General features: G+C 63.1%; 40 protein-coding genes and 1 pseudogene. 21 read left to right on the top strand and 20 right to left on the bottom strand.

The window, feature by feature from the left end; translation table 11 throughout:
• The coding region (locus QP891_RS10115) for an IS3 family transposase (RefSeq protein WP_239317516.1) at window positions 1–85 on the top strand (85 nt) is incomplete at its 5' end.
• A 222-nt stretch (window positions 86–307) separates the two neighbouring features.
• Here QP891_RS10115 and QP891_RS10110 read toward each other — a convergent pair.
• Window positions 308–3,370, bottom strand: a complete 3,063-nt coding sequence (locus tag QP891_RS10110; RefSeq protein ID WP_284771071.1) for an acyltransferase family protein — start codon at window positions 3,368–3,370, stop codon at window positions 308–310.
• A gap of 144 nt (window positions 3,371–3,514) precedes the next feature.
• Entirely contained in the window at window positions 3,515–4,306 is a 792-nt protein-coding gene (locus tag QP891_RS10105; protein WP_284771072.1) for an HAD family hydrolase, read from the bottom strand.
• A 68-nt stretch (window positions 4,307–4,374) separates the two neighbouring features.
• Between QP891_RS10105 and QP891_RS10100 the strand changes: the two genes are divergently transcribed.
• Window positions 4,375–5,409 (top strand): 3-hydroxyisobutyryl-CoA hydrolase, encoded by a 1,035-nt coding sequence (locus QP891_RS10100; RefSeq protein ID WP_284785423.1) that lies wholly within the window; start codon window positions 4,375–4,377, stop codon window positions 5,407–5,409.
• Here QP891_RS10100 and QP891_RS10095 read toward each other — a convergent pair.
• The 3 genes from QP891_RS10095 to QP891_RS10085 are packed head-to-tail and all read right to left on the bottom strand — an operon-like array spanning window position 5,399 to window position 9,588.
• The gene (locus tag QP891_RS10095; RefSeq protein WP_284771074.1) at window positions 5,399–6,592 is read right to left on the bottom strand and encodes a DUF6882 domain-containing protein; all 1,194 of its coding nucleotides are present in this window, start codon (window positions 6,590–6,592) and stop codon (window positions 5,399–5,401) included. The two genes, QP891_RS10100 and QP891_RS10095, sit on opposite strands and share 11 nt — an antisense overlap.
• Before the next feature lie 25 nt (window positions 6,593–6,617).
• Window positions 6,618–7,217: a TetR/AcrR family transcriptional regulator gene (locus tag QP891_RS10090; RefSeq protein ID WP_284771075.1), complete on the bottom strand. Its 600-nt coding sequence runs from the start codon at window positions 7,215–7,217 to the stop codon at window positions 6,618–6,620.
• On the bottom strand, window positions 7,210–9,588 hold the full coding sequence (locus QP891_RS10085; protein WP_284817052.1) for an MMPL family transporter: 2,379 nt from the start codon (window positions 9,586–9,588) through the stop codon (window positions 7,210–7,212). The genes QP891_RS10090 and QP891_RS10085 overlap by 8 nt, the downstream gene beginning before the upstream one ends.
• Window positions 9,589–9,771: 183 nt before the next feature.
• On the opposite strand from QP891_RS10085, the gene QP891_RS10080 reads away from it, so the two are divergent.
• Window positions 9,772–10,425, top strand: coding sequence for a hypothetical protein (locus tag QP891_RS10080; protein ID WP_284771076.1), 654 nt, complete (start codon window positions 9,772–9,774; stop codon window positions 10,423–10,425).
• A 7-nt stretch (window positions 10,426–10,432) separates the two neighbouring features.
• Here QP891_RS10080 and QP891_RS10075 read toward each other — a convergent pair whose 3' ends face one another.
• Together QP891_RS10075 and QP891_RS10070 are read right to left on the bottom strand one after the other, a co-directional pair.
• Entirely contained in the window at window positions 10,433–10,972 is a 540-nt protein-coding gene (locus tag QP891_RS10075; protein WP_284771077.1) for a gamma carbonic anhydrase family protein, read from the bottom strand.
• Window positions 10,972–11,370, bottom strand: coding sequence for a hypothetical protein (locus QP891_RS10070; RefSeq protein WP_284771078.1), 399 nt, complete (start codon window positions 11,368–11,370; stop codon window positions 10,972–10,974). Before QP891_RS10070 ends, QP891_RS10075 begins: the two co-directional genes overlap by 1 nt.
• Before the next feature lie 75 nt (window positions 11,371–11,445).
• Here QP891_RS10070 and QP891_RS10065 point away from each other — a divergent pair, with 75 nt between their 5' ends.
• Window positions 11,446–12,315, top strand: coding sequence for a patatin-like phospholipase family protein (locus QP891_RS10065; RefSeq protein ID WP_284771079.1), 870 nt, complete (start codon window positions 11,446–11,448; stop codon window positions 12,313–12,315).
• Window positions 12,316–12,468: 153 nt separating this feature from the next.
• Window positions 12,469–14,031: an aspartate-alanine antiporter-like transporter gene (locus QP891_RS10060; protein ID WP_284771080.1), complete on the top strand. Its 1,563-nt coding sequence runs from the start codon at window positions 12,469–12,471 to the stop codon at window positions 14,029–14,031.
• Between the two features lie 16 nt (window positions 14,032–14,047).
• On the opposite strand, the gene QP891_RS10055 is transcribed toward QP891_RS10060, so the two are convergent.
• Together QP891_RS10055 and QP891_RS10050 are read right to left on the bottom strand one after the other, a co-directional pair.
• Window positions 14,048–15,682, bottom strand: coding sequence for a peptide chain release factor 3 (locus tag QP891_RS10055; protein WP_284771081.1), 1,635 nt, complete (start codon window positions 15,680–15,682; stop codon window positions 14,048–14,050).
• Window positions 15,683–15,706: 24 nt separating this feature from the next.
• Window positions 15,707–16,543 (bottom strand): SDR family NAD(P)-dependent oxidoreductase, encoded by an 837-nt coding sequence (locus tag QP891_RS10050; protein WP_284771082.1) that lies wholly within the window; start codon window positions 16,541–16,543, stop codon window positions 15,707–15,709.
• Between the two features lie 117 nt (window positions 16,544–16,660).
• Here QP891_RS10050 and QP891_RS10045 point away from each other — a divergent pair, with 117 nt between their 5' ends.
• The gene (locus tag QP891_RS10045; RefSeq protein WP_284771083.1) at window positions 16,661–18,013 is read left to right on the top strand and encodes a TrkH family potassium uptake protein; all 1,353 of its coding nucleotides are present in this window, start codon (window positions 16,661–16,663) and stop codon (window positions 18,011–18,013) included.
• Window positions 18,006–18,698, top strand: a complete 693-nt coding sequence (locus QP891_RS10040; protein ID WP_284771084.1) for a potassium channel family protein — start codon at window positions 18,006–18,008, stop codon at window positions 18,696–18,698. The genes QP891_RS10045 and QP891_RS10040 overlap by 8 nt, the downstream gene beginning before the upstream one ends.
• Here QP891_RS10040 and pth (QP891_RS10035) read toward each other — a convergent pair.
• Entirely contained in the window at window positions 18,695–19,342 is a 648-nt protein-coding gene (gene pth, locus QP891_RS10035) for an aminoacyl-tRNA hydrolase (protein WP_284771085.1), read from the bottom strand. The genes QP891_RS10040 and pth (QP891_RS10035) overlap by 4 nt on opposite strands.
• A gap of 35 nt (window positions 19,343–19,377) precedes the next feature.
• On the opposite strand from pth (QP891_RS10035), the gene QP891_RS10030 reads away from it, so the two are divergent.
• Complete coding sequence (locus tag QP891_RS10030) at window positions 19,378–20,373, top strand: nitronate monooxygenase (RefSeq protein ID WP_284771086.1); 996 nt, start codon at window positions 19,378–19,380, stop codon at window positions 20,371–20,373.
• A gap of 63 nt (window positions 20,374–20,436) precedes the next feature.
• Window positions 20,437–21,891, top strand: coding sequence for a glyceraldehyde-3-phosphate dehydrogenase (locus tag QP891_RS10025; RefSeq protein ID WP_284771087.1), 1,455 nt, complete (start codon window positions 20,437–20,439; stop codon window positions 21,889–21,891).
• Window positions 21,892–22,219: 328 nt separating this feature from the next.
• On the opposite strand, the pseudogene QP891_RS10020 reads toward QP891_RS10025, so the two are convergent.
• Window positions 22,220–23,436, bottom strand: a pseudogene (locus tag QP891_RS10020) (IS110 family RNA-guided transposase).
• Window positions 23,437–23,776: 340 nt separating this feature from the next.
• On the opposite strand from QP891_RS10020, the gene QP891_RS10015 reads away from it, so the two are divergent.
• The 11 genes from QP891_RS10015 (at window position 23,777) to QP891_RS09965 (ending at window position 43,061) form a co-directional block, all read left to right on the top strand.
• Window positions 23,777–24,418, top strand: a complete 642-nt coding sequence (locus QP891_RS10015; RefSeq protein WP_070732999.1) for an ECF transporter S component — start codon at window positions 23,777–23,779, stop codon at window positions 24,416–24,418.
• 107 nt (window positions 24,419–24,525) lie between these two features.
• A complete protein-coding gene (locus QP891_RS11990; protein WP_284817051.1) occupies window positions 24,526–26,772 on the top strand; it encodes an ATP-binding cassette domain-containing protein in 2,247 nt (748 codons plus the stop codon).
• Window positions 26,773–26,946: 174 nt separating this feature from the next.
• Complete coding sequence (locus QP891_RS10005) at window positions 26,947–28,719, top strand: AMP-binding protein (protein ID WP_284783401.1); 1,773 nt, start codon at window positions 26,947–26,949, stop codon at window positions 28,717–28,719.
• Window positions 28,720–28,729: 10 nt separating this feature from the next.
• Window positions 28,730–35,062, top strand: a complete 6,333-nt coding sequence (locus QP891_RS10000; RefSeq protein WP_284805952.1) for a non-ribosomal peptide synthetase — start codon at window positions 28,730–28,732, stop codon at window positions 35,060–35,062.
• On the top strand, window positions 35,055–36,233 hold the full coding sequence (locus QP891_RS09995; RefSeq protein WP_284771091.1) for a saccharopine dehydrogenase family protein: 1,179 nt from the start codon (window positions 35,055–35,057) through the stop codon (window positions 36,231–36,233). Before QP891_RS10000 ends, QP891_RS09995 begins: the two co-directional genes overlap by 8 nt.
• Window positions 36,230–37,282: an ABC transporter ATP-binding protein gene (locus tag QP891_RS09990; RefSeq protein WP_284771092.1), complete on the top strand. Its 1,053-nt coding sequence runs from the start codon at window positions 36,230–36,232 to the stop codon at window positions 37,280–37,282. The genes QP891_RS09995 and QP891_RS09990 overlap by 4 nt, the downstream gene beginning before the upstream one ends.
• The gene (locus tag QP891_RS09985; RefSeq protein ID WP_005510617.1) at window positions 37,279–38,031 is read left to right on the top strand and encodes an ABC transporter permease; all 753 of its coding nucleotides are present in this window, start codon (window positions 37,279–37,281) and stop codon (window positions 38,029–38,031) included. Before QP891_RS09990 ends, QP891_RS09985 begins: the two co-directional genes overlap by 4 nt.
• Window positions 38,028–38,765 carry an ABC transporter permease gene (locus tag QP891_RS09980; RefSeq protein ID WP_284817050.1) on the top strand — a complete coding sequence of 246 codons (738 nt, stop codon included), beginning with the start codon at window positions 38,028–38,030 and terminating at the stop codon, window positions 38,763–38,765. The genes QP891_RS09985 and QP891_RS09980 overlap by 4 nt, the downstream gene beginning before the upstream one ends.
• The gene (locus QP891_RS09975) at window positions 38,762–39,556 is read left to right on the top strand and encodes a class I SAM-dependent methyltransferase (protein ID WP_284785440.1); all 795 of its coding nucleotides are present in this window, start codon (window positions 38,762–38,764) and stop codon (window positions 39,554–39,556) included. Before QP891_RS09980 ends, QP891_RS09975 begins: the two co-directional genes overlap by 4 nt.
• Window positions 39,553–41,331: an ABC transporter ATP-binding protein gene (locus QP891_RS09970; RefSeq protein WP_284771095.1), complete on the top strand. Its 1,779-nt coding sequence runs from the start codon at window positions 39,553–39,555 to the stop codon at window positions 41,329–41,331. Before QP891_RS09975 ends, QP891_RS09970 begins: the two co-directional genes overlap by 4 nt.
• Window positions 41,328–43,061 (top strand): ABC transporter ATP-binding protein, encoded by a 1,734-nt coding sequence (locus QP891_RS09965; protein ID WP_284771096.1) that lies wholly within the window; start codon window positions 41,328–41,330, stop codon window positions 43,059–43,061. The genes QP891_RS09970 and QP891_RS09965 overlap by 4 nt, the downstream gene beginning before the upstream one ends.
• A 225-nt stretch (window positions 43,062–43,286) precedes the next feature.
• On the opposite strand, the gene pth (QP891_RS09960) is transcribed toward QP891_RS09965, so the two are convergent.
• From pth (QP891_RS09960) to QP891_RS09940, 5 genes are all read right to left on the bottom strand, one after another.
• Entirely contained in the window at window positions 43,287–43,895 is a 609-nt protein-coding gene (gene pth / locus QP891_RS09960) for an aminoacyl-tRNA hydrolase (protein WP_284771097.1), read from the bottom strand.
• Window positions 43,892–44,434, bottom strand: a complete 543-nt coding sequence (locus QP891_RS09955; RefSeq protein ID WP_284771098.1) for an FtsK/SpoIIIE domain-containing protein — start codon at window positions 44,432–44,434, stop codon at window positions 43,892–43,894. The genes pth (QP891_RS09960) and QP891_RS09955 overlap by 4 nt, the downstream gene beginning before the upstream one ends.
• Before the next feature lie 82 nt (window positions 44,435–44,516).
• Window positions 44,517–45,224: a hypothetical protein gene (locus QP891_RS09950; RefSeq protein ID WP_284771099.1), complete on the bottom strand. Its 708-nt coding sequence runs from the start codon at window positions 45,222–45,224 to the stop codon at window positions 44,517–44,519.
• A gap of 10 nt (window positions 45,225–45,234) precedes the next feature.
• Window positions 45,235–45,972, bottom strand: a complete 738-nt coding sequence (locus QP891_RS09945; protein ID WP_284771100.1) for a hypothetical protein — start codon at window positions 45,970–45,972, stop codon at window positions 45,235–45,237.
• Entirely contained in the window at window positions 45,965–46,597 is a 633-nt protein-coding gene (locus tag QP891_RS09940) for a hypothetical protein (RefSeq protein WP_284771101.1), read from the bottom strand. The genes QP891_RS09945 and QP891_RS09940 overlap by 8 nt, the downstream gene beginning before the upstream one ends.
• 27 nt (window positions 46,598–46,624) lie before the next feature.
• Between QP891_RS09940 and QP891_RS09935 the strand changes: the two genes are divergently transcribed.
• Window positions 46,625–47,818, top strand: a complete 1,194-nt coding sequence (locus QP891_RS09935; RefSeq protein WP_284771102.1) for a glyceraldehyde-3-phosphate dehydrogenase — start codon at window positions 46,625–46,627, stop codon at window positions 47,816–47,818.
• A 46-nt stretch (window positions 47,819–47,864) separates the two neighbouring features.
• Here the strand turns inward: QP891_RS09935 and QP891_RS09930 are convergent, their stop codons facing one another.
• From QP891_RS09930 to QP891_RS09915, 4 genes are all read right to left on the bottom strand, one after another.
• The gene (locus QP891_RS09930) at window positions 47,865–49,361 is read right to left on the bottom strand and encodes an ABC-2 family transporter permease (protein WP_284771103.1); all 1,497 of its coding nucleotides are present in this window, start codon (window positions 49,359–49,361) and stop codon (window positions 47,865–47,867) included.
• The gene (locus tag QP891_RS09925; protein WP_284771104.1) at window positions 49,354–50,067 is read right to left on the bottom strand and encodes an ATP-binding cassette domain-containing protein; all 714 of its coding nucleotides are present in this window, start codon (window positions 50,065–50,067) and stop codon (window positions 49,354–49,356) included. Before QP891_RS09925 ends, QP891_RS09930 begins: the two co-directional genes overlap by 8 nt.
• 85 nt (window positions 50,068–50,152) lie before the next feature.
• Window positions 50,153–50,812: a response regulator transcription factor gene (locus tag QP891_RS09920; protein WP_284771105.1), complete on the bottom strand. Its 660-nt coding sequence runs from the start codon at window positions 50,810–50,812 to the stop codon at window positions 50,153–50,155.
• Window positions 50,805–51,983: a sensor histidine kinase gene (locus tag QP891_RS09915; RefSeq protein WP_284771106.1), complete on the bottom strand. Its 1,179-nt coding sequence runs from the start codon at window positions 51,981–51,983 to the stop codon at window positions 50,805–50,807. The genes QP891_RS09920 and QP891_RS09915 overlap by 8 nt, the downstream gene beginning before the upstream one ends.
• Between the last annotated feature and the right edge of the window lie 237 nt (window positions 51,984–52,220).

Genomic DNA, 52,220 nt, shown 5'->3' with positions numbered 1-52,220 from the left:
CAACACCGAACGCATCCAACAACGACTCAAGGGCCTGACCCCGATGCAATATCGGAATCAGACCCTTGAACCCCTCACCGCCTAGAATTAAACCAGTCCAACTTTCGGGGGCCAGTTCAGACATGAGTGCGGGCTTTAGTTATGCGTTCATCTACGAGCCAGAACATAAAACCCCGCCCTTCGCGCTCACGGGGCGGGGAACCCGCCCGTGAGAATGAACCGCCCGCGAGCGCGAAGGGCGGGCGAGGGTGAGGCTGAGGTAGGAGGCCGACCCAGATGTGCTAGCTACCTCCGGCCGCGCTCTCCGTTAAGCCTGGCATTGTGAGGATACGCTCTTGTCGTATTTGGAATATTGCTTCAAAGCGTCATAGAAGGCGTCGGAATAGCCGGTGGCGCCTTCGGGAAGCGGGTGCACGCCATCGGAGTAGAGCATGTCCGGATTATTTTCGGCATAGCCACACCAGTCGGCAATATAAGCATTGTCGTATTCCTTGGCGGCGTCGATGACGTCCTGCTGGGACTGCGCCATCCACTCGCGATCACCGTAGGGAACAACCATTACCACGGTATGGTCCTTGCCGATGATGTCCATGGCCTGGCTGATTTGATTTGGCTGGGCGGCGCCGTTGGTGCCGAAGCCCAAGAATACGGTATCGCGCAACGTGCCGGCGTCCTTCATTTGTTGAAGGATTTGGATACCCACTGTGTAGTGGCGGGATTCCTGGGCATCGATATAAATGCCAGGGAAACGTTGGCTGAGGGCATCGCTAGCCGCCAGCATCACCGAATCACCGATCGCGGTAATATCTGTCCCCTTCGGGATGGGGCGGGTCTTGGCGTCATCCTTTGCTTCGTCTTTATCGTCTTCAGTCGATGTTGTTGACGGAGCGGATGCCTCCGGTGGAGGTGGGTTATTGCTTTCGTTTTGCTGCTGGAGCTGGTCGAGCTGCTGCTCCAATTCGGTCTTGTCGCTGGAATTAACTACGCCGTACACAACGCCCACCAGAGAGGCGACAACCAAGAACGGGACGACAGGCCACATGGCCTTGCCAAAACCATCCTTGAGTTCGCTGAAGCTCGGGCGCGAGGCCCAGTAGTTCTTCCACGTCTTCTTGTATCCGCCGCGGCGGAAAGGATTCTCGATGAACTGATAAGAGATCTCCGAGAGGATCAGGGAGATGGGGACGGCGACAAGACCCAGAATCCAAGTATTCTCAGAATTCTGATTGCCGTGGAATAGCGCCTCCAAAATCATGATGACTGGCCAGTGCCACAGGTACAGCGAGAAGGAACGCTGACCCAACCACCGACTGACCTTCGTCCTAAACAGCGGCGTCATCGGGCCGTACTCGTGGATGACACCCCACACCATGAGGGCACCAAGGATGCTGGTGATAAAGAGCCCGCCGCGGTAGGTAAATTCGGCATCGTCAGGCATGAGGAATAGCTGCGCGACATAGCCGATGAGCGCCAAGAAGCCAATGATGCCGGCGGCGCGGGTTTCTACCTTGCCGGAGGTGGCCCAAGAATCCGCGTTGGGATCGGACTTCGTAGAGGTCACCAACAAGGAGAGGACAGCGCCGGTCAACAGGCCGAATGCGTGGGTATCCGTGCCGTAGTACACGCGGGTGGGGTCTTCACCTGGCGTAAAGATAAACCACATGGCTGCGAAGGAGGCAAGCCCCAGCACGCTGGCGACGACGACCGGAAGGCGGCGCGGCTGGCGTGACGAGATGCGGAAAATACCCAGCATGAGCAGTGGCCAGATGAGGTAGAACTGCTCTTCTACGGCGAGTGACCAGTAGTGGGCGAATACCTGGATCTCGTTATCGGCGAAATAGGATTGCGAGGTCGCAATCTGCGTCCAGTTATTGACAAAGAACAGGGTGCCGAAGAATTGCTGACGCAGGCCGACGGCCAAATCGCCGCCAACCCACGCAACGATTGCCGTACAGAAAACGAGCACGGCGACGGCGGCCGGCAGGATGCGCCTAAAGCGTCGGACCCAAAAGTCTTTCAGGCTAATCGTCCCGGACGTGCGGTATTCGCGCACGAGGAGTGACGTAATAAGAAATCCGGAGAGGACGAAGAACATGTCCACGCCCAAGTAACCGCCGGGTAGGGCGTCGTCGAAAAAGTGGTAAAAGACAACGGCGAGAACGGCTAGGCCGCGCAGGCCATCGAGGCCCTTGACTTGGCGTAGCCGCGCGTGCCGCTTCTTGCGCACGTTTTTATCCTCTGGCGGTATTGCAAGTACTTCAGAGTCGTTTTGTTGATTCTGCAAGGGGTATTTCGATTTATTGGCGCCCTGCTTGCCTTGCGCAGACGACTGCTCCGCAGAGTGATTGGCTGCAGGTTGTTGTTCCCGCGCGTTCTCTTCGGCAGGGCGCTTAGCCTGAAAGGCCTTCGTGGGCGCGGTCTTCTCTCCGCTTGGGTTCCCAGGCTTTAGTTCTTGCGCAGAGGCGGACCCCTGGATAGAGGCAGGCTCCTGGACGGAGGCGGGGCCCTGTGCCGCGGCGGATTCTTGTGCGGTTTGGCGCTGCTCTGGTCGCTTGTGACTAGATGCGCGCTGTTCAGGCTTGTGCTGTTTGGACTTAGCTTGCTCAGGCGTGTGTTGTTTGGGCTTTTGGGCGGGCCAAGACTGCTGGGTGGGAAATTCAGAGGTTCCTTGTGCGACGTTCGCCGAATCATCGGCGGGCTTTGCAGGGCCAGAAGGCTTGGCCGTACCCGAAGGACGAGCGGCGTCGGAGGACCGAGTAGTACCGGAAGACTGGGATGCGCTAGCGGAGTTTTTAGGGCGGGAAGTACTAGGACTGCTGGACGTACCGCCGGGGCTCGCTGGGAATTCCTTCGTCTCGGCCGCGGGTTGCTGCGGTTTCTTAGATCCTTTGGGCGTGGCTGGCTTTATCGGTTGGCGTTTTTTCGCTTCGGCCTTTTTCTGCGCGGAACCGTTTTGCTTGTTTTGGGTAGTGCCCTTAGTTGGAGCGGATTTGGCGGCCTTCGCATTTTGGGTGCGAGTTGCCTGCTTTTGTTGCGGCGTGGGCGTACCTATCTGGCGCGACTGGCGCGCGAGACCACGGTTGATGTCCGTAGGCTTTGTTTGTGCAGCTTTCTTACTGTCCTGCTTGCCTTTGTCCTGTGGTGTTGACTTGCTGTTTTGCCCACTCGAGCGGGGAGCCTGTTGTTGCTTCCGCGCGCCTTTATCAGTGTGGCTTTCCGCATTCGGTTCGGTGGGTGCGGCGGATTTAGGCGTAGAAGCCTCAGTGGAGGAATCACCTGTAGGCCCATCCTTTTGCCGCGTCGAAGGCGGCGTGGCCTCATTACGCTCGGAATCTTTCTTCCCCAGCAGCGAGCGCAGAAAACGATTCACATGAACTCCCATTGCACTACGAAAATGTACTAATCGGCCAATTTTAGACCGCGAGCAGCGCCATTACCCAAAGTAGAGAGCACGGCGTGGCGCGGGAAATTGGCAATATTTTACGGATAGATGGTGAAAGAAAAGAGTCTAATCCTATTGGCTGGCAAAAAGCTGATTCAGCACTGTCAGCACCCCATACTCGGTATTGGGCGGGGCGATTGTATCGGCAATGGCTTTGAGCTTAGGATGCGCATTGTCCATGGCAATGGCGGTGCCAGCGGCTTGGAGGAGTTCGAAATCATTGAGGAAATCCCCAAACGCCGCGGTGCGAGATTGGGGGATACCCAGCAGCGATGCCATGGTTTCTAGCGCCACCCCCTTATTGACCCCGGCCGCCATCACATCGAGCCACACTGCCCCAGATACCGCAATATTGTGCTCGGGCACGGCCTCGCGCAGCGGATCGTGGAGGTGTTTCTCGCTGCCATCGGCGCAGAAGGCCGCGATTTTGATAATGTCCTCATCGAGCAGATCGTGCAGGTCATCCACCCAGATGATGGATTTATAGTACTTGGAAATTTCGGCGGAGGCTTGCTCGTCGATGCCCGTTTCCACAAACGCCGTAGCTGGCGTGCACAGCACCACGGTGTGGGGTTGGGCTACCGCGTCGAGCGCTCTCACCGCAGCGTGGACGGCCGATGACGGCAGGGGCGTAGTGCTCAGCAGCTCGTTATTGTGCACAACCACGGAGCCATTTTCCGCAATAAAGGTATCTTCATGAGGAAACATCTCTTGCAGGGTGGCGAGCTGGCGCCCCGATGCTGGAACGAGGGTGACGCCAAGCTCGGTTGCGCGCTGGCTGGTCGCCGCGAATCCTGGCGGCAAGTCGCCGTTTCCATCGAGCAGGGTGCCGTCCATGTCTAGGGCGATAAGCTGTGGAAGCAAAATTAAGACCTATCTGTGAAGTCGCAAACGGTAGCTAGGTATATGAGTTGTGTGTCACAATAGGGGATATGACTAATGATGCACCTATCGTGTCCTCAATCCGCAACCATACCGGAGTCATTGAGCTCAACCGCCCAAAGGCTCTCAACTCCCTGAGCCCAGAAATGATCGATCTCATTGCCGCCGCTTTGGATAAGTGGCGCGATGATGACGAGGTAGAGCAGGTCCTTTTGACCTCTACCAACCCCAAAGCTTATTGCGCCGGCGGCGATGTCCGCTTGGCCCGCGACGGCATCGTGGACGGCAAATACGGCGAAGTGGATGACTTCTTTGCCTCGGAATACACCCTCAACGGGGATATCGCGGAATACCCCAAGCCGGTCATCGCGCTGGTGGATGGCATCGCTATGGGCGGCGGTCTTGGTGTCTCCGCGCACGGCTCGCACTGCGTGGTCACGGATAAGACTTTCGCCTCCATGCCGGAGATGAATATTGGTTACGTCACGGATGTGGGCATGGCGTATGCCTCCCAAAACGCCGTAGGCACGCGCGGTAAGGCCTCGCCAGAGCTCGCGAAGTTCTGGGGTATTACCGGCTACCGCATGTACGCCGCCGACCTCGTGTGGAGCGGGCTGGCCACTGACTACGTAAAAGACGGCGATGCCTTTGCCAGCGACGTCATTGACAAAGGCATTGACGCCGCGCTGGAACAGCACTCCGTGCAGCCAGAAGATGAGGCCCCGCTTGCGGAGCTCATCGAGGGGATCGAGGCTAGCTTCCGCCACGGTTCCTGGCAGGACATCATCGCTGCCGCAGAGGAGTACCCAGAACTGAAGGAGCTGGTAGAAAAGCTTACCGCGCAGGCCTGCCCGACCTCCATCGTGGCCGCGCTGGAGCTCTACCGAGCAGAGGCGAAATGCTCGAGCATTCGCGATGCCCTTGAGCTGGAAAAGAAGCTGGGTGCTTATATGTATCGCCGCGATGACTTTTCCGATGGCGTGCGCGCGGTATTGGTGGATAAATCCAATGACGCGGCATTCAAACCGGCAAGCGTCGCGGATGTGGATGTAGACGTCATCCGCGATGTATTAGCTAAAGATTAATCCCGCGGAAGGAGGCGTAGGCTGCTCGGGCCCGCGCCTCATTGATCTCTCGGGGTGGGGTAGCCGCCAGCGTTGCCTCCGTGGCCGCGGATGTGGGCTGCGGCAAATGCAGCGCTTCGGAATCGAGGAGGACGAGGCCGACGCGGCCATCGGCAAGCGTGGTGCCCACCAAAGTCCACATGCCCAGGATGGGCAGGGCTAGCTGGGGTATCTGCCGGGCGCGCGCGTAGTCCAGCGGTAGCGCGGGCCGGATTAGCGCCGGTACCTGGTGATCGATGCCGAAGCGGTACAGGTTCGCGGCAGCCTGCGCGGCTGCGGTGTCCTTGACCTCAGGATCGGCCCACGCCCACAGGAATCGCTCCTCCGAAATGGTGGCGATGAGTACCGCCGTGGCCTCGGCCTTCCCGCCAGAATAGCGGATCTCCGCCGTTGCCTCGTTCGCATTGAGGTGCACCGTGGCCTCGGGGAAATTGCCCTGGAAGTACATCTGGTGCTCCATGCCGTAATAAAAGGCATCCTCGATGATGCGGGTATCCTTCATGCCCGGCTCGATGGCGGTAATCTGCGGCGCACTCTCTGCGCTAGAAAAATACAGCGTCGTTCCATCGGAAAAATGCTCGACGGACTCCGCAGTGGAGTCCGCGGCAGATTCCGCGCCGACCTCTGCGGCCGTGATGCCTAAGTGGTGGGCGAGTTCGTGCACCGCGCGTTGCTCATCAATGTCCGGCGCGCTGCGGCGAATGCCTGCTGCAACGCTGGTGGGAAAGTCGAGGCGAGGGTGAAAATCCACAGCAATAATCGCCTCATGATCGCCTTGTTGTGCCCGCAGTACCGGGGCATTGCCGGCCAAGAGGCGAGCGAGGGGGATGAACTTTGCCGGGTCATCCCCGCCCTGCGGCAGGTCGGCCTCCGCCTGCATCGCCCACTGCCAGGTAGGCGAATCGGCGCGATCGATGACGGCGATGCGTGTGCCCCGGAAGTCTTTGACACCGGAGGGAGAGCTGCAGCGGATTTCCACGGGCTGATTGTGGTTAAGGCGCCCCTCGGAATCCATTGAGGGGGTGAGGAAATTAAATTCCACGTCGGTGGTATCGCCCAAGCGGGCCCGGAAGGCGGCATCAAGGCCCGACTGAATAAAGCAGGCATCGCGGGTGGCCTGGGCAAGCGAATTCGAAGTATCCATAATTACCTACGAGGATACTGAAACCTCATACGAGGCCGCGCAGGGTGGCAAAGGCGTGGTGGACCAGCTCATCGCGTTCCCTTTTGCCGGGGGACCTGCCCAATTCGCAGCGCCTTTTCAGCTCTTGCTGGCAGGCATTGCCGGTGCTGCCGCACGCGGTCAAGATGATGGTGAGCTCGAAGGCCGAATATTCGGGGTAGCGCTCTTGAAAGGCAACGACGACACGGTGCGTGACGCTATCGAATTTCTTCTTTTCCTCGGCGGTGTGGCTGAGGTTTTCCATCGCCTCGCCGATCTTGAACAGGCTGTGCAGCGAGCGCAGCTCCATGTCTTCATTGTCTAGGGCATCAATGAGCGTTAATTCCAAGACCGAAGAGATGGGCTCGCCGGGAAAGGCGGTGGGAATATCCGCCGCGAATGCCTCGAGGACATCCGCGGTGTAGTGCAAGAGGGAATCTGCCACCGAGGAAAAATAATTGTGGAACGTGCGCGGGGAGACCCCGACGGCGTTGGTGATACCTGAGACCGTGACTGCCTCAGCGCCGCCGTCCAAGGCGAGGCGGGCCGCGGCATCAGACATGGCCTGCCGCGTTGCTCGCTTCTTGGATTCGCGCAAACTAGTCACGATGAACCTTTCCTACCTTGTCGTGCTGAAAGCGCATGAGTGCCTCGCGCTCCTTGTGAAGGGCTTCGCCCTCGATATCCATATTAGGCACGATCTTATTCAACCACTTGGGGAACCACCACGCCTTGTCTCCTAGGAGGAACATGGTGGCGGGGATGACCATCATGCGGATAACGAAGGCATCGATAAGCACGCCCATTGCCAGGGCGAAGCCCATGGTCTTAATGAATGGCTCGTCCATCAGGATGAATGCCGCGAAGACCGAAATCATGATGAGCGCTGCGGCCGTGACCACGCGCGCGCCGTGCTTAAAGCCATTCGAGGTTGCGTTGGCGGCGGTCTTGCCGCTGACGTAGCCCTCGCGCATGCGGGTGACCAAGAAGACCTGGTAGTCCATGGCCAGGCCAAAGGTTAGGCCGATGAGCATGATGGGCAGGAAGGATAGCAGCGGCTGCGGGTCGTTGACGAGGCCGAACATACCCTCTTGCCAGATGCCAACGGTGATGCCGAAGGTGGCGGCCACGGAAAGCCCGTAGCCCGCGGCGGCAATGAGTGGAACCCAAATGGAGCGGAAGACCAGCATCAAGACGATGAAGGCAAGGCCCAAGACGATGGCCACGTACGGTACGAGCACGCTACTCAGGCGCTCAGAAATATCGTCGAAGATCGGGGTGATGCCGGTAATGCCGTAGGAACCGCCGTCCTTAGAAAATTCGCCCTGATACTCGCGCAGGCGCTCCAAGGTCTCGGTGGTTTTCTCATCGGTTGCGCCGGTGGTCGGCGTGATCATGATCTGGGCGGCATCGCCATTGTCCGTGGTTTGGATGATTTGGGCGTTATCCACGCCCTCGGTGTCGTTGAACTTGTGGAGCAGATCCTGGAAGGCCGGCATGCGGTCTTGTTCGGAGACGTCTTCCACATTGACGAAGGCGATCATCGGGGCATTGCGGCCTGGACCAAAGGCCTCCTCGGACATCTCGTAGGCCTCACGCTGCGGGGTGCCGGGTTTAGCGGAGCCATCGGTAGGCATAGCCAGGCGCATATTCGCAAACGGGCTGGCCAGGATGGCAAGCACGATAACGCCTACGCCTAGGTGCAGCCACGGGTGGGCGCGCACGCGGCGGACCCAGCGCAGGCCCATGGTTGGCTTCTCGTCCTCGGGGTCTGAAACCTTGGGGCCGGGCACGCGTCCGGCGAAGATCTTGGTGCCCAGCAGGCCCAGCACGGCGGGGATAAAAGTATTGGCCACTAGAACGGCGATGACCACGGTGCCCGCGGCGGCAATAGCCATGGTGGACAGGAATGGAATGCCGATAATGGTTAGGGCCGCCAGGGCGATGACCACGGTGGTACCGGCGAAGACGACGGAGCCGCCGGCGGTGCCCAGCGCCATGCCCATGGCGTGAGCGCGGGTGCCCTTATCCATCTTCTTCAGTTCCTTGGCCAGTTCCTTTGGTGTCAGGTTATTCAGGCCCGAGGAGGTGATGAGCTCATTGCGGAAGCGGTTGACAATGAACAGGGCGTAGTCGATGCCCACGGCAAGGCCGATCATGGAGGCTAGCGTCGGGGTCATATCGGAGACGGTATCGGTAAAGATGGTGGCCAGCTGTACGCCGAGGATGCCGATGCCCACGCCGATGACGGCGGAAATCAGCGGCATGCCGGCAGCTACGAAGGAGCCGAAGGTCACCAGCAATACGATGGCGGCAACCACCATGCCGATAAGTTCGGCGCTGCCATTCATGCCAGCCTCGGCCATCGCAAAGGCATTGCCCTGGTACTTAACGGAGAGGCCTTCGCCGTCATGCTCGTGCAGGACATCCGTTACCGCAGCCATATCGTCATCGTTGATGTCCATGACATCAGCGGCATCGAAGGCGATGGTGACGGTGCCGGTGGTCCTATCCTCGCTCAGCGGGGAAAGCTGCTGCAGGTTCTTCGCAACCTGCTCTTCGGGTATGCCTTGGGCCCGCATCTGCTCGCCCATTTGCTTTTCCATGCCAGCGGCGGCGAGGACCGGGCTGACCAACTCATCCTCGTTCTTCAGCGCACCGGTGTCCTTGAGATCTTGGAGCAGCTTGTCGATGTCCCCGGCAACGGCATCATCGCTCAGCTCCTTGCCCGCAGGGGCCTGGATGACCACGGTGCCCTCTGGGGAGCTCATGGCATCGGTATCTTGATCGAAGTGCTCCATCATCTCTTCTTGAGTAGTGGTGGAGTCCATCTCTGGCATGGCGAAGTTGGGGTTCGGGGTTTTGGCAAAGCCGGCGGTGAGGCCGACCATCGCCACCAAGACGATGAGCCAGAAGGCGAGGAAGGGCCATACCGTGCGGTAGGACCAGCTTCCCAGCCGGTAGAGGAATCTGGACATGGTGAGCTCCTTTATGCGTGAGAGGTGTGGGCACTGCTTCTAAAACCTTGCATAGTCTATGCAATCTTGCGGAAATGGTGCAAAATAAGGTGCAGGTAGGCATAGTAGCTCTTTAATGTGACCTATAACCCAGCCCAGCCCAGAGTGCACAGGGTGGCGCGAAGGATAGGTAGACTATCGCGCATGATTCACGCGGTAAGTTTCGCCCTCTTGGATTCGGTCAATGCCTTGCTCATTGGCATCCTCGTGGCCATCGGCATCATGCTCCCGCGCGGGAAGTACCGCTGGATTGCCGGCCTAGTCATCCTGGGCGATTGGTTGGGAGTTCTTACCGCCGCGGCCGTGGTCATGTTCGTCCTATTGGGCGTGCGCGAACAGATAGCGGCCATTTTGGAGTCACCGATTGCCGGCGGCATCCTCATCATCGTCGGCATCGCCCTGGCCTTTGCCGCCTGGCATTCCCAGGGAAAACCCAATGCCTTGATCGGGCGCATGCTGCAACCACTGCGCAGGCCTTCTATCACCACCGTGCTTATCGGGTTCGTGATGGGCGTGGTGCAATCGCTGACCTCCGTGCCGTTTTATTTTGGCCTCATGTTCTTAGCCACCGAGGATCTGTCGCTCGCCGCCCAATACGGCGGCCTTCTGTGGTACGCCACCCTGGCGCTTTCCCTGCCGGTGGTGTGCGGACTTTTCATCGCCGTGGTGCGCGCCCACCCAAACTCAGCTGCGGGCCGAGTCTTTGCGGCGGCGCGCGAAAACAGCACGCGGGTTGCGCTCATCAGCGGCTATGTAGTTGCCGCCTTCCTTATCATCATGGGTGTCGTGAACCTATAGGGATGCGCTAGTCAAAGTAGACATCATCAAGCGCGAGCTCAGAGGCAGATTGCTGTTGTGCAAGGTCCACGTAGCGCGCGGCGTGTGGGATAAACGCCGCGGACTGCTCGGCGGAAAGCTCGCGACGCACGGTGGCCGGGACGCCGGCGGCCAAGGAACGGGCCGGGATTTCCGCGCCCTCGCGCACCAGCGCGCCGGCGGCGATGAGTGAACCGGGCCCGATGGTGGAGCGAGATAGCAGGGTAGCGGACATGCCCACCAGGCTGCCAGCGCCCACATGGGTGCCGTGGAGCATGGCCATGTGGCCTACCGTGACATCGTCTTCAAGGATGCACGGTGCCTCCCGTTCCACGTGGATAACGCTATTGTCTTGAATATTGCACCGGCTGCCAATGCGGATGGGGCCGACATCGCCGCGCAGCACGCAGCCATAAAATACGGAAGAATCTGGGCCGATTTCCACATCACCAATGATGGTGGCATTCGGCGCGATCCACGCGCTGCGGTGGATGCGCGGGCGCGCGCCTTGGAAGGGATAAATAGGCATTATTCCACCACCACCGCGAGGCTGGGGGACAGCTCGAACTCGCTGGGGGCATCGGCAAGCGATGCCCCTGCAAGCTCGGCCTGAGAAAGCGCGCTCGCCAGCGTCGGCGTGATGGGGATGATCCAGCCGTGCTTGGGATCTTTGACCGGCAGCACATCCTTCGTTACGGCGGGAAAATGCGCCGTGGTGGTGGGGGAGATAAGGGTCGCGGACTCGCGCGAACCGGCGAGCTCAGCAAGGGCCCGCGCGCCCTGCTGGCCGGTGATAATGATGATCAGCTGGCCGGCGGTCCTAATATCTAGCCGGTCTACCTGCACGGTCGTCGCGACGGAATCAGGCCGCGCCAAGTGCGGCGCCCCATTCCCGGTAAGTTTGGCAAGAGCGTCCAATAATCCCATAGCGTTCAAGTCTAGCCGCGCAGCCAGGAAGCGGGGTTGACCGCCGTAACATCGCCGCGCGTATTATGGGAGACCATGATTGATGCCAGCAACACCGCCCTTGTTATCGAAGGCGGCGGAATGCGCAATTCCTATACCGCCGCCTGCATAGTCAAACTCATCCAAGAAAACGTCACCTTTGGATGGGTAGGCGGAGTATCTGCCGGCGCCTCTCACACGGTCAATTACCTCTCGCACGATGCCAAGCGCGCGGAGGAATCCTTCACGGATTTTGTCAATAACCCCAGCTTTGGCGGCGTGGGCTCGTTGGTGCGCGGCAATGGCTATTTCAATGCGGAATATATCTATGAGCGCTCCGCGGATAAGGATATGCCCTTTGACTGGGATGCGTACCGCGAACATCCAGCGGATATGGTGCTTGCCGCCGCGCGGGCCGATACCGGCGAATCCGTGTATTGGACCCGCGATGATGTGAAGGAACCAGAAGATCTGTATGTGCGGGTGCGCGCCTCCTCTACGCTGCCGCTGCTTATGCCCATTCGCATCATCGATGGCTCGCCCTATGTGGACGGCGCCTTGGGCTCGTCCGGCGGCATTACCATCGAGCAGGCGGAAGAGGCTGGCTACGAGAAATTCCTCTTCATCGGCTCCAAGCCGCGCGGATATGTCCGCCCCGAGGTAGCGCGCCCGGCGATTACCCGCCGCATCTTCCGCAAGTACCCCGCTATTGCCGATGCCCTCATTGGCCGCCCGCCCATCTATAACGCGGCCAAGGACCGGCTCCTCGAGCTAGAGCGCCAGGGCAAGGCGCAGCTGTTTTTCCCGGAAGATATGCAGGTGGCCTCTACCGAGCGCAATGTGGATAAGTTGCGCGCGAATTACCAGGCCGGCAAGGCGCAAACCCATGCCGAGTGGCCAAAGTGGAAAGAATTCCTGCTGGACTAGCTCACCTCTGGGCCGTGGTGTGAGATCGCCCTCCTGATTCTTTGTGGCATCAGGAGGGATAATCGCGTGCGCTTTACTAATGGCGGTATTCGGTGCAAGGTGCCAAGCTTTTTCAGCTAGCTAAATCGCGCCAAGCTCCTAAGATTGCACAGCGTGTTAGCGATTTTTGATGGCAATATTTGGCTGAGCATTTTCTTCATGATCGTGCTCGGCACGCTTTTTGGCATGATTCCCTTTGGCCCGCTGCGCTTCGGCGCGGCGGGTACCCTTTTTGTCGGCTTAGCCTTCGGGTCCTTTATTGATCTGGATGACAATATCCTTAGTTCCTTGCAGAAGCTGGGTTTGGGCCTCTTTATCTATATGCAGGGGCTCTCTGCCGGCGAGGCCTTCTTCAAGGGCTTTTCTACCCAGCTAAAGCACATGTTGCTCGCCACTGTGGCGGTAATAGCCGCGGCGGCCGCGGCGCTGGGCATAGGCAGCCTCATGGGGCTATCGCCGCTGGCGGTGACCGGCGTATTCTCCGGCGCGACGACGTCCACGGCATCGCTGGCCGTGGCCCAGCAGCAATCCGGCGAGGAGCTGCCCGCCGTGGGCTATTCCTTGGCCTATCCAGTCGGCGTGGCCGTGGCCATCCTCCTCGTGGCATTCATCCTGCGGCATAGTTGGCCCGCGCAGAAGGACCAGGACCACTCGGCGGAAAAGATTTTCCGCTCGCGGACGATTAAGGTCACCCGCGATATTTCCTATGCCGAGCTGCGCGAGAAATTCGCGGATCATTTCATCATCGCCACCATCCGCCGCGGCCGCGATATCGACGTGCCGGGCGATAACCCAGAATTGCACCGCGGCGATGTCCTGCGCGTGCTGGTGACCAAGGCAAAAGCTAAGGAGCTTACGGATGCCCTGGGAAAGCGCCAGCCCCAAACCCCGTTTGTGGATAAGCGCCTGGTCAATGAGACCGTGGCCATTTCCAATGAGGATATTGAGGGCCGCAAGGTCAAGGAGTTAAACCTCTTTTCGCGCTACGGCGCGCGGATTGTGCGGGTGCGCCGCGGCGATGAGGAATTCCTTGCCACCAATGAAACCCACCTTGAATCCGGCGATGACCTAGAGATCGTGGTCAAGCATGACCGCCTGGGTGATGTTCGCGATTATTTTGGCGATTCCGTGACCGCATACTCGCAGCTTAATTGGGTAGCACTCGGCGGTGGGCTGACCATCGGCTACCTGATTTCCCTCATCGTGATTCCTCTGCCCGGTGGTGCGTCCTTCGAGCTCGGGTTCGCGCTGGGCCCACTGATCACCGGCCTAGTCCTCGGCGCCCTGCACCGCACCAGCCGCATTCCGTGGCAGATCCCGTCTCCGATTAATACTGCATTTCAGCAGTGGGGGCTTGCCATCTTCTTGGCCTCAGTAGGCCTGTCCTCCGGCGAGGCCTTTGTGTCCACCGCCTTTTCTTGGATGGGGCTGAAATCCATGGTGCTGGCCGCGATCATCGCCGTTATCATCATTGGGATTTTCGCGGTGGCCAGCCGTTTTATGGGGCAATCCGAAACCCGCACCTCCGGCGGAATTTCCGGCCTCTTTGGCCAGCCCGCGGTGGTCAATTACGCCACGGGCGCCAGCTCGGATTCGCGAATACTTACCGGCTATACCTCCACCATCGTGGTGGCGCAGTTCATGAAGATCGTGGTCATCCCGGTCATGCTGCTCTGACGGGGCAGCCGCTCTATTAATCCGCAACCAAGGTCTCCATGGTCAGCTCTGGGTGTTCCTTCTCAATGAAGGCGAGCTTCCACTTATCGCCAAATAGGGCGATGAGCTCGCCGTCCTGGCGGGTGAAGATCTCCACGCCGCGCTGGCGGCCGAGTTCCGGTGCGGATTCGGCATCGGTGCGCCGCGCCACGGAGTAGGGGATGGGCTCGGTGACGGTTTCGACGTTGTACTCGAATTCCATGCGGGCCTGCATGACCTCGAACTGCATGGGGCCGACCGCCGCCATGACCGGGGAAGCATCACCGCGCGCATCGTTGCGCAGGACTTGCACTACGCCTTCGGCCGAGAGCTGTTCCAAGCCCTTGCGGAAGGCCTTGTACTTGCCCAGCGATTTCGCGCGCAAGATGCGGAAGGCCTCCGGGGCGAATTGGGGCATGGGCTTGAACTGCACCTTTTTGCCGGAATAGATGGTGTCACCGGGTGCTAGCGAGCCCGCGTTGACGAGGCCCACGATATCGCCTGGGTAAGCGGTATCCACGGTATCGCGGGTGCGGCCAAAGACCGTCAGCGCATACTTGGTGGAAAAACTGCGGCCGGATTGGGCGTGGTTGACCTGCATTCCGCGCTCGAATTCGCCGGAGACCACGCGCATAAACGCCAAGTTGTCGCGGTGTTTTTGGTCCATGCCCGCCTGCACCTTGAAGACGACGCCGGAGAAGTCATCGGCTACCTCGCGGACCTCATCGATAGCGCTGGTGGCTGCCTCCACGGCCTTGGGATCGGATTCGCGGGAATGCGGCGCCGGGGCGATGGCACACAAGGTATCCAGGATCTGGTGGACACCGAAGTTCAGCATGGCCGAGGCGAAGATGAGCGGGGAGGTCACGCACTGCTCAAAAAGTTCTTGATCGTGCAGGGCGCCATCGGCAGCAAGCAGCTCGGCTTCCTCTACCGCGGTTTCCCACACATCCTCTTCCTTTTCTTCTGCGGCGGCAGGATCGTAGTGCTCTTCCGGCGCGATGGTGGAACCACCGGCGGTGCGGATGAAGTGGATGTAGTTATCGGCCTCGCCGTCATCATTGATGTGGGCCAGGCCGCGGAAATCGCCCGCGATGCCCACCGGCCAGTACAGCGGGGTGGGCTGCAACTGGATTTCGTTTACGATCTCATCAACGAGCTCGAGTGGCTCGCGGCCCACGCGGTCCCACTTGTTGATCACCGTGACGATGGGCAGCCCGCGCGCCTTACAAACGCGGAAGAGCTTGAGGGTTTGTGGCTCGAGGCCCTTGGCGGCATCGATAAGCATCACTGCGGCATCTACCGCGGTGAGCACGCGGTAGGTATCCTCCGAAAAGTCCGCGTGACCTGGGGTATCAACCAGGTTGATCATATAAGGCTCGCCCTCGTGTCCCTCCGGGGCGTATTCAAACTGCAGCGCGGACGAGGCGACGGAGATGCCGCGGTTTTTCTCCATGTCCATCCAGTCAGACACGGTGGACTTGCGGTTGCCCTTGCCGTGGACCGCGCCGGCCTCATTAATCACGTGCGCATGCAGCGCCAGCGCCTCCGTCAGCGTGGACTTACCGGCATCCGGGTGGGCTATAACGGCGAACGTGCGGCGGCGCGAGGCCTCAAAAGCGACAGAACTCATGCGCCATAGTCTAGTGGTTTCCCGCTACCACTCCACATTGAGGCGGCGGCCCAGATCCTCAAAGACGCGGTGTGCCACAGAGGTATTCTTCGCAATCGGGCGCTGCATGCCCAGCGTGCGTTTATTATTGTAGTATTCCCCGGACTGAAAATGGATGCCCTCGGTGCCGGTGAGGAAGTAGGCCAAGTTCTCGCCGCCGGCCTCTGCGGTGCCAAAGGCCTTGCCGATGACCCCGGAGTACAACTTGCCGGTCAGCCCCTTAGAGGACTTGCCAAACTCGGTGGCTAAAACGCCTGGGTGAAAGGACACCGCGTTGATGCCGTGGGCATCGATAAAGCGGGCGAGCAAGATATCCGCTAGCTTGGCATTGCCGTATGCGCGCTCTGGGCTGAAATGCTCCAGCGTATTGGGATCCGCCGGATCGAAATTTGAGATCAGCATATTGGCCAACGACGCCGTATTGACCACGGTGGCGCTACTATCGCGCAGCTTTTCTTGCAACAGAGATGTCAAAAGGAAAGGTGCGACGACATTGACCTGCCACGTGCGCTCGAACCCATCAGCGGTCATGGTAGGGCCATCGAAGATGCCGCCGGCATTATTGCCCAAGGCATCGATGCGCTCTAGTTGTTGCAGGTCATCAGCCAGTTGGCGGACCTCAGCAAGCGATTCGAAATCGGCGAGGAAATACTGCCCGTCCACTTCCTGTGCAACGGCCTTGGTCTTGTCCGGATTGCGGCCGATGATGACGAGGTTATCCTGCGGGCGGGTGCGGTGAATCTGCCGGGCGGCTGCGGCACCAATGCCTGACGATGCCCCGGTGATCACGATGGTCCTAGCAGCGGAGTACGGCGAAGTCATAGGCTAGATTCTAGCTATGGACGCGACATCCGTCCGCGACATTCGTTCGTGATATTTGTCCGCGGCGTCGCGCCGCACAGTTCCGCGTGGGGCTGGACAGGTCTATACTTCCGGCTTGTGAAGCGCCTGCTTTTTCTGCGGCAATGGGGACCAGCGCGGCTAACCGCCACCGGGTTTCTACTGCTCATCCTGATAGGAACGGTTTTGTTATTGCTGCCGTTCGCCGAGGCGGGAGATTCCCGCGCCTCGTTTTTATCCGCACTTTTTACCGCGACCTCCGCGGTTTCGTTGACCGGGCTGGTCGTGGTTGATACCGGCAGTTTCTGGAGTCCAGCCGGGCAAGTGGTCATCTTGGCCCTTATCCAACTGGGCGGTTTGGGGATTATGTCGCTGGCCTCGCTATCCGGCCTGCTTTTAACCGGCCGGATTAGCTTTAAGGCGCGCAAGACCGGCGCCTATGAAAGCCGGCCCATCCTCGCCGGTGGCATCCGCCGCACCCTGATTTTTACCTTCGCCTTTACCGCGGTGGTAGAAAGCATTATCGCTGTGGCGGTCACCGCGCGCCTGATGGTGGGCTACGGGCATTCCTTCCCGCGGGCGTTATGGGAGGGCATCTTTCATGCCATTTCGGCGTTCAATAACGCTGGGTTTAGCACCAATAGCGATAACCTCGTGCCGTTTGTGGGCGATGCCTGGATACTAATGCCGCTGGCCGGAGCGGTCATTGGCGGCGGGCTGGGTTTTCCAGTCTGGGCGGAATTGATGCGCCACCTGCGGCGCGGGTCGGAGGCGACGCGTCGCATCTCTATTACCGCGCGGATGACGCTGGCGGCAACCGGCGTGCTCATTGTGGCCGGCACGATATTTTTTGCCTTGACGGAGTGGAATGGCGTACTGGCACCGATGGCGTGGGGCGACAAGCTCCTCAACTCGTTCTTTGCCAGCGTATCCCCGCGCACGGCCGGTTTTAATACCTTTGACTACGGCGAGGTCCACCCGGTGACGCTCATGGGCACCGATATCTTGATGTTTATCGGCGGCGGCTCGGCCGGTACCGCCGGCGGCATCAAGGTCACCACCGCGTGCGTGCTATTGGCCGCCATGGCCGCTGAGTTCTTGGGCAAGGAAAAGACCTCCATCTACCACCGCAGCCTTCCCCATAGTGTGACCCGACAGGCGCTAGCATTGAGCTTTGCTGGCGTGCTGGTGGTGACCCTGGGCGTGGCGGCACTGCGCTTTTTCGACCCGCAATTTAGCGGTGATCAGGTCTCCTTTGAGGTCATGTCCGCCTTTGCCACCGTGGGCCTATCCACCGGGATTACCGCCAGCTTGTCCGCACCCTCACAAATCGTGCTGTGTTTCATCATGTACCTGGGCCGCGTTGGTCCAACCACCCTGGTAGCAGCGTTGGCGGCCAAGAACCTCAGTCGCCGCTATAGCTACCCCGAAGAAAGGCCCTTCATTGGCTAGCATTTTTAAGGCGTTGGGCCACTCCCGCGCCACCCTCGACATTGCCCCGGTCGTCGTCATTGGCTTGGGGCGGTTTGGCTGCTCCCTGGCTAGCGAGCTCATGGGTCATGGGGTAGAGGTCCTCGGCATCGATTCCGATGAGAAAATCGTGCGCGAACGAGCGCCCCATTTAACCGAGGCCATTTCGGCCGATACCACCGATCCGGCGGCGCTGCGCCAGCTGGGCATCGACGAGGTGGAGCGAGTCATCGTGGGCATCGGCTCGCACCTGGAGGCGTCTATCCTCACTGTCTCAAACCTGGTGGAGCTGGGTGTCAAGGATATTTGGGCCAAGGCCAATTCGGAGGCCCACGAGCGCATCCTGCGCCAGATTGGCGCCCACCACGTCATCCGCCCCGAGCGCGATACCGGCCGCCGCGTGGCCTACCTCTTGGGCGGGCGCTTCCGCGACTTTGCTGAGATCGCCCCGTACTACGGCGTGACGCAAATGGCCGCGCCCTCCTCGGTCACGGGCCGCCCGCTCGATCTGGGCGAGGTTTGGCGCACCCACCACGTGCAGTTGGTCTCAGTCTGCCAGGCGGAGGGTGCTTGGGCCCCGCTTGCCGATGCCACCCAGCTCGCCCCCACCGACTTCATCGTCGCCGCCGGCAGCCCACAGTCGCTGGAGAAATTTTCCCAGTCCTAGCGCGAATGAATGCGGTTTTGCGCTTGTACGAGCCCGTGCGTGGCGATGAGCCGGGCGGCTTCGGCGGCGGACGCAATGGCGGTATCGAAGCCGGGGCCGGCATCGACAGGCGCTAAGACATAATCCGGAATCGACGAACCCTTCGGCGGGCGCGCAATGCCAATGCGCACGCGCACATAATCCCGCGTGCCCAGGTTGTGCGTCAGCGATTTCAGCCCGTTGTGCCCATTTTCATTGCCGCCTTGCTTTAGTCGAATTTTATTGGCAGGCAGATCTAGTTCATCGTGAATGACGATGATGTGGTCCGCCGCAATGCCCAAAGCCTGCGCCAGCGGGGCAATCGGATCACCAGAGAGGTTCATAAACGTCGTCGTGCGCACCGCCAGTACGCGGGTATCGCCCCAGCACAGCGGGGCTACCTCGAGGTCCATCCCGCGCACCGGCTCGAGCACGTCGCCGCCTTGGGCCAGCACATCGTCCACGGCCATGTATCCCACGTTATGGCGCGTGGCGGCGTATTTCGCGCCGGGGTTGCCCAGGCCAATGATGAGCCAGTCTGCCTCCAACTCGGCCGGATCCAGCCCCTGCTGCGCTGGCGAGGGACCGCCGAAAACCCGGGCAATAAAATCTGTCAAAGCTGCCACGAATGCGCCTTTCTAGCTCGGTACAGTAGTTTCCTATGAGCCAGGTTATTCAATCTTTGCGACGAACCGTAATACCAGCGCCCATGGCGGGCGGGCCTACCACCGTGGATCTGGTGCGCGCTGCGCATCAGGCCGGCTCCTTTGGCACCCTGGGGCTCGGGTCTGCCAGCGTGGACTCCGCCCGCAGCCAGATCGATGCCTGCGCCGGCACCCCCTTCGGGGTGAACCTGTTTTGCCCGCAGGATCCATTAACACCCGAGCAATTGGCCGCCGCCGCGGAACTGGCCGCGGCCGAAGGTGCCACGCTGCCGGATCCCGATTATTCCTTCGGCTTCCATGACAAGCTCGAGCTGGCGCTCCAGGGCGGCGCGCGCGTCGTGTGGTCCATGTTCGGCACCTTTGACTCTGAGCAGCTTGCCCGCATCCACGCCGCTGGTGCCGAGGCTTGGACCACCGTCACCACGCCCGACGAGGCCCGCGCCGCCGCCACGCTGGGGGTGGACGCGCTGTGCATACAAGGGCCCGCTGCCGGCGGGCACCGCGGCACGTGGGACCGCACGGCGCTTCCCGATGATCGACCCCTCCCAGATCTCATCGCCGCCGTCCACGAAGCCGTCCACGCCGTCGCACCGAGCATCCCGCTGATTGCCGCAGGTGGGCTGCGCACGGCAAGCGACGTAACCCAGGTATTAAGCCTGCCCGGCGTGGTTGCCGCTTCGTGCGGCTCTGCCTTTTTGCTGACTAAAGAAGCCGGAACCAGTGACTACAACCGCAAGCTTCTCCAGCGCGGCGGGGCCACCGTATCCACCCGCGCCTTTTCCGGGCGGCATGCGCGCGGCTTGGAAAACGACTACACCCGCGCCCACCCCGATGTACCCCCGGTATATCCCATGCTTAATTCCGTGCTCAAGGAACGCCGAGCGCAGCACGATGACGCCGTGGCCTACTGCCTCGTAGGTGAGCCGGCCGCCAAAATCCGCGGGGGTAGTGTCGCAGACATTCTGGACTCCCTATGCCAAAACAAACACTGATACACGCTAAAATTTGGGGCGAAGATTGCTAGCCACCCCCGAAATAGAAATGGATGGAGCCTCGTGACTGCGAACGCACATATTGGACATGATGACTGGAACGAGCGCCTCGAATTGGCGCAACAGATGATTCCCCTCATCCACCAACTGCACCGCAATAACAACGTCGTCGCCACCATCTTCGGCCGCCCGCTGGTGGGGCAGACCGATATCGACATCATCAAGTCCCACCGCTACGGACGCCGCATTGCCCAGCGCCAGCTCTCCACGGCAGAAACCCTGCCCATCCTGTCCGAGTTAGCGGATATGAACCTAAGCTCCGCGTCCATCGACGTCGGGCGCCTCCTCTTGGGCTTTGAAGAGTCGGGCGAAGATGACCTGCGCCGCTACCTCGAAGATGAACTCACGGAAATCGTCGGTGCCGGCGAGGACATCGACCCAACCGATGTTGTGCTCTACGGCTTTGGCCGCATCGGCCGCCTCCTTGCCCGCATCCTCGTCGCCCGCGAAGCCGCTTACGGCGGCGTGCGCCTGCGCGCGATCGTGGTGCGCAATAAGGGCGAAGGGGACATCATCAAGCGCGCCAGCCTTCTGCGCCGCGATTCTGTCCACGGTGCTTTCAACGGCACCATCAGCGTGGACGAGGAAGAACAGGTTATCTGGGCCAATGGCACGAAGATTCAGATGATCTACGCCAACGACCCAGCCACGATCGATTACACCGAATACGGTATCAACAACGCCGTGCTGGTAGATAACACCGGTGTTTGGCGCGATAAGGAAGGCCTGTCCCAGCACCTTAAGGCCAAGGGAGTGGCCCGCGTGCTGCTGACCGCACCGGGCAAGGGAGATATTAAAAACATCGTCTTTGGCATCAATGATTCCGCCATTACCGATGACGATAAGATCCTCTCCGCCGCATCGTGCACCACCAACGGCATCACCCCGGTGCTCAAGGTCATCAATGACCGCTACGGCGTGGCGCACGGCCACGTGGAAACCGCGCACTCGTTTACCAATGACCAAAACCTCATTGATAACTACCACAAGGGCGAGCGCCGTGGCCGCGCCGCTGGCCTGAACATGGTGCTTGCCGCCACCGGTGCTGCCAAGGCCGTGGCCAAGGCCCTGCCTGAGTTCGAAGGCAAGCTGACCGGTAACGCCATCCGCGTTCCCACCCCGGACGTGTCCATGGCGGTGCTTAACCTGGAGCTGGAGCAAGAAGTCGACCGTGATGAGGTCAATGACTTCCTGCGCAATGTCTCCCTGCATTCGGATCTGCGCCAGCAGATTTCCTACATTGCCTCCCCAGAGGTCGTCTCTAGTGACTTCGTGGGCAATACCAATGCCGGCATCGTTGATGGCATCGCCACCATTGCCTCCGGCAAGCACTTGGTGCTCTACGTCTGGTACGACAACGAGTTCGGTTACTCCAACCAGGTCGTTCGCATCGCTGAGGAGATTGCCGGTGCTCGCCCGCGTGTTTACCCGAAGCGCAAGCACATCGACGAGCTCTAAGTCGGCGGTCCTGGGCTTGAGCTGTTGAACCCTCGAACGCCCTCTTCCCCCTCCTAAATCACGGGGGTGAGGCGATGGGGAGGGCAGGGGAGGGGGACGGAGCTTTCGGTGCGGGAGGCCGCTATCGCCTACCGCTGGTGGACCTGGTTCTGCGCGGCCCCGGGCGCTGTTGGGCCGAGGGGTCGGCCGCCACTCGGTCCCGATTCGCGTGGGGGTCCCTATGTGGATTGTCAATAGTCAGGCGAGACTTTCACGTACATCGTATGGGGGTAGCCATGACTGATCGCCGGGCCGCATCGTGCGGGCCGGCGGTGATCAGCGCAGCGGCCTACGCAGCCGTGGCGATGGTTCTAGCAGGGATTTCTCGGAAGAACTCACACCGAGTCAACAGGGCATAGATGACGTTGCAGCGGCTCCGGGCAAGCCACATCACCGCGGCATTGTGTTTCTGTCCTTCAGCCCGTTTACGCAGGTAGTAGTCGCGCGATGCGGGATGGCAGTTCGACGCGATCCACGCCGATCGAAACATCGCGTTTTTCAACTGTTTATTGTCGGCCTTGGTGGGAAACTCGCCGCGGGCCGACGTACCCGACTGCCGGGTGGTCGGCGCGATGCCGGCGTAAGCGGCCAAGTGCGCGGCGTCGGCGAAGTCCTGGCAATCGCCGATGGACAACAAGATGCTAGAGGCGGTCTCGATGCCTACGCCGGGCATCGACATCAAGACCTGGGTAAGAGAGAACGATTCGAGCATCTCCTCGACTTGTCCGGCGATCGTGTCGCGCTGTGCTAGAAGCGCTTTGATGTTCGCCGCCAGCTGGGGAATGACCAATTCTGCTGCCGCAGTGCCGGGTACCGTGACAGTTTGCTCGGCAAGGGCGGCGAAAATTGCGTCAACCAGGGAAGCAGGATCCTTCTTGGCGCGGTTGCGCATCCACTTCAGGACCCGGCCTCGACCTGCGGCGGCCAGTTTTGTCGGACCTTCGTAGTGGATGAGCGAGTCCAGCACCAGCGTGCGCGAGAGAATCTCGCCTGCAAAGACGCGCTCGAGTGCGGGGTGAATCTGTGTGAGCACGCTGCGAAGGCGGTTTTTCGTTCGGGTGGCGTCTTTGGCGATGTCATCGTGGAATCCGGCGAGCATCTTCAGCGCTGCTAGTGTCTCGTCGTCGCGGTCGACTGCCCGCAGTGTGTGCGGCATGGTGCGGGCGGTGTCGGCGATGATGAATGCATTCCGGCGGCGGTTTTTGATCGTCCAGGGTAGAGATCGGCTGCTTTTCGCATGGCTAGGTCGGGGAGGTCTCCGACCGTGCAACCGCAGTCGCGGGCCACGGCGATGGGCAGGGCGCCGATCGTGTTGGGTTGATCGATGACCATGAGAACGCTGCCGTGGGCTTGCATGGACGCGAAGATTTCGCGCCGTGCGGCTTCGTCTTGGGGCAGTGGTTTGTCGTAAATTCTCTCGCCGGTGTTGGTCAGCGCGCAGGCATGGTGGCCGGTTTTGCCGACGTCGAGGCCGATGATGATTTCGGGTGTTGTGGACGGTTCCATGGTGGTGTCCTTCTGTTGCGGCTGGTCGCCGGTGTCTTGGACATCCGTTGCAGGCACCCACGTTACGACGAGACCTCTGTTTGGTCCGTGTCCCTATTAGCTGTCAGCGGTTGTCCCCGGTGTCCGGTGGCAACACCCCCGGATTATGGAAATGTTCACGCAGATAAGCCATACCGGGCCCGTTGACCGCGCCCCGTGAGGGGCACCATCACGGTAACGGGGGTGAGGGGGTAAGGTCAGTAAATTGAGCCTTGCGTAATGCGATAAGCATTGCCTAACCTAATACTGGTTCAGGTGGTGTTCCCGATCGGGAATCGGCAACGGAAGCGAGGCGGCGACGATGAACGGAAAACGTGGATCGACCGGAGAACCCCTCTCCGGAGGGGGAGCCGGGGACGCGGTGGCGTCGCAGACGGATGACGGGCGGTTGGTGCACGTCGCACCGGTCGCAGCGGGTGGCCGACCATCCACCCGCGACATGCTCGTCGCCGCCGCGATTGGCGTCGCGGGGTCTCTCATCATCGTGCCCCTGACTTACCTGCAGGTGTTTGCCGGCATCGCCCACGTTTATCTCGTCGCGGCGACGCTCGGGTTGTGGTTCCTGCAGTGCGTTGTTCCCCTCATCGTCGTCCGCAAGCCTGGCGCGAGCCTCATCGCATGCCTTGCCATGGGCGTCGTGTCCGCGGCGACCACCCCATTCGGCGTCGCCGCAATCGGGGCGCTGATTGTGGAAGGATTGCTCATCGAGCTTCCGTTCATGGTCACCCTGTACCGGCGGTGGACGCGTCCCCAGTTCGTGGCATCGGCGATGTTGTTTTCCGCGCTGATGGGAACGATGGCCCCGCGCGCAGTCGGCGTCGACTCGCTGACCACGCCCATGGCCCTGATCAGCTTCGCCGTAGCCTTGGCATCGAGCCTGGTGTTTTTGGTCCTGGGCTTTGCCGTCGCAAAGGGGCTTCGCAGCCGCGGGGTCACCCGGTGACCGCCGGAGCACCCGCGTGCGCCGGTGCGACACGCGGGACGGCCCCGGCCCGGTTACGGGTTAGTGGCGCGGGCGTGCGGCATGCCGATGGGCGATGGGCACCCGACATGGTGGATCTCTCCTTCGATTTCGGCACGATCAACGCCATCACGGGACCCGTGGGATGCGGAAAGACGAGCCTGGCCCACCTTATCGCTGGACTGATCCCCTCGCACATCCCCATCGACCATGCCGGATTCGTGCACATCGTCGATGCCGACGGCACCGAACGCCCCGTGGACGGGGACCGGGTCACCTTCGTCGGGCAAGACCCGGCGACGCAGGTGCTCACGCTCCGAGTCGTCGATGACGTGTCCATGGCCCTCGAGTTTTCCCTCGTGGAAGCCGGCATCGTCGCCAAGCGATCAGCCGAGGCCCTATCGGAGCTCGGGCTGTCAGAGCTCGCGGAGAAGGATCCGTGGGCTTTGTCGGGTGGGCAACGCCAGCGGATGGCCATCGCCGGTGCGGTGGCCAGGGCGCCGGAGGTCATGATCTTCGACGAGCCCGCGGCCCACGTCGACGAGGACGGTCGCCGGTCGCTGTTCGCCGCCATCCGTGATTTGCGGGCCCCGGGTCGCGTCATCCTGCTCATCGAGCACGACCTCCGCCCGTTCGACGGGTGGGTCGACACGGTGACAATCCTCGATGCGGACGGGAGCGTCGCCGCGCACGGAGCGCCGGAGGGCATCGCGGTGAAGGGCATTGCGACGTCGGCCGCGACCGCCGGAGCGCCGGACGCCAGTACGCCGGGCACGGGGGCACCGGACCGTCTCAGTCCGGACCGGCGGCGAAGGCCCCGGGGAGCCGGGGATGGCGCCGATCCGGAATCGGAGGCGGACGCCGTTCCACTGCTGGCCTTGACCGGAGCCCATGTGGCCCGGGGCAGGGAGCGGATCCTGAACGGGGCCGATCTGACACTGGAACGGGGCGAGATCCATGCCTTGGTCGGCACCAACGGAGCCGGTAAGTCCACCTTGCTGGCGGTGCTGTCGGGCCAGATGAAGGCGGGAGCGGACCTCCGGATCGACGGCGAGCCAGCCCGGCGCGCCCCCGACGCCTTCGCGTCGTGGGCGTTCCAGAACCCCGAGCACCTGTTCACTCGCGCGACCGTCGCCGCGGAAATCGACTCCGCGCTGGCCGGCACGGACCCGCACGGGCCACTCGGCGCCGATGAGCTGCGGAAACTGCGGGAAGCCCTGTGCCCCCGGGCACTTGACCCCGTCTCGCCGTTCGTCCTGTCGGGCGGACAGAAAAGACGGTTGGGCATCTTCCTGGCGGTGGCGGCCAATCGCCGTTTGCTGCTTCTCGACGAGCCGTTGGCGCACCTGGATTCGCCGAGCTCGCGCATCGTGCTGGATGCGCTGGCGGAATACGCCGGGGCCGGCGGAACCGTTGTGTTCACGTGCCACGACCGCCGTGTCGCGCGAACGTGGGCGGATCGGGCGAGCATCGTCGCCGAAGGGAAGGTCGCCTGGTCCGGTCCCGCGACCGACGTGCCGGCTGCCCCGGAGTCGTCCCGGCGGGATCGCGCACTGCCCGCGGTGGGCGCACGGACGTTCGGGGACGAAAGCCCCTGGACCGGTGAATCCGACGCTCGGAGGCGCGCGGGGTTGAACGCCATCACGATCGTCGCGGCGGTGATGCTCGTCCTCGTCGCCGGGCTGCTCTCCGGCGGAGACGGCGTTCTCGCGCTGACGGGGGTTGCGTTCCTCGCACTCGCTGCGATCGCGGAACGCGACGTTCGGGCGACGGCGGGGAAGGTCCTCCTCGTCCTGTTGATCGGGGTGTTCTTCGGCCTGCTCGGGTGGCGCTCCGAGTTCTACGGCGGTGGGGATCCGGCGGAGGCCGTCCGCCACGGCATCCATCACGGACTGCTGCTGACGGCCGTGTTCGCGGGGACGGTCCTGGTCTCCGCGTGCATGCGCGTCGAGGAGCTTTTCGACGCCATGGTGCAACGCCTCCGGGTTCCCTACACATGGTGCACCATAGCGATTTCCGGGGTGAGCATCGCGGCGTTCCTGCGCAGCGAAATCCCCCATCTGACATGGGCGATTAGATTGCGCTCGATGCGACCGGGGCAGTCTTTCCGCTCCGGCTTCATTCGCGCGACGACGCCCGCGTGCATCGCCTTTCCCTTGTTCGTCAGCGCCGTGCGCTGCGCCGAAAAGCTGTCCCTGACCCTGGCGATGCGCAACTTCGGCCGTCATCCGCGGCGCACCTTCCGCACCGATCACCCCTGGCGAGTGCGTGACGGGTTCGCGGCCGCAGCGTCCGCCGCGGCCTTCGTCGCCGCCCTGGTGTCCGCAGTGACTTGACGGGCACCCGGAACCGGCGGGTCCCGGGCCCGCGAGCGTTTCCGAGCTTGTGCGGAGACGCGCCCCACCCAGTTGCTTCACCCTTTCAACCCTTCAGACACATCCTCCGGGTCACGCCATGCGGGCCCGGTCCGCCCGGCACCGGCATGGCGCCGACAACCGAAAGAGGTACCAATGAACACGATCCGGACCATCAGCGACGTGCTTCGGGACAAGGCCGATGAGACGAAAAAGGGGATCACCTTCGTCGAGAATCGGCGGGACGTCTTCGTCCCGTATGGCCGGGTCCACGCGGAGGCGGTGGCGGCTGCGACTCGGTTGGCTGAAGCCGGCATCGGCCCCGGCGATCGCGTGATCTTCCAAGTTTCGGAGAACCGCGGGCTCATCCGGGCGTTCTGGGGCTGCGTCTACGCCGGCGCGGTTCCGGCGCTTGCGCCGCCGGTGTCGGGCCCGGTTGACGTCGACAGGGTGCGGACGCTCTCGGACATGATGCCCGGGGCCCCGATCCTGGTCGACGAACGCAGTCACACGCTGCTCACCGGCGCAAACGGTGCCGTGGTCGTGGGCGAGGACCGGCTGCTCGACGTGTCCATCGTCAATGACGCTGCCGCGGACCCGGGTGCGGCGATGCCGGGTGATGCTGAATCGGACTTCTCCCAGGCGGGGGACGTGGATTCCGGGGATGGCGACGGGGCGGTCCCCGCGTTCCCGGTGCGAGGTGGGACGGCCGGCGAAGCCCTCATCCAGTTTTCGTCCGGCTCCACGGGATCGCCAAAGGGCGTCATCGTAACCAACGAGTCCGTGCTGAACGGTCTGCGCGCGACGATCCCACGCCACGCGCACCGGTACGAGAACAAGATGCTCACGTGGCTGCCTTTGACCCACAACCTTTCGCTGATCGGTTTCCACGTCTACGCCCTTTTTCGTGGGTACGACCAGGTGTTGCTGCCGGTTTCCGAGGTGGTCGCCGATCCCCCGAGGTGGTTCGAGGCCGTGACCAGGCACCAGCCGACGGTGACAGTGTGCCCGAACTTCGCGTTCAAGCATTTCCTGCGCCATCTCGAGCGCCGGCCCCTCGGGGATGACCACGGTTACGACTTCTCCAACGTCCAGAAGCTGATGAGCGGTTCTGAACCCATCGACGCTCCATTGGCCCGGAAGTTCCTCGTGGCGATGTCCGCCATGGGCCTCCGGGAGGATGCCCTGACCTCCGCCTACGGAATGTCCGAAGCTTGCCTCCTGGTTACGACCCGGGACATCTACTCGGGTCTGTCCACGGTGCGACTTGACCGGACGGGCATCGCCACGGGGCAGCGTTTCGAGGACATCGAGAGCGAGTCCGGAGCTGAGTTCGTCGCCTTGGGCAAGGCCGTCCCGGGGATCTCGTTGACCATCCGCGATGACGGGGGCGGGGTCCTCGGCGACGGCACCGTCGGTGAAATCCACATCGCCGGCGCTCCGATGACCCGAGCCGCGATCACAGCAGAGGGGATCGTGGAGCACGAGCTCACCGATGACGGGGCGTTCGCAACGGGGGACATGGGCATTCTCCGCGACGGCGAGTTGTTCGTCCTCGGCCGGAAGAAGGACATCATCTTCGTCAACGGCCGGAACTACTATTCGGCTGATTTGGAAGCCGTGCTGGAGAATGCGCTTGACCGCGATGTTGCCGTTCTCGGCCGGAGCAACCCAGCCACGGGCGAAGAGGAGATCGCCGTGTTCTTGGCCAGGCGGACCCCGACCGATCGTAAGGCCGACGATGCGACCGGTGCCGGGCGATCGGACGGGGATGAACCTCCGATCTCTGAACAGGCGGTGGCCCGGTCCGCGACGACCGAACTGATGCGCGTCGCCGGGGTGCCCGTCTCCCGGGTTCTGTGGGTCGACGAGCTGCCCGTCGCGTCGAACGGCAAGAAGCTCCGCCGCAAGCTCGAGGCTTTGCTCTGAGGAGATGACGATGACCAATGAAACGATCGCGCCGGCCGTCGCATCTACCGCCGTGGGAGGAGCTCGCACCGGGGACCGAGTCGCCCCCGAACGGCTGTCGGAGTCCATCGCCGACGCCATCGGCGTGCACCTGGATTCGGCGGACGTGAAACTCCGCGACCACATCCCGAACTCCCTGACTTTCCTCCAGATGCTGCTGGCGCTGGAGGACGAGTACGGGGTGACCATCGATTACGCGGCGATGGACCCCGGGGTCACGGTCGCTGATTTGGCGGCCGTCATCGACGCCGCCCGGGGTGGCGCTGATGCCGGATCTGCCGCAGGCGCCGCTGCCGGGGCCGACCCCGCTGTAGCGACGGGTGAGTCGGATGACGGCTGTGCCGGCAAAAATGGGGCCGGTCCCGTGGATGCGGTCCCGCTCAATCCAATTCAGACCGCCTACCTGCTCGGCGCGGACGAGGACATCGAGCTTGGCGGCCAAGCGACGTACATTTACGCGGAATCCCGGCACGACTATTCGTTGCCGCAGGTGGAGGAGGCCGTGCGGGTGGTCTTCGGGCGTCACGACGTACTGTTCCATCGGCTCGACGTCGATGCCGGGGTCTTGAGCCCGACCGGCGCGTGCCTCGCCACCGTCGAGGTAGTCGGGTCCGGCGACGATGTCGACGCGGCGGTGGGGGAGATCCGTCGGGACATGCGAACCGCGGCGCGATCGTCGAACGAGGACGGTCCCATGGTCGCCGCGAGGCTGCTCGCAGATGCGGGCGGGTGCAGGATGTTCATCTACTTCAACATGATCGTCATGGATGCGGGTTCGGTGTACCTGTTCTTCGACGAGCTCGAATCTCTGCTGGCCGGGGAGCCGCCGGCTCCGGCTTCCAAATATGGGGATGCCCTGGCGGCAATCTCTGCGCGCCGGCGCGAAGGGAAACGGGCCGAGGACCTCGCCTATTGGGAGAAGAAGGCCGCAGATCTGCCGCGGCGCCCGGAGTTCCCGGCGGCCGTGAGGGGTGACGACGATTGGTCGACCCGGCGCTTGGGCACGGTGCTCGACGCGGAGATCACCGCCAAGCTCGGCGAACGGGCCCGCCGCATTGGAGTTACCCTGTCGTCGCTGGTAATGGCCGTCAACGCCGCCGTCGTCTGCAGGTGGCTGCCCGAATCGGCGTTGACGGTCAACGTGACTGTCAGCGAACGCAGCGGCCTCGCCGCGGGCACGAGGGTGATGGGAGATTTCACTTCATCGATGCTCATCGGCGTCGACGCCGGGAGAGCTGCGACCATCGATGGGTTGGCGGAGGCGATCGACCTGGACATCCGTGAAGGGCTGTCCCACCGCGGCGTTTCCGGTGTGGAGGTGCTACAGCGATTCCTCCGGGACGCGGCCAATCAGACCCAGGCCACTGCTCCGGTGGTGTTCACCAGCTACCTCGGCGGCGAGCGGGGCAGCGGGCGCAGCCCGGTCATCGAACGCATCTACACGCAAACCGCGCAGGTGTGCCTCGACATCCAAGTGATGCCGGCATCGGGCGGGATGACGTTGTCGTGGGACGTGGTCGACGATTACTTCCCTGCGGCAGATACGATGTTCGGGGTCGTTGCGGAGGCCCTGGACGTGGTGGCGGAGGGGGGAGAGGCTCTGCCCATCCGTCATGCGGAGACGGAGGGGGCCGTCGCCCGCTACAATGACGCTGCGGGCCCGATCCACGATGACACCCTGGTTTCGCTTGTCGAAGCCGCATACGCGGCGACTCCGGACGCGCCGGCCGTGCGCCTCGCCGCCCGGGACATCTCGTACACCTACGCCGAGGTCTGGGCCCGGGCCGGACGCATCGCCCGCTATCTCTCAGATTCCGGCGTCGGGGCGGGGGACGCGGTGATCGTGCGCTACACCAAGCATCCCGACGACATCGTTAACATGGTCGGCGCATTGCGTGCGGGAGCCGCATTCGTCCCCGTCGACGCGGGCATGCCGGCCCAGCGACAGGAATACGTCGTGGAAGCCTCAGGTGCGTCGGGCCCGATTCTGGACACCGGCGTGATCGATGAACTGGACCAAAGCGGAGTGGCGGGCGTCGGCAAGCCCGCAGCCGCGGAAGTCTGCGACCGCGCGGGCAGCGCGGGTGCGCACCCTTCGCTTGGCACTGCCCCTGACGACCTTGCCTACGTAATCTTCACCTCGGGGACGACGGGCCGGCCAAAGGGTGTGCGAATCAGTCACCGCAACTGCATCAACACCATCCTCGACGTGAACCGGCGGTATGGGGTCACCTCCGCCGATCGCATCATCGGATTGTCGTCGCTGGGATTCGACCTGTCGGTCTACGACGTGTTCGGGGCGTTCGCGGCAGGCGCGACGGTGACGATGGTCAGAGACGAGCGCGACGCCGATGAAATCCTCGACGTCTTGCGGGAAGAGCGGGTCACGCTGTGGAACTCCGCGCCCGCCCTTTTGGAGCTCGCCCTGGTCCGGGCGGCGGACGACGACGTGTTCCCGGATGTGCGCACCGTATTGCTCAGCGGCGATCGCATCGCAGCGGGGCTTCCGGCGCGCGCCATGGACATGTTCCCGAACGCGTCGATCAATAGCCTCGGCGGTGCGACCGAAGGAAGCATTTGGTCCATCCACTGCCCGCTGCTACGCGACAGCCTGGAAAACCGCATTCCCTACGGGTACCCGCTGGCGAACCAGGGCATCCACGTGCTCGCGCCCGACGGGGTGCATTGCCCCGTCGGCGTGCCGGGGGAAATCCACATCAGCGGTCTCGGCGTCGCGCAGGGGTATGCGGCCGATCCGGAGCGGACCGCTGCCGCCTTCGGGGATGTCCCAGGCATCGGGCGCTGCTACCGAACCGGAGACGTGGGCATCTTCAACGCGGAGGGTTTCGTGGAATTTCTCGGCCGCCGCGATCGTCAGGTGAAAATCGCGGGCTTCCGCGTCGAACTCGGAGAAATCGAATCGGTCCTCGAGCGGTCCGGCCTGGTGACCGCGTCGATGGCGGCGGTCGTCGAATCGGGCGGTCGGGGACTCCTGGCGTGCCTTTACGTTCCGGCGGACGACATGACCGGCTCGCGGGATGCCGTCCGGGCCGAGCTCGCCCGCTGCTTGCCAGCGTACATGGTACCGACGGTCCTGCTGCCCGTGGCGCACCTGCCCGTCACCGTCAACGGGAAACTGGATCAGGAGGAAATTCGTAGGCACGTCGGTGCCGCGGGCGGCGGGGCAACGGCCGATGGCGAGGTCGCCGGGGCGGAGGCCGGAGCCGCGGGCGCGGCTGGTTCCGTCGCCGCCCCCGGGGCGATCGAGTTGGTATCCGGAGTCTTCGACGAGATCCTCGGGGAAGCCCCGTCGACGAGTGGGGCGGATCCGGCGTGCGGCGCGGGAGAGTCCTTCTTCCGCCGCGGCGGCGATTCTCTGCAATTCCAGGTTATGATGCGCGCGATCCGGCAGAAGACGGGCGTCCGGCTCCGTTTCCGCGACGTCATCGCCGACCCGACCATCGCGCACATCGCCGGCCTTGTCTCGGAGGCCATGCGGGAGTCCGGTGCCGAGTCTGAAGCCGTCGCCGAGGCAGTGTCTTCCCTCGATTGTGCCGGCGGTGCCGGTTCAGCCGCAGGAGGTGCCCGAGAATCCTCCGCGAGTGCCCACGGGAAGGATCCGGTGGAACAATTCGGGGACGACCCCCACGCGCCGTTCCCCCTGACCGACATGCAGAAGGCCTACTACGTCGGCCGGAACTCCGGGTTCGAGCTGGGCGGCGTCACCGAGCACTACTACATCGAATCCGTCACCGAACCCGGTACCGACATCGACCGCCTGGAGGACGCCCTCGACAACCTCATCCGCAGGCATCCGATGCTGCGCGTCGTGTTCACCGCACAAGCCACGCAGCGGATTCTGCCGGAGGTTCCGCGCTACCGCATTGCCGTCGCCGACTACCGGGCCGCCGATGAGGCGACCGTGGTCGAGGCGGTGCGGCGCAAGCGCGATGAGCTGAGCCACCAGGTATTCGATCTGGGCAGCTGGCCCTTGTTTCATCTGTCGGCGTTCGCGCTCCCGGACGGGAGGCACCGCCTGTTCTTCAGCGTGGACATGATCATCGGAGACGGGGCGAGCCAACGGATTTTCATCGACGACCTGGACAAGCTGTACCGGGGAACGGAGCTTCCGCCCGTCACCGGCGACTACCGCACGTACGTCTTGGAGATGAAGCGCCGGGAGGCTTCGGCGGTCGGGCGTGGCGATGAGACGTTGACTCGGACGGTGGTCGAGGACTTCCCGCCCGGCAACACCCTTTCATCAATCGGTGCGGCCGCGGACGTGGATGTGCCGCGGATGCGTCGCCTGTCGCACACGTTCACCGCTGAGGAAACCGCACTGTTGCGGGAACGGGCCAGCGCCGCCGACGGCAGCGTGTCCGCACTGCTTCTCGCCTGCTATGCGACGAGCCTGTCGCTGTGGTCGAGGGGGGATTCGGTCGGCATCAACATCACCACGTACAACCGTGATCCCGAAATCGCCGACTTCGCCGGCGTCTTCGGTGATTTCACCGGCGTCATTCTGATGCCGGTGAAAGCGGCCGCCGACTATGACCTCCGTTGGTGGACGGCGGAACTGCGCGACCGGCTGCTCGGGCACATGGCGGCCGGGTACTCCGGGGTGTCGTTGCTCGGCGCCATCGCGCGCCACCGGGGTCTGCCCGTCGGACAGGCCATCGCGCCGTTCGTGTACACCTCGTTGCTGTTCGGCGAGGGTTCCGCGGCAGGCGATGGCTCGGGTAGGGATGCCCACGTCCTGGGTGACGTCGATTACGCCATCTCCCAGACCCCGCAGGTGCTGTTGGACAACCAAGTGATGGAGGTCGGCGGGCGTATCAACGTCGCCTGGGATTTCGTCGAGCAGATCCTGGAACCGGAACTGGTGGAGGACATCTTCGACCACTACATCAGGTCGGTGTCGGGCTTCGCCGGGGGCTGCCCCGAAGCGGCGCCGCTGAGCGTCGGCCAGGTTCGGCGCCTGCGCCTGGCGGTCGGGGGCACTTCTTCCAGCGGTGGGGCGATCGGCGACGGCGTCGCGGGCGCGTCATCGGCGGAGCGCGACAGGTCGGGCTCGATCTCGAGGATCGCATCCGGGGACCTGATGGGCCGAGTTCGCGAATACCTGACGGTCATCACCGGGATGGTCCGGGCCGACCTAGGCGGCGCTGAAGCCGGCGCGGACGACGACCTGTTCCTCCTCGGCTACGACTCCCTGGGATTCGTGAATCTGATGCAGCGGATCCAGGACATCACCGGGGCGTCGGTACCGCTCGCGGAAGCGCTGGCCAAGCCGACGCCACGTGGCGTGGCCGAGCTCGTCGGCCAGTCGACGGCCACGCCGACCGACCGGCGGGACGTGGATGACCCCGGCGCGTCGGCCGCGGACCATTCGCTGGTCCTATTGCGCAGCGGCGATGAGGCGCGCCCGATCTTCCTCGTCCACGGCGGATTCGGCACCGTCGACATCTACCGAGACCTGGCCCTCGCGATCCCCGGTGGCGGGCAGGTGTGGGGCGTCGGCTTCGCGGAGTTCGAGAGACCATTCCCCCACGCCATCGGCATCGGCGACATCGCGGCCCACTACTCGGGCCGGGTCCGCGAGGTGCTCGTCGACGGTGCCGCCCCGGCGATCGTCGGATGGAGCCTCGGCGGCACCATCGCGGCCGAGATGGTGCTCCGTTTGGCCGATCTTGATCCCGCGCTGGTGTTTCTCGACAGCCTGGCTCCGGGGATCGCGGTCGACGTCGGGGATTTCGGCGCGGAATCCGAAAAGGGGCTGCTGTCCCGGGTGGTGCCCTCGATTGCCGATCTCCCGCACGGAACGCCGGTTGCCCGCCTCTGGGCGGAGTTCGGCGGGGTCGACGAGACCGACGGGGAACGGGGGGCCCGTTTGCGTGCCCTGGCCGCAGCGGTCGCACCGACGCTCCTGGAGGACCTTGGGCTTTCCGGCGACCGGGTGACGGCGACGGAGTTCAACTCGCTGCGCTCGCTCATCGATGCCCGCACCCGGTACCGGCCCGGGGGGCGGGTGAGGGAGGCGCTGTTCGTTCTCCCCGATGACGGCGAGGCTCACAACCACGACCAGTGGCGGGACCACCTCGTCGATGACCTCTGCGTCGCCGGCGTCGCGGGAAACCACTATTCGTTCGTCCTCGGAGAGGATGCCGCGTTGACCGGGGCCCTCATCGGGGAGTACATCGAACGCCGGCGCCGGGCGCCGGAAACGGACGACAGGGCAGCGGACCCGTCGTCCGAAGGAATCGACCGGTCGCGGGACCGGGGAAACGAGATGGAAAATGACTGACCGACGAAACGGCGGGGAAGCACGGGACCGCGACGCGGGCGAACCCGTGAAAGTGCTGGTGGCCGGAGGTACCGGCGTCACCGGACGGCTCGTCCGGGGGATGCTCGGCGTCGTCGACGGGATTGAGCTGGCCTACACTTCCCGGCAGAAGCCAGACGATGGCCCGGGGCGGCACTTCCCGCTGAGGATCGCCGCCGGCCACAACGAGATCTGCAGGGTCTTCCGAAAACACGATTGGGTGGTCAACTGCACCGGCCCGTTCGAGGTGCACGCAGACTCACTCGCCCGTGCTTGCATCGACTCAGGTACCGGGTACATCGACGTCAACGATTCGATCGACGCCCGCCGCGCAATCATGGCTCTCGACGGGGATGCCCGGCGGGAGGGGGTTCCCGTGCTCACCGGGTTCGGCCTGTGCCCGGGCTTGTCGACGGCACTGTTGATTCTCGGGGCCCGCGCTGCGGGGGTCGAAGAGGTCCGCGATGTGCGGGTCGATCTGCGAATCGGCGCCGACCAGGAATCCGGGGCCGCGTCGGTCGAGTCGATGTTCCGGACCATTCGCGGCGGATACCGCGCAATGCTCGGCGGCGCCATTGTCGAAGTACGGCGCAACCCGGTGTCGTCGCAAAGCGGAATCGGCTATGAATGCCCGGACATCGACGTCGTACGCGAGGTGTGCCCCTCGATCCGCGGCTATTCCTACCACGTCGCCTTCGATGCTCTCCCCGATGAGTCGGTGGAGAAGATCTGCACGTCGAGACTGTACGCGATGCCCGTTGTCTCCGGTCTGCTCGCCCGTCTCGGGGCGGCCGTGACATCGCGGAAGGCGCGGGTGAAGGGCACTCCGCAACCCGCCGAGCTGGTCGTCGCACTGTTGTCCGCCGGCGCGGGCGATGCGGGGCCGACGGCCGAGACGACCGTCGTCCGGGCGACCGGCCCGGGTTCCTACAAAATGACCGCGGCGATTGCTGCCGCCACCGTTGTGGCGGTCGCGGGGAAGCCGGTCGCGCCGGGGTGCCGGGATCTCGTCGGCCACCCCCGGCTCCTCGAACCGGTCCTCGCCTTCGCCCGCGATGCGGGCATCCATATCGAGGTGCCGCATGACAACCCGACCACGGGGCCGCTGCCGACAGCGGCCCACTGCGATACCAAAGAAAAGGGGAAACGATGACGGATCAAGCTGAACGAGGTGCGGCGATCGTCGTCCGCGACCTCACGAAGAGCTACCCGATTGCGGGCAATGCGGGCAATGCGGGCACCCCGCCCGAAGGCGGGGCAGGTGCCCCGCCGGACGGCGGGCGCAAGGGAAAGCGCGGCGCCCGGATGCGCAAGCATGTGCTCGACGGCGTGAGTTTTACCGTGCCCGCCGGGGCGATCGTGTCGTTCCTCGGCCACAACGGTGCAGGCAAGACCACCCTCATCCGAATCCTGTCGACGCTCATCACCGCCGACTCCGGCGAGGTGAGCATCTTCTCGCGCGATGTGAAAGAGGACCCGGCGGGCGTGCGCGCCGACATTGCCACCACCGGCCAATTCGCGGCGATCGACGAGAACCTCACCGGCCGGGAGAACCTGGAGTTCTTCGGGCGGCTGCGCGGGCTCGACCGCGCCGCCGCGGCCGCCCGCGCGACGGAACTGCTCGCGCAATTCTCGCTCGCGGACAGTGCCTCGACGCTGGCGTCGGCCTATTCGGGTGGCATGCGGCGCCGTCTCGACATCGCCGCGTCGCTGTGCGTCGTGCCCAGGCTGCTGTTCCTCGACGAACCCACAACGGGGCTGGACCCTGTCAGCCGCGAAGAGCTGTGGGGCTTCATCCGGCAACTGCGCGACGACGGAATGACCCTGGTGCTGACCACCCAGTACCTGGAAGAGGCGGAGGCGCTGGCCGACCACGTCCATCTGCTCAAGGATCGCCGCATCGTCGCCAGCGGAACGCCGGAGGAATTGCGCCGCGACTTCGGGTCGCACGTGCTCCGCGTGTCCTTCGCCACCGCCGCCGAGGCGGAGGCGTTCGCCTGCTGCCTCGGGGGAACGTGCCTAGACGGCGCCCGCGTCGCGGGGAAGTTGGTGTCCCTCGACGTCGACCCCGGACCGCGGGTCCTCGAGGCGGCGGCGCAGGCGATGGAGGCCTCGGAAGCGTCGCCGGATTCGCTGAGCGTGTCGTCACCCACCCTCAACGAGGTGTTCATATCGATGAACGCGGGGGGTGCGGCGCGATGAGTGCGACGTCGGTCGCGGCGTTTCTCCGTCGGGATCTGCTGCTGTTGCGACGCAACACCGCGTCGCTGATCTCCATGTTCGTAGTTCCGCCCCTCTTCCTGCTGTGCCTGTACGCGGTGTTTGGATACTCGGCGGGGCAATCCGGCTTCGGGTACCTGCGTTTCGTGCTCGGCGGCTGCCTGTTCCAGGCGGCGATGTTCACCGCCGCGGCGTCGGCGATGGCGGTGGGACAGGACGTCGAATCCGGGCTCGTTGACCGCGTGCGCGTGTTGCCCGGGGCCACAGGCGGCTATGTCGCCGGCAGGCTCGCCACCGATGTGCTGCGGATGTCCGCGTCGATCGCGGCGCTGCTGGTCGTCGCGTGGGCCTGCGGCCTCGACATGGCTGTCGGTGACGTCGCGTGGACTGTCCTGTGGTCGCTGCTCGCCGCGGCGGTCCTGTCCCTGGTCACGGACGGGGTGATCCTGATGGTGCCCGCCCCGGTGTCGACGGCCTCATCGATCCAGGCGCTGGAAATGCTGCTGCTCATGTTCTCCACCGCGTTCATTCCGGCGACCGCTTTGGACGGCTCCCTGCGCGACGTCGTACGTCACATGCCGTTTTCGCCGATGATCGAGGTGATCAGGGCGGCGTCCCCGGACGCCTTCCCGGATAGCGCCGGGGAAGAGGCAGCCCTGTGGCTCGGTGTCGCGGTGGTCGCCGGAATCGTCCTGTTCATCCGCCGGTTCACCTCGAGGAGCGAATCATGATCGGCGCCATCTTCGTGCATCTGCGGCGCATCGCCCACATTTGGCTGCGGCGCCCCGACTTCTGGTTCATGACGTTCATTGCTCCGCTCGTGTACCTGTTCATCGTCAACCGCATGTTCGGTGGCCTGGTCAGGCAGCTCACCGGAGAGTTCGAACTCCGGAACGCGGTCATCCTGGTCGTGACGGCGTGGGCGTTCATCCTGGCCATCACGGGATCGTCCACCGTGTTCGTTGAACGCAGCAATGGCTTCCACGAGCGGTTAATCACCATGCCGTCACCGTACGCGGCCGTGTCGGCCGCACGGATCATTGCCGAGTTCATCCGGATCATGGCGATGACGGCCGTCGTCGCGGCGGTGGCCGCCTTGCTTTCCGACGGCCCCCCGGAGGTGTCCTGGTGGTGGAGGATCGCGGTGACCGGGGCGATGGTTGCCGCGGCGGCCGCATGCACCGGCACGTACATCGCGTTCTCCATCACCAGCCCCCAGGGGTCCGTGGCCCTCATCCCGTTAATCATCGTTGCGATGTTCGTCAACACGGTGCTCATGCCCGCCGACCACTTCCGTCCCCTCCTGCGCGGAATCGCCGGGCACACCCCCGTATCCGCGGCAGGCGAGGCCGTCAACGGCACCGGGGCTGCGGGTCTGGTGGTCTGCGCGGCCTGGTTCTTAGGCATCGCCGTGCTCGCGGTGTGGGGCATCGCCGTGAAAACGAGGCCGGGGGAGTCTGCATGACGGGCACGTCCACTGGGGCGGCGCCGCCGACGACGGCCCGCGAACCCGAGCACCTAACCCGAAACCGCCGCGTGGACGCGGCCCACACACCCCGGAGACAGAACCAGATGAAGTCGATTGCCCAGATCGTCCAGAACAACCGCAGACTCCTCGCGGCCTACGAGGACAAGGTCCAGCCGAGGTTCCTCAGCCGCTATGCGCGTGAACCGATGGACGCCGCCGCCGTGTATCGGAAGCTCCGTGCGCTGGATCCCGGGCCGGATGCGCCGGCCCGGGTTCTCGACCTCGGTTGCGGAACCGGGTGGCTCGCCCGCATGCTCGCCGCCGAGCCTCGCTATCGCAGGGCGAACATCGTCGGCTACGACCTGTCGCCCAATGCGATCCGCATCGCCCGCGAACGCGCCGCCGTCGAAAGGCTCGGGGCCCGGACGGAATTCCACGTCGCCGACGTCCTCGCGCCGCTCGCGGGAGAGCCCGGCAGGACCGATGAAATCTGGGTGTGCGGCGCGCTCCACCAAATGAAGGATGCGGGTGCCGCGCTCGGCAGGGTCGCCGGTCTGCTCGCCGACGGCGGCATCGCTTACGTGCAGACGTTCGCCGAGGATCCCGACGTGAACGAGCGGGTCGACATGGCCGTCATGGCGAAGATGGGCCACCGGGTGTTCCGGGGCAGCGAGCTCGAGGACCTCGCCGAAGCCAACGGGCTGAAGCTGGGCGGAGCCTCACACGCCGGCATGGTGTACTTCTGCACTCTCACGAAGAAAAGCGCGATCGGGGAGGCGGGCAAGTGAGCGCCGTGGACGGGACCGTAGGCCCGTGGTCGCTGCTCGCCCCGATCCGGACGCGGATGCGTGCGGTGGTCGCGTTATCCGTCCTGTCGTCGGTGGCTACCGTCGCTTCGCTGGTCGGCATCATCGACATCGCGATGACGTACCCGGAGGCCCCGGAGCATCGGACGTGGTTGGCCGTGGCTGTCATCGTCGTCGCCGCAACGGTGCGCATGGCCGCGGACGGCGCCGCCGGCATGCTCTCGCACCGGGCGGATAACGACCTGCAGCTCCACCTCCGGCGCCGGCTGGTCGCCCAAATCCGGAAGTTGCCGCTGGGCTGGCTGGACGCCCGGCGCTCGTCGGGAATCATCGGGTCGGTTGAGAAGGACGTCGCGGCTGTCCACCAGCTCATGGGCCACACCGTCGGTGAGACCGTGGTGGCGGTGCTGGTTCCCCTGCTTTCCCTCATCGCGCTCGTCGCGGTGGATTGGCGGATCGCGGCGGTGGCGATCGTCCCGGTGCTGGTCACCTTCGCCCTGATGGGCGTGATGATTTCGCGCGGAGCCGGTCTTCAGCGCGACTACGAGCGAGCCTCCGAAGGAGTGACGGCCGCGGTCATCGAGTTGGTGCGCGGTATCCCGGTGATGAAGTCCTTCGGACGCGCCAACCAGGGCGCGGGTCGCTACGATGCCGCGGCGTTGTCGTTCGTCCGCGCGTGGTCCGCCTGGTCCCGGCAGTCGAACATCTATCTCGGGTTCATCGACGTGGTGACGTCCCCGATCACAGTCCTCGCAGTGGTGTGCTGGGCCGGCCTCGCTCTGAGGGACGCCGCGGGCGGCATACCGGAGGGTCTCGTCGCCGGGCTGGTTCTCAGCCTTGGACTCTCCGCGGCGATCGTGCGGGTGGCCATGAACTCCGAACCCATCATCGCGGGGATTGCCGCCCTGAAGTCCATCGCGGAGGTGCTGGGCACGCCGCCAATCGCCGAGCCCGCCGATCCGGTGCCCGTGCGCGGAGGCGCGCTCGAGGTCCGGAACCTGGTCTTCTCCTATGGCGATGGGCCGCGGGTCCTCGACGGGATGTCCGCGACGTTCGAACCGGGGACCCTCACTGCGCTGGTGGGGTCCTCCGGTTCCGGAAAGTCCACCGTCGCCCGGCTGTTGGCGCGTTTCCACGACCCCGTTGAAGGCTCGGTGCTGCTGGGCGGCACCGATCTTCGCGACATCGCCGTGCGCGACGTGCACCGCTCGGTGTCGGTGGTGTTCCAAGATCCGCAGTTGCTCACGCTGCCGTTGCGGGAGAACATCCGGCTGGCCAGGAGAGACGCCACCGACGGCGAAATCATGGCGGCCGCGAAGCTCGCGAACCTCGATGCGGTCATCGCGGCGCTGCCGAAGCGTCTGGATTCGGTGGTCAACGTCGACGTGACCTTTTCCGGCGGTGAGGCGCAGCGCGTGGCCATCGCGAGGTCGATCGTCACGGACGCGCCGGTGCTCATCTTCGATGAGGCAACCGCTTATGCGGATCCGGCTTCCGAGGCCCTCATCCAGTCCGCAATCGAGCGTTTGGCCCGTTCGCGGACGGTGATTGTGATCGCGCACAGGTTGAGCACGATCCGCAACGCCGACCGCATCCTCGTTCTCGATGGGGGAGCGGTCGCGGAGGCGGGTACCCACGACGAGTTGCTTGCGCGCGGTGGCCGCTACCGGGATTTGTGGCGCGCGTTCGCGCTCGACGACGAACCATCCGCTCCGCGGGGCACTGAATCAGACGATGAAAAGGCGGGGAACCGATGATTCGGGACTTGTGGTCGATGACGGATCGGCGCTCGAGAATGACGCTGGCGTGGCTCATTGCGTTGGCCGCGCTTGCCTCGCTGGCCCAGGGAGCGGCGTTCGTCGCGCTGCTGCCGCTGCTGTCGGCTCTGGCCGAGGGAGATGATGCGACGGCGTGGCGTTTCACCGGCGTCATCGCCGGCCTCGCGGTCGCCCATGCGGTGCTGTCCCTCGCCGCGGGGACGGTCGGCAGGGCGAATTCCGCAGCGGTGCTGTCGTCCCTGCTGCGTTCCCTGGGCAAACGCGTGCTGACGTTGCCACTCGGGTACGTCACCAAGTCCACGGCCGGCCGCTTTTCGGAGATGGCGTCGTCGGGTATCGCGTTCGCGGCGTCCGTGCCGCACGTGATCCTGCGGCCCGTCATCGCCGCGGTGGTTGCGCCGACCGTCATCGCCTTCGGAATTCTGGCGGTGGATTGGCGCGTCGGTTTGGTTCTCGTCGCGTCGGCGCCGGTGCTCTTCTTCGCCTACCGGGCCATTGGCCGGGTCGGCGGGGAGTCGGACGAAGCGCATGCTGACGCCGTCGCTGCCGTCTCCGGCAGGCTGATCGAGTTCACCCGCTGCCAGCAGGCGATTCGCGCCGCGAGCGACGGTTCGGCGGCGGACGCGATGGTGGATGAGGCGATCCGGGCCCAACACGATACGTTCGCGAAGGCGACGTCGACGCAGGGGGCGGCCATCGGACGGTTGAGTTCGGTCGTCCATGCGGTGTTCACGGCGGCGGTAATCGTCGCCGTAGCAGTCGCCGCGACGGGCGGGATGGCGCCGGCGCAGTTGGCGCCAATGCTCATCGTGGTTGTCCAGTTCACCGGACCGATCACCACGGCGGGAGCGTTGTCCGGCGGTTTCGGTGCGGGCCGCAACACGTTGGCTGCGTTGCGTGACCTGCGGGCGATCCCCGCCCTTCCCGAACCGACCGCACCGGAGCTGCCCAACGGGCATGACGTGGAGTTCCGCGGCGTGAGCTTCGGGTACGGGGATAAGAAGGTTCTCGACGGCGTCAGCTTCCGTGCACCTCAGGGAGCGCTGGTTGCTGTAGTGGGACCGTCGGGGGCGGGCAAGACGACGGTCATGCGGCTGCTGTCGCGTTTTCATGATCCGGACTCGGGGGAGATCCTCATCGGCGGGGTGCCCTTGCCTCGGATCGGCACCGACGGCGTGAACTCGCTGGTGACCCCGGTGTTCCAGGAGACGTTCCTTTTCGACGCGTCCGTGCGGGACAACGTGGTCTTCGCCGACCCCGAATTCGGTTCCGGGCCCGGTGACGGGGACCGCTTGCGCGAGGCCGCTCGGCGTTCCGGGGTGGACCGCATCGTGGAGCTGCTGCCTTCCGGGTGGGATACCCCGGTGGGGGAGGAGGGGACGCTGCTGTCGGGAGGCGAGCGGCAGCGCCTCGCCATCGCCCGGGCGCTTCTGAAGGATTCCCCGGTGGTGCTTCTCGACGAGCCGACGTCCTCGCTGGATGCGGCCACTGAGCGGGCGATCGTCGGCACGATGGAGGCGTTGCGCGGCGATCGCACCGTGATCGTCGTCGCCCATCGCCTGCACACCGTCCGCGATGCCGACCTCATCGTCGTGCTTTCGGAGGACGGGACGGTCGCAGAACGGGGCACGCACGATGAATTGCTGGCGAAGGGCGGCCGCTACGCCGAGTCGTGGGCGTGTCGGACGGGGAGCTCCTCGGGCGCCTGATCCTCATCACCTGGTCGATGCTCTCACGGGCGCCCTGCCGCAGCTTCCCGAATCCCACCGCCAGGCGCTCGGTGGGCAGAGCGAAACCGCCGACGAAAACGCCGAGCAGCACGAACACCGACGAGCTGTAAGGCTGAAGCTTCCTAGAAAGCGAAAATAGCCCTCTTCCTCATTCCCGTGAAAGCTGGGAGGGAAGGGGGCTCTTTGCTGCCTTGCCGCTAGCTACTACCGCCCGTGCACCTGGTTTTGAGCAATTTCCAGCCCGTGGCTGGCGATTAGCTCCACTGCCTCCGCCGCGGTGGGCAGGGTGAAAGCGAGTTCCTCGCGCTCCTTGGCATTGAAGTTGCGCAGCACATAATCAGCTGGATCCTGGCGGCCCGGAGGACGATCAATGCCAATGCGCACGCGCATGTAGTCCTTCGTGCCCAATGACTTCGATGTCGAATGCAGGCCATTGTGGCCATTCTCGCCCCCGCCGCGCTTAAGGCGCACCACACCCGGGTCTAGGTCCAGCTCATCGTGGACCACCACGACGTCGGTAGGTGCGACATTGAAGAACTTCGCCAGCGCCGCGACCGGCCCACCCGACAGATTCATGTACGTCCGGGGCTTAGCCAGAATCACCTGTCGCTCGCCACCATCGGAGGTTTTAAACCGAGTCTGCACAATCTCAGCATTCGATTTCTTGTGCACGCTAAACGACGAAGGCATCGGAGAAGTCCGGCTGGCTAGTTCATCTAGCACCAGATGTCCGGCGTTATGGCGGGTGAGTTCATATTTGGGCCCAGGGTTGCCGAGCCCCACGACAAGCAGAGGCGTGGTGGAGGCGTTCATGAGTTCAATCTTGGCACACCGTGCACGGTCTTATGATTTTTCTGCGGGTGACTCTTCACGTTGATTGACTTTGAAAACGCCCCGTACTCGTCAAACAAAACTACAAGGAGCCGCGGCTCGTACACCTCGCCCGAGATAGCTGCGGCTTTCTGCTGCGCGTAGCGGTGTTCCATCTCCGCATGCACCCACTGGATAAGGCGGACATGCTCCGCGTCGGTTGACGTGTACATCACCACATTGGGTAGGTGCTGCACTAGGGGAACGTAGTCCGAGCTACCTTTACCGTCGGCAATCATTGCATCGGCACCCGCGAGCACGCAGCTAGTCAGCAGCCATGAGGCCCAAAACGACTTACCGCTACCAGTGCCGCCGCCGACCAGTGCGTGCGGTGAGCGCGCTATAGCAGCCGACAGCACTTCGCCGTCCGCCGTGCGGCCCTGCACCCACGCCAGGCGCGGATACGCGGCAACAGATGACGCGCAAAACTCTTCCAACGAGTCGGTGCCAGTTACATGGAGTTGCTCGTCTGCGCCAGGCACCCAGGGGTCATGCGGGCAGCCCTCGGCGGGGTGACGATTGCCACTCGGTCAGCGGCCAAACGGCGCAGTTCAACGTCGCATTTCACGACACCGCGCAGCTTTTCAACAGTCCGGTTCCAAACGTCGAACCCAACAGTCGGCGGGGTTTCACTGACAGGTAACCGCGACCGTCACCTGTCACACCCCACCCCTGCGGAGTAGGGCAGAGGTAGGAGGTCACCCCGTCCGCGCGTTTAGTGACGTAGGCGAGACCCAGCTTGTGCATGGTGTGGTTCCAGTGTGCCAGCGTCGTGGACTGCACCAGCTCCCAGAGGCCGCGCGCGTCGCGCTTGACGAGCTGATAGCCGCGGGTGGCTTGCATGTCGTGACCCGCGACCTGCACCGTGAGGCCATTGCCGGTTACGTCGTAGAAACCGGCGGAGCGCAGGGCTTCCACCGCGTCGCCGGTGTCGAGTTCCAGTGTCAGGCCTACGCTGTCCGGCTCAAACCGCACCACGTGCTCGTGCCACGGCTGCGGGGAAAACACCGCGCCGTAGATACGCAGCAGCTCGTGCACAGAGTCAGCGGGCAGCTTGCCGACCCCCGGCTCATGGAACGAGCCGCCCTTTACGTGCTGGGCAAGCTGTGAGTAGCGTTCGCGGTAGCTGGCGAGGTCAGCGACTGCCTCGTTGATAAGTGCGGGGTCGCAAAAACCCTCGTCCACGGTGTCCGTCTCTGCTACTTGCTCCGTGTCACCGGGAACCTGCGGCAGGGTGTCGTCGCCGAGTCCGGCGAAAAAATCTTTAGCCATTTTCTTACTCCTAAACGTTTGTCCATGACTCCGTTGCGACCTCCGCGTCCGGCCGGTCAGCGGTCGTCATGGTGAACACAAAATTGCCGTTTGACTGGTCGATATGAAAATCAAAAAGGTCTTTCACATTGAGGCGGCGACGAATGCGCTCCTCATTCTTTTCCAAGTCAGCGAGGCGGTACTGCGACGGCGCGGACACTCGCGCCTCCACGTCGCCAGTTTCCGCTAGTGGGGTCAGCGACACGGTGCAGCAGCCCGTGTGGAAAGCCTTGCCATTCTCGTCGTAGGTGGTCTTCGCCAGGCCGCCAGCCTCTAAAGCGTCGTCCAAATCAGCGAAGCGCCCGCGCCCTGTCTTCTGGTCGAACACGACCGTCACGGCACTGCGTGGCGGTACCCGCACCTCGTACCGGCGACCCCTGAACCATGCGGCGAGCCACAGGGCAATGGCGGCGACCGCCGTGTACCCGGCAGCAGCATTGTGCAGCAGCACCGAGACCAGATACAGCGCGGCGAGCACGGCGAGCCAGCGGAGCCACCGCCTGCGCCAGGTGGGCTGCCACAGCCACCGCGGAGTGTCGATGTGCGGCAGGCTCCACTGCGGGCGGGGAAGCCCCAGCCTGTCGAGCAGCCCGGCGCGGTTGTCCGTCTCCTGTGGCGGGGCGAAGTCAATGTCGGGGTCGCCGAGCGGCTGCATGATGGTCGTCTCGTCGTTATCTACTGGGTAGAAGGCGCGGGTTTCGTCATTCATCGTTACCTCCGCAAATCATGGTGTAGGCGAGGAGATAGGTGGCATAGGGCTGCTTCACGCGCCCCTCGTCCAGTGCCTCGTTGTATATCGAGTACCGCTTGGAGGCGCTGGCCTCGCCGCATACCCACGCTTCCTGTGGCAGCTCCTCGCGCCAGCCGGAGTCACAGCCGTCGGGCACCAGGTAGGTGTCCGCGTCCGGGTCAGAGTTCACTTGGAAAGCGGGCGGGGTGCCAGTGCCGACCCACTGGAAGCAGGCCTTTAATATGTCGGGACGGTAGGGGCGGACTTGGCCGAGGTGGTCCACAAGCTGCTGCCCGCGCTCGTACGGCGACGATGTAGTGGACGGCGTAGGCGACGGAGTAGAGGTGGCTGTCGAGGTCGGACTAGCTGTCACCGTCTCACCACTGCCACTGGTGCCGTGCGGCAGCCACAGCCACACGGTCAGCAGTGCCAGTGTAGTGCAGGCTGCATACGCTAGACGCGACACATCACGCGGGTGCGGGCGGCCGCCGCCATATTTCGCGGTAAGTAGCTCCGGGCCGGGAAGTGTGGAAGAAAATTCTTCGAACTCTCTTTGCGCGCCGTCGCTGTGAAACGGCGGCACGTCGAGGATTACCGATTTCATGCCGCTACCTCCAACCTAAGCGTCACTGTGACGTTTTCCCGTGTACTCACAGCAGACCTCCTAATAGGTGGAGTAGCTGGCTGGGGTCGATTTCCGCAGCGGCTCCGCCGCCACCGGCCAGCAGGAAGCCGAGGCCGACGTAGCCCAATTTCTTTTTCATGCTCCTGCTCATTTCCCGGTCACCAGCCCCAGCGCCTCGCGCAGCGGGCGGGCAGGCCACCGCAGCACACGACCCACCTGGACGGCAACAATTTCCTGGTCTCCCACGACGACATCGTCAAGCGTGCTTCGCTGCTGCGCCGTGACTCTGTCCCCGGTGCATTCGACGGCACTATCTCGGTTGACCGCGAAAACAACATTATTTGGGCAAACGGCACCCCGATCCAGGTCATCTACTCCAATGACCCGGCTACTGTTGACTACACCGCGTACGACCTCAACGATGCAATTGTCATCGACAACACCGGCCGCTGGCGTGACCGTGAGGGGCTGTCACAGCACCTGCAGTCCAAGGGCGTTTCCAAGGTTCTGCTCACCGCGCCGGGCAAGGGCGATGTGAAGAACATCGTCTACGGAATTAACCACAGCATTATCGAGGAGTCTGACAGCATTTTGTCGGCAGCCTCCTGTACTACCAACGGCATTACCCCGGTGCTCAAGGTGATCAATGACCGCTACGGCGTGGCGCACGGCCACGTGGAAACCGCGCACTCGTTTACCAATGACCAAAACCTCATTGATAACTACCACAAGGGCGAGCGCCGTGGCCGCGCCGCTGGCCTGAACATGGTGCTTGCCGCCACCGGTGCTGCCAAGGCCGTGGCCAAGGCCCTGCCTGAGTTCGAAGGCAAGCTGACCGGTAACGCCATCCGCGTTCCCACCCCGGACGTGTCCATGGCGGTGCTTAACCTGGAGCTGGAGCAAGAAGTCGACCGTGATGAGGTCAATGACTTCCTGCGCAATGTCTCCCTGCATTCGGATCTGCGCCAGCAGATTTCCTACATTGCCTCCCCAGAGGTCGTCTCTAGTGACTTCGTGGGCAATACCAATGCCGGCATCGTTGATGGCATCGCCACCATTGCCTCCGGCAAGCACTTGGTGCTCTACGTCTGGTACGACAACGAGTTTGGCTACTCCAACCAGGTCATCCGCGTGGTGGAGGGGCTTTCTAATGCCCGCCCGGTGGTCCTGCCCAAGCGCTTATCTCCCTCTGAGCTTTAAGCTCGCATAATTTAAGGCCCGCGGAGTCCCCGCGGGCCTTAGTTATTTAATCGGTAGGGCGAAGTGCCCGTGTGCGCAGCAACCGCCTGGCGGCCCACGAAGTAATGGCGGCGAAAAGGAGGGTCATTATCGCAGCACAGGCGTAGCGTCCGGGAGAATCCGCATTCATCGGCCAGGCGGGGAAGGCAACGAGCCAGAGGACGGTCTTCGCGAGGACATCGCCGCCTACCGTCACGGAGACAATGGTGCCGACGATTGTCAGAGCAAGTGAGCTCCAAATACCAAAGCGGATGACGACGATGAGAGATATCACCGTAAGGACGTATCCCACGCCGATGGCTAGGGGTAATTGCGCTGGTACGGTTAGGGCAGCACCACCGGCGAAGATAACCGCGAGCGAAGCACACGTGCACACCGCTGTGATGATGCTCAGTAACCACAGGAGAAGGGCAGTAGAGCAGTGGCGAGATTCTGTATAAACAATTGGCCACGCGCCCGAGAACCCCGGCCAGACCAGCATAGGAAGTACACCGGCACCCACGGGGAGAAGCAGAAATACGAAGAATCCCTGTACATAACGTGGTGGGTAGATAAAGGCAATAAAGAACAGAGCTAAGGCGCTTGATACCAAGCACGTAATGACCGCTGGTGTCATTATGGCCCGGTGAAACCCCCGCAGCGCATCGGCACGGCGCGAGTGGGCAGCGGCACGAGAGACAGTGGCAGGCTGCCAACCCTGAGCTGGCGTGGCGGCGGTACTGACCGTGGGCGCCGTAACGCGCCGGCGTCGGGAAAGCGGACGTACTCGGCCAGGCGTCATGGTCGCGGTCAAAGAGCCTGCTACAGCGAGGATGAGGCACAACGCCAATGCCGGAAGCGGGCTTTCCTGCAGGAGTGGATCGCCAGGCTCGAGCGGAACTGAATTCTGGTGGATGCGCAGCGCAGGCAATAGTAACCGTAGCGGCCAGGCGGGCGGAAAGGCCCACCATAGCGGCCCCTCGACAACGCGAGGAAGCACACTAATGACCTGCCAGATAACCGCGAGGATAAGCGTGACGGCAAGGCCCAGCCTGCGGGCGCCTGCGGTCGCAAGCCCCGCGATGCCAATAGCCCCGATCAAAGAATAAGCCCCAGCGATGATGAGCAGCTGGTGGTCTGTCCGTGCTTGTATTGCAACCGCCGCCCAGGACAGACCGAAATTAAGTAGGTGAAATACTGCGAGGCTTGCCAAGACGATGAGGAACCGGGAGGCATGCTCGTAGCGAGGATGAAGCCGGCGCCATAGGGTGCCGCCGCTACGGCTGAGTGCCTCGCGGCGCTCAGGAATGCCAGCAAAAAGCGCTATGAGTGGAGCGTACATGCCGGTGATAAAGATGGACTGCCAGCCAAGAACCCCGGTAGCGTCCTCAGCGGAGGAGGTGAACGCAGAAAAGAATACCGTCATTATCACTAGGGGCAGGGCGAGTAATGGTAGCCACTGCAGGGCGCTGCCGCGGCTGCGCAGTAGTTCTGCTGAGAGATACCGTCGATACTGGTTACTCATCGGTCTCACCATCTGCAGAAGTCAGGCGGAAGAATTCGGCTTCCAATTCACCGCTGGGGGCGAGTTCTTGCAGGGAGCCGGAATACCGGATGGTGCCTTGGGACAGGATAGTGATGTCATGGGCTAGGTGAAGGACCTCACCGAGTTGATGGGAGCTGACCACGACTGTGTGCCCAGCGGCGGCGAGCTGCTGGAGGAGCTGGCGCAGCTCCGCGATGCCCTGTGGATCGAGTCCATTTTGCGGTTCATCAAGCAATAAGATTTCTGGATCACCGAGTAGGGCCTGGGCTAAGGCCAAGCGGGCTTTCATTCCGGTGGAAAAAGACTTTGCCTTCTTAGAACCAGCTCCGGCTAGACCAGCAATGTGCAAGACACGGTCGATTTCAGTATCAGGCAATCCGAGAAGGCGGGTATGCACGCGGAGGTTATCCGTGGCAGAAAGGTGGCCATAGAAAGCCGGCCCGTTAACCGAGGCACCAACATGGTCGAGAACCTCGCGCGACCATGGTTTGCCAGCCACGCGCACCGTTCCCGAATCGGCGGGCAGAAGCCCGAGGAAAATGGAAAACAAGGTGGATTTGCCGGCGCCATTTCTCCCGAGCACAGCGTGTACGCGGCCAGGTGAAACACGAAAACTTATATCCCGCAGTACTGCCTGGGAGCCGAAAGACTTTGTGATGTGTTCGAAAGAAACCTCATAGCTCATACGAAAAGTATGAGCCGCGTTACTGCCTTAATCTTCAGCCCTCGAGACGGTCTTCGCGCCGGGGTAGTCCTACCACAGTAGGAGACTAGGCAATGCCAGCTTTGTGCGCCAGCAGCACCAAAGCCACGCGGTCGCGTGCAGCTAGCTTGGACATCAGCGCGGAGACATGCGTTTTTACCGTGGTATCTGCGATAGACATGTGGCCGGCAATCTCGCTATTTGTAGCACCGCGCGCGATGAGCGCGAGCACCTCCATCTCACGCCGAGTAACTAGGCTCAGTCCTTGGCGCTCGTGCGGACTGAGCTGGCTGTGCGTTAGCGCTCGGCGGTAGCCCTCCAGAACAGGGCCCGTTACTTGGGAGGCGAGGACAGACTCGCCCTTGGCGACGTCGCGTACGGCTTGTACCAGAACCTCTGGGTCGGCGTCTTTTAGCAAGAATCCATGCGCACCGGCGGCAATAGATTGGGATACCAGATCTTCTTCATTGAACGTGGTGAGCATGATAATCCGGCAGTTAGGGGTGCGGGAGAGAATGGCTTGAGCCGCGGCAATTCCATCCATGCCAGGCATGCGTATATCCAAAATGGCCACATCAATGCGGAATCGAAGTGCCAAGGAGACGGCGTCGCCTCCGGAGGCTGCGGTAGCCACCACCTCTATATCTTCCTGCGCGTTCAAGATGGTCGATAAGGCAGCGACGAGCATCGCTTGATCGTCTGCAAGCATGACGCGAATCTTAGGCATGGTTGTCCTTGTGTAGTGGTAGTTCCGCATCCAGTGTAAATTTCTGGGCATCGCCACTGCTTGTTAAGTGTCCGCCCAAGGCTTGGGCGCGTTCCTTAACTCCCACCAAACCCACGACGCTGCCGGATACCTCACTGGGCGTAGGCGACGTAGCGGTGGAGGTGAGGGTGACTCGTGCGGCATCGGAAAGCGTGAGTTTTAGCTGCACATGCGTGCCGGGGCCTTGGTGGCGCAGGGCATTGGTCAGCCCTTCAGAAATGATGCGCACGAGGGCTAGCTGAGTCAGCGCGGAAACCTCGTAGGAGGAAGGCAATTCCGCGTCAATCTTCAGGCCAGCGGTGCGAAAGCCATCGATGATGCTCTGTACATGCTCGAGCTGCTGCGCGGGTTCTAACGCCGTGGGCCCCGTACTGCGTAGCGCCGTGACGATGCCGCGCACTTCCTCCAGCGCGGAATCCGCACCATCGCGAATGCTCTTCAAAGTGGACTCTGCGGCGGTGGTATCCGTGCGCGCGGCGATAATCCCGGCATTAGCCTGAACCTTGATCAAGGTGAGGGAATGGGCCAAGACATCGTGCAATTCCCGCGCAATGAGTAAGCGCTCTTCCTCCTGCGCTTGGTGGAACCGTTCTTGAGCTAAGCGCTCGCGTTGCCTATCCAGATCAAAATAGCGTGCGGCGATGAAATAGGCGCTGCCGAGCACTGCCCAATGCACCACCAGCAAGGCGATGTAGCGGCGATCTAGCTGGAAAGATAATAAAAAGGACTCGGGGTCAATGCGCCACATAGCAGGCGATACAAAGGAACCCAGAAACGCGGCGATAAGCACCGCGCGGGGAATTGAGCGGCGTTCCACGTAGCGGGAGGTGGCGTAGACGGCCATCGGCGCGGTCAATGCCCATGGGGTGACCCCGAGGTTTGCTGGTAGCTGGCTTATCCACGCCGCGGCCCACGCACCAAGGAGGACGATAAAGCCAGCTGCGCTGAGTACCGGTTTGGTACGCCAGACCCAGATGAAGGGTAAAAATAAAAGCGATAGCGCTGCTTGGATGAGTTCGATAGCACCGGGATTCGCCCATGCACTAATGAGATAAAACACCGCGATGAGCGCTGCCACCGCGGTGAGGATTTTATCCCCCAAGCGTGTTCTGGCGACGGTGTCAGTGCTCATAGTCGGACATAGTAGTACGCCTTCGGGGGTGTTCCTATGTAGTTTGTCAATCTCGCGGGTGGGGTGGACGGGGGCGGATCCCTAACTCGGGATTTTTAGGTGTGTTGTTTTTGCGCGCGATTGGTAGCCGACTGGGATTTTTCCAGTCGGCTTGTTTCACTGTTAGGGGTTAAGCTGCTGCGGCTTCTTTTGCTGGGGCGGGGTCGTGGTAATACTCGTGGTTGCGCATCATGGCGT

Source organism: Corynebacterium sp. MSK310 (assembly GCF_030227355.1).
Lineage (GTDB): Bacteria > Actinomycetota > Actinomycetes > Mycobacteriales > Mycobacteriaceae > Corynebacterium > Corynebacterium rhinophilum.
This window is presented reverse-complemented; position numbering and strand designations above follow the sequence as displayed.

Coding starts and splice junctions, on each gene's coding strand:
- QP891_RS10100 (WP_284785423.1), top strand. CDS start 4,375: ATGACTAATGATGCACCTATCGTGTCCTCAATCCGCAACCATACCGGA.
- QP891_RS10095 (WP_284771074.1), bottom strand. CDS start 6,592: ATGGATACTTCGAATTCGCTTGCCCAGGCCACCCGCGATGCCTGCTTT.
- QP891_RS10085 (WP_284817052.1), bottom strand. CDS start 9,588: ATGTCCAGATTCCTCTACCGGCTGGGAAGCTGGTCCTACCGCACGGTA.
- QP891_RS10080 (WP_284771076.1), top strand. CDS start 9,772: ATGATTCACGCGGTAAGTTTCGCCCTCTTGGATTCGGTCAATGCCTTG.
- QP891_RS10075 (WP_284771077.1), bottom strand. CDS start 10,972: ATGCCTATTTATCCCTTCCAAGGCGCGCGCCCGCGCATCCACCGCAGC.
- QP891_RS10070 (WP_284771078.1), bottom strand. CDS start 11,370: ATGGGATTATTGGACGCTCTTGCCAAACTTACCGGGAATGGGGCGCCG.
- QP891_RS10065 (WP_284771079.1), top strand. CDS start 11,446: ATGATTGATGCCAGCAACACCGCCCTTGTTATCGAAGGCGGCGGAATG.
- QP891_RS10055 (WP_284771081.1), bottom strand. CDS start 15,682: ATGAGTTCTGTCGCTTTTGAGGCCTCGCGCCGCCGCACGTTCGCCGTT.
- QP891_RS10050 (WP_284771082.1), bottom strand. CDS start 16,543: ATGACTTCGCCGTACTCCGCTGCTAGGACCATCGTGATCACCGGGGCA.
- QP891_RS10030 (WP_284771086.1), top strand. CDS start 19,378: ATGAGCCAGGTTATTCAATCTTTGCGACGAACCGTAATACCAGCGCCC.
- QP891_RS10015 (WP_070732999.1), top strand. CDS start 23,777: ATGAACGGAAAACGTGGATCGACCGGAGAACCCCTCTCCGGAGGGGGA.
- QP891_RS11990 (WP_284817051.1), top strand. CDS start 24,526: ATGGTGGATCTCTCCTTCGATTTCGGCACGATCAACGCCATCACGGGA.
- QP891_RS10005 (WP_284783401.1), top strand. CDS start 26,947: ATGAACACGATCCGGACCATCAGCGACGTGCTTCGGGACAAGGCCGAT.
- QP891_RS10000 (WP_284805952.1), top strand. CDS start 28,730: ATGACCAATGAAACGATCGCGCCGGCCGTCGCATCTACCGCCGTGGGA.
- QP891_RS09995 (WP_284771091.1), top strand. CDS start 35,055: ATGACTGACCGACGAAACGGCGGGGAAGCACGGGACCGCGACGCGGGC.
- QP891_RS09990 (WP_284771092.1), top strand. CDS start 36,230: ATGACGGATCAAGCTGAACGAGGTGCGGCGATCGTCGTCCGCGACCTC.
- QP891_RS09985 (WP_005510617.1), top strand. CDS start 37,279: ATGAGTGCGACGTCGGTCGCGGCGTTTCTCCGTCGGGATCTGCTGCTG.
- QP891_RS09980 (WP_284817050.1), top strand. CDS start 38,028: ATGATCGGCGCCATCTTCGTGCATCTGCGGCGCATCGCCCACATTTGG.
- QP891_RS09975 (WP_284785440.1), top strand. CDS start 38,762: ATGACGGGCACGTCCACTGGGGCGGCGCCGCCGACGACGGCCCGCGAA.
- QP891_RS09965 (WP_284771096.1), top strand. CDS start 41,328: ATGATTCGGGACTTGTGGTCGATGACGGATCGGCGCTCGAGAATGACG.
- pth (WP_284771097.1), bottom strand. CDS start 43,895: ATGAACGCCTCCACCACGCCTCTGCTTGTCGTGGGGCTCGGCAACCCT.
- QP891_RS09950 (WP_284771099.1), bottom strand. CDS start 45,224: ATGGCTAAAGATTTTTTCGCCGGACTCGGCGACGACACCCTGCCGCAG.
- QP891_RS09945 (WP_284771100.1), bottom strand. CDS start 45,972: ATGAATGACGAAACCCGCGCCTTCTACCCAGTAGATAACGACGAGACG.
- QP891_RS09940 (WP_284771101.1), bottom strand. CDS start 46,597: ATGAAATCGGTAATCCTCGACGTGCCGCCGTTTCACAGCGACGGCGCG.
- QP891_RS09930 (WP_284771103.1), bottom strand. CDS start 49,361: ATGAGTAACCAGTATCGACGGTATCTCTCAGCAGAACTACTGCGCAGC.
- QP891_RS09925 (WP_284771104.1), bottom strand. CDS start 50,067: ATGAGCTATGAGGTTTCTTTCGAACACATCACAAAGTCTTTCGGCTCC.
- QP891_RS09920 (WP_284771105.1), bottom strand. CDS start 50,812: ATGCCTAAGATTCGCGTCATGCTTGCAGACGATCAAGCGATGCTCGTC.
- QP891_RS09915 (WP_284771106.1), bottom strand. CDS start 51,983: ATGAGCACTGACACCGTCGCCAGAACACGCTTGGGGGATAAAATCCTC.